38 protein-coding genes and 1 pseudogene (1 of these 39 cut by a window edge) are annotated in these 40,782 nt (G+C 74.5%); 8 read left to right on the forward strand and 31 right to left on the reverse strand.

Annotation, left to right across the window (positions count from 1 at the left end):
* Window positions 1–252 carry the end of a prolyl oligopeptidase family serine peptidase gene (locus AB0910_RS23100; protein WP_366746517.1) on the forward strand. Its footprint begins 1,575 nt before the window's first position, so 252 of the gene's 1,827 nt are visible here — the last part of the coding sequence; the start codon falls outside the window, past its left edge; the stop codon is at window positions 250–252.
* Between the two features lie 48 nt (window positions 253–300).
* Here the strand turns inward: AB0910_RS23100 and AB0910_RS23105 are convergent, their stop codons facing one another.
* From AB0910_RS23105 to AB0910_RS23140, 8 genes are all read right to left on the reverse strand, one after another.
* Window positions 301–1,053, reverse strand: coding sequence for an SURF1 family protein (locus AB0910_RS23105; protein WP_366746518.1), 753 nt, complete (start codon window positions 1,051–1,053; stop codon window positions 301–303).
* 95 nt (window positions 1,054–1,148) lie between these two features.
* Entirely contained in the window at window positions 1,149–2,510 is a 1,362-nt protein-coding gene (locus AB0910_RS23110; RefSeq protein ID WP_366746519.1) for a hypothetical protein, read from the reverse strand.
* Between the two features lie 76 nt (window positions 2,511–2,586).
* Window positions 2,587–3,234, reverse strand: a complete 648-nt coding sequence (locus tag AB0910_RS23115) for a SigE family RNA polymerase sigma factor (RefSeq protein WP_366746520.1) — start codon at window positions 3,232–3,234, stop codon at window positions 2,587–2,589.
* A 341-nt stretch (window positions 3,235–3,575) separates the two neighbouring features.
* On the reverse strand, window positions 3,576–4,631 hold the full coding sequence (locus AB0910_RS23120; protein WP_366746521.1) for an aspartate-semialdehyde dehydrogenase: 1,056 nt from the start codon (window positions 4,629–4,631) through the stop codon (window positions 3,576–3,578).
* A 52-nt stretch (window positions 4,632–4,683) separates the two neighbouring features.
* Complete coding sequence (locus AB0910_RS23125) at window positions 4,684–5,955, reverse strand: aspartate kinase (protein WP_366746522.1); 1,272 nt, start codon at window positions 5,953–5,955, stop codon at window positions 4,684–4,686.
* Between the two features lie 339 nt (window positions 5,956–6,294).
* Window positions 6,295–6,957, reverse strand: a complete 663-nt coding sequence (locus AB0910_RS23130) for a DUF5063 domain-containing protein (protein WP_366746523.1) — start codon at window positions 6,955–6,957, stop codon at window positions 6,295–6,297.
* On the reverse strand, window positions 6,950–7,549 hold the full coding sequence (gene recR / locus AB0910_RS23135) for a recombination mediator RecR (RefSeq protein ID WP_345645614.1): 600 nt from the start codon (window positions 7,547–7,549) through the stop codon (window positions 6,950–6,952). The genes AB0910_RS23130 and recR overlap by 8 nt, the downstream gene beginning before the upstream one ends.
* Before the next feature lie 211 nt (window positions 7,550–7,760).
* Window positions 7,761–8,096 (reverse strand): YbaB/EbfC family nucleoid-associated protein, encoded by a 336-nt coding sequence (locus AB0910_RS23140; protein WP_366746524.1) that lies wholly within the window; start codon window positions 8,094–8,096, stop codon window positions 7,761–7,763.
* A 326-nt stretch (window positions 8,097–8,422) separates the two neighbouring features.
* Between AB0910_RS23140 and AB0910_RS23145 the strand changes: the two genes are divergently transcribed.
* Both AB0910_RS23145 and AB0910_RS23150 read left to right on the forward strand, forming a co-directional pair.
* Complete coding sequence (locus AB0910_RS23145; protein WP_366746525.1) at window positions 8,423–9,199, forward strand: SLATT domain-containing protein; 777 nt, start codon at window positions 8,423–8,425, stop codon at window positions 9,197–9,199.
* A gap of 219 nt (window positions 9,200–9,418) precedes the next feature.
* A pseudogene (locus AB0910_RS23150) lies at window positions 9,419–9,667 on the forward strand (MFS transporter); the annotation flags it as partial.
* On the opposite strand, the gene AB0910_RS23155 reads toward AB0910_RS23150, so the two are convergent.
* The 4 genes from AB0910_RS23155 to AB0910_RS23170 form a co-directional block, all read right to left on the reverse strand.
* Complete coding sequence (locus AB0910_RS23155) at window positions 9,660–10,310, reverse strand: hypothetical protein (protein WP_366746526.1); 651 nt, start codon at window positions 10,308–10,310, stop codon at window positions 9,660–9,662. The pseudogene AB0910_RS23150 and the gene AB0910_RS23155 sit on opposite strands and share 8 nt — an antisense overlap.
* 285 nt (window positions 10,311–10,595) lie before the next feature.
* The gene (locus tag AB0910_RS23160; protein ID WP_366746527.1) at window positions 10,596–11,414 is read right to left on the reverse strand and encodes a GntR family transcriptional regulator; all 819 of its coding nucleotides are present in this window, start codon (window positions 11,412–11,414) and stop codon (window positions 10,596–10,598) included.
* 182 nt (window positions 11,415–11,596) lie between these two features.
* Complete coding sequence (locus AB0910_RS23165; protein ID WP_366746528.1) at window positions 11,597–12,967, reverse strand: aspartate aminotransferase family protein; 1,371 nt, start codon at window positions 12,965–12,967, stop codon at window positions 11,597–11,599.
* Complete coding sequence (locus AB0910_RS23170; RefSeq protein WP_366746529.1) at window positions 12,964–14,052, reverse strand: helix-turn-helix domain-containing protein; 1,089 nt, start codon at window positions 14,050–14,052, stop codon at window positions 12,964–12,966. Before AB0910_RS23170 ends, AB0910_RS23165 begins: the two co-directional genes overlap by 4 nt.
* Before the next feature lie 154 nt (window positions 14,053–14,206).
* Here AB0910_RS23170 and AB0910_RS23175 point away from each other — a divergent pair, with 154 nt between their 5' ends.
* The 3 genes from AB0910_RS23175 to AB0910_RS23185 all read left to right on the forward strand — a co-directional run bounded on the left by AB0910_RS23175 (window position 14,207) and on the right by AB0910_RS23185 (window position 17,888).
* Window positions 14,207–14,845: an HD domain-containing protein gene (locus AB0910_RS23175; protein ID WP_366746530.1), complete on the forward strand. Its 639-nt coding sequence runs from the start codon at window positions 14,207–14,209 to the stop codon at window positions 14,843–14,845.
* A gap of 163 nt (window positions 14,846–15,008) precedes the next feature.
* Entirely contained in the window at window positions 15,009–17,135 is a 2,127-nt protein-coding gene (locus tag AB0910_RS23180) for a serine/threonine-protein kinase (RefSeq protein ID WP_366746531.1), read from the forward strand.
* A 105-nt stretch (window positions 17,136–17,240) separates the two neighbouring features.
* Window positions 17,241–17,888, forward strand: coding sequence for a hypothetical protein (locus tag AB0910_RS23185; protein ID WP_366746532.1), 648 nt, complete (start codon window positions 17,241–17,243; stop codon window positions 17,886–17,888).
* Between the two features lie 71 nt (window positions 17,889–17,959).
* On the opposite strand, the gene AB0910_RS23190 is transcribed toward AB0910_RS23185, so the two are convergent.
* Entirely contained in the window at window positions 17,960–19,243 is a 1,284-nt protein-coding gene (locus AB0910_RS23190; RefSeq protein WP_366746533.1) for an adenylosuccinate synthase, read from the reverse strand.
* 157 nt (window positions 19,244–19,400) lie between these two features.
* Here AB0910_RS23190 and AB0910_RS23195 point away from each other — a divergent pair, with 157 nt between their 5' ends.
* The gene (locus AB0910_RS23195) at window positions 19,401–20,267 is read left to right on the forward strand and encodes a diacylglycerol kinase (protein WP_366746534.1); all 867 of its coding nucleotides are present in this window, start codon (window positions 19,401–19,403) and stop codon (window positions 20,265–20,267) included.
* Between the two features lie 163 nt (window positions 20,268–20,430).
* On the opposite strand, the gene AB0910_RS23200 is transcribed toward AB0910_RS23195, so the two are convergent.
* From AB0910_RS23200 to clpB, 18 genes are all read right to left on the reverse strand, one after another.
* Entirely contained in the window at window positions 20,431–21,021 is a 591-nt protein-coding gene (locus AB0910_RS23200) for a Uma2 family endonuclease (RefSeq protein ID WP_366746535.1), read from the reverse strand.
* Between the two features lie 95 nt (window positions 21,022–21,116).
* On the reverse strand, window positions 21,117–21,776 hold the full coding sequence (locus AB0910_RS23205; protein ID WP_366746536.1) for a response regulator transcription factor: 660 nt from the start codon (window positions 21,774–21,776) through the stop codon (window positions 21,117–21,119).
* Window positions 21,773–23,038 (reverse strand): histidine kinase, encoded by a 1,266-nt coding sequence (locus AB0910_RS23210; protein ID WP_366746554.1) that lies wholly within the window; start codon window positions 23,036–23,038, stop codon window positions 21,773–21,775. The genes AB0910_RS23205 and AB0910_RS23210 overlap by 4 nt, the downstream gene beginning before the upstream one ends.
* 224 nt (window positions 23,039–23,262) lie before the next feature.
* Entirely contained in the window at window positions 23,263–24,177 is a 915-nt protein-coding gene (locus AB0910_RS23215) for an alpha/beta hydrolase (protein ID WP_366746537.1), read from the reverse strand.
* An 86-nt stretch (window positions 24,178–24,263) separates the two neighbouring features.
* Window positions 24,264–25,544 (reverse strand): kynureninase, encoded by a 1,281-nt coding sequence (gene kynU / locus AB0910_RS23220; protein ID WP_366746538.1) that lies wholly within the window; start codon window positions 25,542–25,544, stop codon window positions 24,264–24,266.
* Window positions 25,531–26,355, reverse strand: coding sequence for a tryptophan 2,3-dioxygenase family protein (locus AB0910_RS23225; protein ID WP_366746539.1), 825 nt, complete (start codon window positions 26,353–26,355; stop codon window positions 25,531–25,533). The genes kynU and AB0910_RS23225 overlap by 14 nt, the downstream gene beginning before the upstream one ends.
* Window positions 26,356–26,536: 181 nt before the next feature.
* A complete protein-coding gene (locus tag AB0910_RS23230; protein ID WP_366746540.1) occupies window positions 26,537–26,950 on the reverse strand; it encodes a DUF3151 domain-containing protein in 414 nt (137 codons plus the stop codon).
* A gap of 2 nt (window positions 26,951–26,952) precedes the next feature.
* Window positions 26,953–28,539, reverse strand: a complete 1,587-nt coding sequence (locus AB0910_RS23235) for an MFS transporter (RefSeq protein ID WP_366746541.1) — start codon at window positions 28,537–28,539, stop codon at window positions 26,953–26,955.
* A 198-nt stretch (window positions 28,540–28,737) separates the two neighbouring features.
* Window positions 28,738–29,769 (reverse strand): class II fructose-bisphosphate aldolase, encoded by a 1,032-nt coding sequence (gene fbaA / locus AB0910_RS23240; protein ID WP_366746542.1) that lies wholly within the window; start codon window positions 29,767–29,769, stop codon window positions 28,738–28,740.
* Between the two features lie 88 nt (window positions 29,770–29,857).
* A complete protein-coding gene (gene pyrE, locus AB0910_RS23245; protein ID WP_366746543.1) occupies window positions 29,858–30,406 on the reverse strand; it encodes an orotate phosphoribosyltransferase in 549 nt (182 codons plus the stop codon).
* A 9-nt stretch (window positions 30,407–30,415) separates the two neighbouring features.
* The gene (locus AB0910_RS23250; RefSeq protein WP_366746544.1) at window positions 30,416–31,198 is read right to left on the reverse strand and encodes an aldose 1-epimerase; all 783 of its coding nucleotides are present in this window, start codon (window positions 31,196–31,198) and stop codon (window positions 30,416–30,418) included.
* A gap of 21 nt (window positions 31,199–31,219) precedes the next feature.
* Window positions 31,220–32,170: a carbon monoxide dehydrogenase gene (locus AB0910_RS23255; protein WP_366746545.1), complete on the reverse strand. Its 951-nt coding sequence runs from the start codon at window positions 32,168–32,170 to the stop codon at window positions 31,220–31,222.
* Window positions 32,171–32,206: 36 nt separating this feature from the next.
* Window positions 32,207–33,865 carry a polyamine aminopropyltransferase gene (locus AB0910_RS23260; RefSeq protein ID WP_366746546.1) on the reverse strand — a complete coding sequence of 553 codons (1,659 nt, stop codon included), beginning with the start codon at window positions 33,863–33,865 and terminating at the stop codon, window positions 32,207–32,209.
* A 90-nt stretch (window positions 33,866–33,955) separates the two neighbouring features.
* The gene (locus AB0910_RS23265) at window positions 33,956–34,477 is read right to left on the reverse strand and encodes a DUF2617 family protein (protein ID WP_366746547.1); all 522 of its coding nucleotides are present in this window, start codon (window positions 34,475–34,477) and stop codon (window positions 33,956–33,958) included.
* A 394-nt stretch (window positions 34,478–34,871) separates the two neighbouring features.
* Entirely contained in the window at window positions 34,872–35,204 is a 333-nt protein-coding gene (locus AB0910_RS23270) for a hypothetical protein (protein ID WP_366746548.1), read from the reverse strand.
* Between the two features lie 133 nt (window positions 35,205–35,337).
* Window positions 35,338–36,519 carry an aminotransferase class I/II-fold pyridoxal phosphate-dependent enzyme gene (locus AB0910_RS23275; RefSeq protein ID WP_366746549.1) on the reverse strand — a complete coding sequence of 394 codons (1,182 nt, stop codon included), beginning with the start codon at window positions 36,517–36,519 and terminating at the stop codon, window positions 35,338–35,340.
* A 183-nt stretch (window positions 36,520–36,702) separates the two neighbouring features.
* The gene (locus AB0910_RS23280; protein WP_366746550.1) at window positions 36,703–37,236 is read right to left on the reverse strand and encodes a YbjN domain-containing protein; all 534 of its coding nucleotides are present in this window, start codon (window positions 37,234–37,236) and stop codon (window positions 36,703–36,705) included.
* A 245-nt stretch (window positions 37,237–37,481) separates the two neighbouring features.
* The gene (gene clpB / locus AB0910_RS23285) at window positions 37,482–40,172 is read right to left on the reverse strand and encodes an ATP-dependent chaperone ClpB (RefSeq protein WP_366746551.1); all 2,691 of its coding nucleotides are present in this window, start codon (window positions 40,170–40,172) and stop codon (window positions 37,482–37,484) included.
* 123 nt (window positions 40,173–40,295) lie between these two features.
* On the opposite strand from clpB, the gene AB0910_RS23290 reads away from it, so the two are divergent.
* Window positions 40,296–40,706: a TIGR03618 family F420-dependent PPOX class oxidoreductase gene (locus AB0910_RS23290; RefSeq protein ID WP_366746552.1), complete on the forward strand. Its 411-nt coding sequence runs from the start codon at window positions 40,296–40,298 to the stop codon at window positions 40,704–40,706.
* The last annotated feature ends 76 nt before the right edge of the window (window positions 40,707–40,782 follow it).

Raw genomic sequence — 40,782 nt, forward strand, 5'->3', positions numbered from 1 at the left:
GAGCGGTTCGAGGCGTCGTCGCCGCTGACGTACGTGGACGCGGTGCGCGCGCCCGTCTACATCTCCGCCGGGGTCAACGACCCGCGCTGCCCGATCCGCCAGGTGGAGAACTATGTGGAGCGCCTGGCCGCCCGCGGCGCGGTCCACGAGGTGTACCGCTACGACGCGGGCCACGGCTCGCTGGTGGTCGAGGAGCGCATCAAGCAGGTGCGCCTTGAGCTGGAGTTCGCCGCGAAGCACCTGGGGAGCTGAGGCGCCGGGGCCCGGCCGGACGGCCGGGCCCGCCGTCCCCGCGCGGGCTCAGACCGCGGGCTCGATGCCGAGGGCCCGGTCGCGCTCCGCCTCGGCCTCCCTGCGGACCAGGCGGAACCACATGTAGAGGACGAAGCCGGCGAAGACGAACCACTCGCCGGTGTAGCCGAGGTTCTGGAAGGCCTTCAGGTCGAGTCCGGTGTTCTCCGGCGCGGCCGCGGGCACCGGGGCCAGCCCCCCGGCTCCCTTGTTCGCCGTCACCCAGGCGTCGTAGACGCCGTACGGGACGACGTTGACCAGCGACGCGGCGCTGATCATGCCGACCTGGCCCGCGGGCAGGCCGCCGCTCGCGATGACGCCGTCGGTGTCGGTGGTCTCGGAGGGCTGGAGTGCGCCGACGACCTCGACCTCGCCCTTCGGCGCCGGTGGCGCGGGCCTGCCGTGCGGCAGCCAGCCGCGCACGACGGGCAGGGCCTTGCCGCCGTCCGTGTGCAGCATGGTTAGCACGTACGAGCCGGTGCGGCCGTCGAGCCTGCGGTCGGGCACGAGGAACTGGTCGCCGTAGTGCCCTGCGGCCTCGGCCTGCCGGCCCGAGCTCTGCTGGGTGACGGGCAGGAGGGAGCCGAGGGGCGCCGCGGCCTCCTTGGCGGGGTCGGGCCTGTGGTCGGCGGCGCGCTGCGCGTCGACGCGGCCCTCGAAGCGGCTCAGCTGCCAGACCCCCATGAACACGCACACGGGGATCGCCAGCAGCGCGAAGACATTGATCCCCATCCAGCGGGGGGTCAGCAGAAACCGGTACACCCCACCACGGTACGGAACCCGCCTGTGTCCCGGCCCCCGGGGTGCCGCGAGGGCGGCCGGCGCGCCACCGGGCGCGCCCGGTGGCGCGCTCGGCGTCAGGCGGCCGGTACGCCCACCGGGCCCGTCTTGTAGATCGTGCCTGCGCAGGCGTTCCTGATGGTGGTCTCGGCCCTCGGCACGCCCGCCTCCGGGGTGTGCGAGACGGAGACGCTGCCGTCGGCGGTGCCGCCGCCGTCCTGCACGAGCTGGGTGGTGAGGCCGGACGAGGAACCCTTGTCGGCGGAGTTGCCGCTGCCGTCGGAGCCCCCGTCGCTCCCCGGTCCGCTGTCCGTGCCGGGGCTCTCGCCCGAGCTCGGGGCGTCCTCCGAGGACGTCGGGTCGGGCGAGCCGCCTTCGCCCTTCGTCGGACACGTCGAGGACGGTACGAACGCGAACTGCACCTCGTACGCGGCGTCCGGGGCGAGCGCCAGGGGCGCGGAGTCCTGCGGGGCGTCGGCGAGCCGGGCCGCCGGGTCGCCCGCGGTGTGCTGCACGACGCTGATCCGCGCCGGGTCCGCGGCCCCGCTCGCCTGGAAGCCCAGGGAGTCGCCGCCGGTGACGGTGCACTCGGTGGCGGAGACGTTCAGGACGTGGAAGCTGCCGTAGACCGTGCCGTTGGAGGTCGGCGCGCTCTTGGACGCGGTGACCCCCAGCTGGTCTGCGGAGCACAGCGGCAGCGTCATCGCGAAGGCGGTGCCCGGCGGCGTGGCGGGCCCCGCGCCGCTGCCGTCCGCGCCGCGTCCGCCCTTCGCGTGCCCGGCGCCGTGCGGCAGCGGCGGGTCGCCCGCGGTGGCGCCGCTCGGGCTGTGCGCCCCGTGACCGTGGTCGTCGGGGCTGTCGGCCGCGCCGGAGCGGCCGCCGTCCGGGCGTGTGCCCGCGGCGGTGCTCTCGCCGCGGCCCGCGCTGACGAAGTGGCTCCCCGCGCCGTCCGAGGCGTCCGCGACGTGCAGGAACGCGGGCACCGCCGTGCCGATGAGCAGCGCGGCCGCCGCGGCCCCCACCAGCGCCTGCCGCTTGCGGGCCCGGCGCGCGGGCACCGCGGCCCGCAGGTGTTCGAGCGCGCCGTCCGCGGGCCTGATCCCGCTCACCGCGGAGTGCAGCATCACCCGCAGCTCGACCTCGCCGCCCCCGAAACCACCGCTTTCACCGGCCACGTCCGTGTCGACCTGGCCGGTCGCCTCCGCGCGCGGCCCGGCCGACGCGGTCGCACCGCCCGGGTCGGCCGGGCCCGCCGGTTCGGCCCCGGCGCCGTGCGCGGCGCCTTCGCCACGGGCGGCACGGTCACCGCGGCAGCCGCCGTGCGCGGCCTCGTCCGCGACACCCTCGTCGCCCTGGGCGCTCCCGGCGCCGCGGGCGGCCTCGGCTTCGGCCGGGGGGCCGGGGGTGGGGGTCGGCTTGTTCTCTGGGCCGTTGCTCACTGTTCCGTTCCCAGTCGGTCAGCGCGGCGGCCGTGCGCGACGGCGGCCGGTCCTTCGCCCGTTTCCCGACGGCTCGTCATGACGTGGCCTCCATGGCCACCCTGAGCGCCGCGATGCCGCGGGAGCCGTATGCCTTCACGGAGCCGAGGGATATCCCCAGCGTCTCGGCGACCTGCGCCTCGGTCATGTCCGCGAAGTACCGCAGGACGAGGACCTCGCGCTGCCTGCGCTGGAGCCCGCGCATCGCCTTGATCAGAGCGTCGCGCTCCAGCTGGTCGTACGCGCCCTCCTCCGCGCTCGCCATGTCCGGCATCGGCTTCGAAAGGAGCTTGAGGCCGAGGATGCGGCGGCGCAGCGCGGAGCGGGAGAGGTTGACGACGGTCTGCCGCAGGTAGGCCAGCGTCTTCTGCGGGTCGCGCACGCGGCTGCGCGCCGAGTGCACCCGGATGAACGCCTCCTGGACGACGTCCTCGCAGGACGCGGTGTCGTCGAGCAGCAGCGCCGCGAGCCCGAGCAGCGAGCGGTAGTGCTTCTGGTAGGTCTCGGTGAGGTGGTCGACGGTGGTGCCCACGGCCATGGTGTCGTCAGCACCCGCGTCCTGCTGCGCCGGCAGCGGCGTGAGGGACCGTACGGGCATATGGGCTGCGGCGGGTACGGAGGCGGTCACCGGCAGGCCGCCGTCGGCCGGCGCACCCCTCGGCCTGCGGCCGGGGCGTGCGGCCACGCCTCTGAACGTGCCGAGCGCCGGAAATTCGAGTACCTCTGCCACGCCTGTTGGACACGCTGCCCCCCGGCAGGGTTGTACGCGCGCGCCAACGCCGCTGACGCCGCACCACTTGCACCCATGCGTCCCCACTCTCCCCCGATGCCCCGGTTCCGGCCGTCATCCGACCGGGGTGACGGTGTAGACGCCCCGGGTGAGGCCGACGGTTGCAGGGCTTGCACAGAAAGCCAGATGTGCATGATCCGACACCGCGACGTCCCCGTTCAAGGGGGACAGGACCCCGGATTCCTCACACGGGGTTCACACATCGGACACGCGGCAGGCCGTCCCGGGCGGTCGCCTCAGGCGGACGTCTCCGCCGCGACCGCCTCGGCGATCTGCACGCTGTTGAGCGCCGCGCCCTTGCGCAGGTTGTCGCCGCAGACGAAGAGTTCGAGCCCGGCCGGGTCGTCGAGCGAGCGGCGCACCCGGCCGACCCAGGTCGGATCCGTACCGACCACGTCGGCGGGTGTCGGGAAGTCGCCGGTCTCCGGGTTGTCGAACAGCACCACGCCGGGCGCCGTCGCCAGCGTCTCGTGGGCGCGCTCGACGGTGATCTCCTGCTCGAAGGCCGCGTGGACGGAGACCGAGTGGGTGGTCACGACCGGCACGCGCACGCAGGTCGCGGCGACCGGCAGGTCGGGCAGGCCGAGGATCTTGCGGGTCTCCGCGCGGATCCCGAGCTCCCCCGACGACCAGCCGTCGGCGCCGGGAGTGCCGCACCAGGGCACCACGTTGAGCGCGAGGGGCGCGGGGAACGGGCCCGTCGCGTCGCCGACCGCGCGCCGCACGTCGCCCGGGTGCGTGCCGAGCCGGGTGCGGGCGACGAGCGCGAGCTGCCTGCGCAGCTCGGCGACGCCCTCGTCGCCGCTCGAACTGGCCGCCTCGTACGAGGAGACGACCAGCGAGCGCAGCCCGAACTCGGCGTGCAGCGCGCCGACCGCCACGATCAGCGAGAGCGTCGTGCAGCCGGGGCTCGCGACGATGTTGCGCGGACGGGTGCGCAGCGCGCCCGCGTTGACCTCGGGCACCACGAGCGGCACGTCGGGGTCGGCGCGGAAGGCGGTGGACCCGTCGACCACCACGGTGCCGCCTGCCGCCGCGACCGGCGCCCAGCGCGCGGACACCTCGTCCGGCACGAGGAAGACGGCGACGTCCGCACCGCGCAGCGACTCCTCGGTGAGCGCGACGACTTCGGTCTCGACCCCGCGCACGGAGAGCTTGGTGCCCGCCGTGCGCGGGGACGCGATCAGCCTGATGTCGCCCCAGACGTCCGCGTGCTGGGACAGGATCTGGAGCGTCACGGCGCCGACGGACCCGGTCGCCCCGACGACCGCGAGCGTCGGCCTGCCCGTCATCGCCCGCTGCCCCCGTACGCACGGAGGGCGGGCGCGAGCGGGCCGCGGTCCTTCATCGGCCGGTGCCGCCGTAGACGACCGCCTCGTCGGACTCGCTGTCGAGGCCGAAGGCGGAGTGCACGGCGCGCACGGCCTGGTCGACCTCGTCGGCGCGGGTCACGACCGAGATGCGGATCTCGGAGGTCGAGATCAGCTCGATGTTGACGCCGGCGTCGGACAGCGCCTCGAAGAAGCCGGCGGTGACGCCGGGGTTGGTCTTCATGCCGGCGCCGACGAGCGAGATCTTCGCGATCTGGTCGTCGTAGCGCAGGGAGTCGAACTCCACCACCGACCTGGTCTTCTCCAGGGCGTCGATGGCCTTGCGGCCCTCGGCCTTCGGGAGGGTGAACGAGATGTCCGTCAGACCCGTCGACGCGGCCGAGACGTTCTGCACGACCATGTCGATGTTGATCTGGTTGTCGGCGATCGCCCGGAAGATCTTGGCGGCCTCGCCCGGCTTGTCGGGCACCCCGACGACCGTGATCTTCGCCTCGGAGGTGTCGTGGGCGACACCGGAGATGATGGCCTGCTCCACCGTGCGGTCCCCTTGCGGCTGGTTGCTGACCCATGTGCCCTGGAGTCCGGAGAAGGACGAGCGGACGTGGATCGGGATGTTGTATCGGCGTGCGTACTCGACGCACCGGTGCAGCAGCACCTTGGAGCCGGAGCTCGCGAGCTCCAGCATGTCCTCGAAGGAGATCCAGTCGATCTTCCTGGCCTTCTTCACCACGCGCGGGTCGGCGGTGAACACGCCGTCGACGTCCGTGTAGATCTCGCAGACCTCGGCGTTCAGCGCCGCGGCGAGGGCGACAGCGGTGGTGTCGGAGCCGCCGCGGCCGAGCGTGGTGATGTCCTTCTTCTCCTGCGACACGCCCTGGAAGCCGGCGACGATCGCGATGTTGCCCTCGTCGAGCGCCGTGCGGATGCGCCCGGGGGTGACGTCGATGATGCGCGCCTTGTTGTGGACGGAGTCGGTGATGACGCCCGCCTGGCTGCCGGTGAAGGACTGGGCCTCGTGGCCCAGGTTTTTGATCGCCATGGCCAGCAGCGCCATGGAGATCCGCTCTCCGGCGGTCAGCAGCATGTCGAACTCGCGGCCGGAAGGGATCGGGGATACCTGTCCGGCGAGATCGATCAACTCGTCCGTCGTGTCGCCCATCGCCGACACCACGACGACCACTTGGTGGCCCGTCTTCTTGGCGTCGACGATCCGCTTGGCGACCCGCTTGATGCCCTCGGCATCGGCTACGGAGGAGCCTCCGTACTTCTGCACGACAAGGCCCACGTGCGCTCCTCGCTCATTCCGTTGGTGCGGTCGGCTCAGTCTATCGAGCGTTTGCACGACACTCCGGACATATCACATGACGAGATGACGTGCTCAGCACATGACATCCTGCGGGCCGTCCCGAGGCCCGTGGCGCCGCTCGGCAGGGATGCATGCCCCGGATGGCCGAGGCCACGCGGAAGGTAATCCACTTCACAGGACCCACCCGCGGTGTTCTGCCGTCCGCGCCCCGTGTTCCCGGCGCACGGCGCGCACGGACGGGGCGCGGCACGCACGGACGGGGCGCGGCGCGTGCGGGCGCGGCGCGGCACGCCCCGGGGCGCCGGCCGCCTCCCGGGCTCAGGCCCCCCGCAGCCCCAGCGGGCCCGCGATCTCCTCGGCCATCACCTGGCCGGCCTCCTCGGCCAGCGCGTCGTCCTCGTCGCCGAGGTCCTGGTCGGTGTCGAGGCCGTCGAGCGCGGGCAGCGGCTGGTTCAGGCGGACGTGCGACACCAGCGACTGGAGCGCGCGCAGCGTCGCCGAGGCGACCCCGCCCCAGCTGGTGAGGTACGAGAACTGCCACCACCACAGGGCCTCGGTGACCCGGCCCGCCCGGTAGTGCGCGAGGCCGTGCCGCAGGTCGGTGACCACGCCGGCGATGTCGTCGGAGATCCGCGAGGCCACCGGCGCCTTGCGGGGCTCGTACGGGTCGAAGACCTCCGAGTAGACGTCGATCGGCTCCAGCAGGACGGCGAACCGTTCCCGCAGCTCGTCGACGTCGGGCTCGGGGCCGAGGTCGGGCTCGTAGCGCTCGTCCGGCAGGATGTCCGCGTGCGCCCCGAGCCGGCCGCCGGCCAGCATGAGCTGCGAGAACTCCAGCAGCAGGAACGGTACGGCGCTGTCCGGCTCGTCGCCCTTGGCGACCTCGGTGACCGCGACGATGAAGCTCTCGATCTGGTCGGCGATCTGGACCGCGAAGTCGTCGGGGTCCTGGTGGGCGGCGTGCAGCGTTGCGTCAGACATCGAGCAGTCTCCTCCCCTCGAAGGCACGCCCGAGCGTGACCTCGTCGGCGTATTCCAGGTCACCGCCGACCGGCAGGCCGCTGGCCAGGCGGGTGACCTTCAGCCCCATCGGCTTGATCATGCGGGCGAGGTACGTCGCTGTGGCCTCGCCCTCCAGATTCGGGTCGGTCGCGAGGATCAGCTCGCCGACCGCGCCGTCCGCGAGGCGCGCGAGCAGCTCGCGGATCCTCAGGTCGTCGGGGCCCACGCCCTCGATCGGGCTGATCGCACCGCCGAGCACGTGGTACTTCCCGCGGAACTCGCGGGTGCGCTCGATCGCGACGACGTCCTTCGGCTCCTCCACCACGCAGATCACCGAGGGGTCGCGGCGCGCGTCCCGGCAGATCCCGCACTGCTCCTCCTGCGCGACATTGCCGCAGACGGCGCAGAACCTGACCTTGTCCTTGACCTCCAGGAGCGCGTGGGCCAGCCTGCGCACGTCGGTCGGCTCGGCCTGGAGGATGTGGAAGGCGATCCGCTGCGCGCTCTTGGGACCGACGCCCGGGAGTCTGCCCAGCTCGTCGATGAGTTCCTGAACCACGCCTTCGTACAACGGACGCCTTCCTCTGTGTGCGGCCTGTCCCGGGTGTCCCGTGCGTCCCGGTCACCCGCGGCCGCCTGGGTTACCGGTGCCGACTGTGCCAGCCGGCCTTTGAAGACGAGGTACACCCTCGCGAATTCCTCGTAAAGCCGACGTCAGAACCGACGTCAGGACCGGCGTCGGAACCCCGGTGCACCTGCCGGGCCCCGGCGCCTGGACCGGGTCAGAACGGCAGGCCCGGCATGCCGCCGAGGCCCTGCGCGAGCGGGCCGAGCTTCTGCTGCTGGAGCTGGTGCGCGTTGTCGTTCGCCGCCTGCACGGCGGCGAGCACGAGGTCAGCAAGGGTCTCCGTGTCCTCGGGGTCCACCGCCTTCGGGTCGATGACCAGGGACTTCAGCTCCCCCGAGCCGTTGACCTTGGCCTTGACGAGGCCGCCGCCCGCCTGGCCCTCGACCTCGGTCGCCGCCAGCTCCTCCTGCGCCTGTGCGAGGTCCTGCTGCATCTTCTGCGCCTGCTGGAGCAGCTCCTGCATGTTCGGCTGGCCACCACCGGGAATCACGGGTCACTCCTGGCAAATTCGACGACGGGCAACGACAAAAAACCTGTGAGGCGAGCCTACGTGCTCTCGCGGCACCTCGCCCCACCCGTGGGAACTAACTCTTTCGAGTGAGGCCCGGCGGGTCCCTTACCTGATCACGCGCCTCCGGGGGAGGAAGTTCCCCTGTTTCGGCCCTGCACGCCCTCCGTTCGGCGGTAGGAAAGTGCGATACGCCACGCCGTGCCACCCCCGTGCGCCGTGCGTGCGCCGAATTCGCGTGCGGGAGCCGTACAGCACGACGTACGGCGCGACCCGTGGGACGACGGACGAGCTGAAGGAGTGCCCCGGTGAGCCAGCCGGAGATGCAGCCCGGAGGGTCGGGCCGGGAGGACGGGCTCGCGGAGTCGGGCGCGGCCGCCCGGCCCGCGCCCGGCCCCGGCGGCGGGCCCGAGCACGGCGAACTGGTCGGCGGGCCCTTCCCCGCCGGCGACTGGGGCGAGCCCGCGGAGCGCCTCGACGAGCTGTACCGCTGGGTGGAGGCGGGCGCGCTGCACACGGTGCGCTGGTATCTGGCGGACCGGGTGCGCCGCAGATTCGCCGCGCGCGCGCTGCGCGGCGGCACGGCGCTCGGCGCGATCACCGGCGCCGCGCTGCCGCTCCTCGACCTGGCGGGCAAGGTGCCGGGCGCCGGGGCGTGGGGCTGCCTCGCGCTGCTTGTGGGCGCCGCCTGCCTGGCGTGCGACCGGTACTTCGGCGTCACTTCCGGGTGGATGCGGCACGTCGCGACGGCGCAGGCCGTGCAGCGGCGGCTCCAGACGCTCCAGTTCGACTGGGCGGCCGAGTCGGTGCGCGAGGCGCTCGGCCCGACGGAGGGCACGGCGAGCGAGGCCGCCGAGCGGTGCCTCGGGGTGCTGCGCAGGTTCTGCGAGGACGTCACGGAGCTGGTGCGCGCGGAGACCGCGGACTGGATGGTCGAGTTCCGCGGGGGCGTGGGCACGGGCGCGCTGCTGCTCCAGTCGGCCCCGCCGCACCACGGCGGCCGGCCCTCGCCCCCGCCGCCGCGGCCCTTCGCCCCCGGCGCCCGCCCGAACATGCCGCGCCAGCGGCCGCCCGAGCCGCGCTGATCCGCTGGCCCGTCGCGCAGAGGAGCGGCCGGGGCCCGGCCGGGGCCCCGGCCCGTCAGCGCTCCGCGGTCACCGCCTTCCCCGCGGCCCCGCCGGCCTCACAACCCTGACCGCGGTCCCCGCAGCCGCCAGGGCCGCGCGGGCTTCCTCGCGCTCCTCCCGCGCGCCTTCGCGCCCCCGCAGACCGGGGCGCAGGCGCCCGAGGCCGAGGGGCACCCGGCGCCCGCAGGGCACGCCAACCGCGAGACCTCGGGCGCCAACGTCTCCCGCGTCGCGGGACTCGGCTACCTGGGGATGCCGGCAGGGCCCGCGGTCATCGGGCCGCTCACCCGGTTCGTACCGCTGAACGCGGCCCTGCTGCCGCCCGTACTGCTGTGCGCGGCGGCGGCCGTCACGGCGCGCGTCCTCACGCCCCGCGCGGACCCGGCCCTGACACCGGGTCCGCGCGGCCGGGCCGGCGTCAGCTGAAGATGATCATCGAGCCCTGGCCGAGGCTCTTGGTCGCCGCCGCGTGCAGCCCGAGCCACACGTGCCGCTCCCTGGCGAACGGGCCCTCGTCCTGCCCGCCGGACGCGGCGCGCTCCTCGAGCGTCGTGGGGCCCGCGGGCGGCAGCGGGGGCGCCGGCGGGTTCCTCGGGTCGATGCCGATGGCAGGGGCGACCAGTTCGAGCTCGCGCAGCAGCCCCTGCGTCGAGCCCAGCGGCCCGCCGCCCTCGAGCAGCTGGTCGTTGGAGAGGGGAGCGCCGAAGTCCACCGGCACGTACGCGCCCGCGTGGTCGAAGTGCCAGACCAGATGCGACTGCTGGGCCGTCGACTCGAACATTTCGAGCAGCTGCTCGTAGTCGCTGCCCAGTTCGCCGACCGGGGTCACGGCGAGGCCGCAGACCTGGAGCAGATAGGCGCGCCGCAGGAAGTGCAGCGCGTCGTAGTCGAAGCCCGCCGCGGGGGCCACGTCCCCCGAGAGGCCCGGCATGTAGGCGAAGACGGGGACCGGCGGAAGCCCGGCCTCCCCGAGCGCCTTGTCGTAGACGGCGATCTCTTCAGCGAAGGGGTTGTCGGGGCTGTGGCACAGCACGTCGACAAGGGGGACCAACCACAGGTCACAGGCCAAGGGATGCTCACTCTCAGGCGGTTCTGGCGCTGGGTTTCGCCGGACGGTGCGCGGTTCGCCGGGGGTGCGGGGCAGGGGAGCTGCGGGAGGTGGGGCGGGGCCAGGTGCGGTGGACGGGTACGGGCGCGGGTCCGGCTCGGGCCGCCGGGCCCGGGCCGCCGGGCGGACGGCCGAGGGCCGCGCAGGGGCGGCCGCACACCGCCCGCAGCGCCGCCCGCAACGGCCGCGGTCGGGCCAGCGTAATGCGCGCGGCACCCGGCGCGAAGAGTCCGGCACGCGCCGGAGTCACCCGGCCGCGCCGCCACGCGCGCCCCTGCCGCCGGAACCGTCGGGCCCCCACGAGCCCGCCGCACCGGCTGAACCCGGTACACCCGGTGCAGCCGGTGCACCCGCTGAACCCGCCGCCCGGTGGGCCAGTTCGTCGGCCCAGGTCAGTAAATGGGTGTTGTACTGCCCGATCAGCGTCCTGATGCCGGCCGTGTCGCCCGCAGCCACCGCGTCCACCAACTCCTCGTGCCCGCTCCACAGCCACCTGTACGCCTGGGCCTCTTCCCGCAGGAACGGCACGGCGAACACCCATGCCTTCACCCGCATCCGGTCGAGGAAGTCCGAGACGTAGCGGTTGTCGCCCAGGGCGCTCAGTTCACGCCAGAACCTGAGGTCGTAGCCGATCAGTATCGCCACGTCCCCCGCGCGCGCCGCACGCGCCGCCTCCTGGGCCCGCCGCCGCACGGCCGTGAGCAGCGCGGCGGGCGCGGACAGCCGCCCGGCGCCGGGTCCTGGCCGCTCGGAGAGCGTCTGCTCCAGCTTCCTGAAGACGCCGTCCTCCAGCAGCGACCGCGCCTCGACCATGCCGCGGAAGTCCGCGAGGGAGAAGCGGTGCACACGGAAACCCCGGTGCTGGTCGGAGTCGAGCAGCCCCTGCGCCGACAGGTCGACCAGCGCCTCGCGCACCGGGGTGGCCGAGACGCCGTACTGCTCCGCGATGGTTCTGACGGTGAACTCGCGCCCCGGCAGCAGCCTGCCCGCCAGGATCTCGTCACGCAGCGCGTCCGCGATCTGCTGCCGCAACGTGTGCCGCGTCACGGCTCCACCGTCAGGCATCGTCGGTGTACGTCCCCTCGTACGGTCGCTCCGCTCGGCGGGCGGCCCCTGGCGGCCACCTCGCGGAAAAGGCTCCCGTCACAGTACGGCCTGCGGGCCGCGCGGGGCGTGAGAGGGCGGGGACGCGGGAGGCGCGGTGGCCGAATTCCGGCCACCGCCCCCGCCGCGCGTCCGACGCACCGTCACACAGTGTGCTCGTCGGCGACCGCGAGGGCCGCGTCCAGGGCCGCGAGGCCCTCCTTGGCCTCCGCCTCGCTGGTGGTGAGCGGCGGCACGGCGTGCGTGCGGTTCATGTTGACGAAGGGCCACAGGCCGTTCTTCTTACAGGCGGCGGTGAACGCGGCCATCGGCGCGTTCGCCTCGCCCGTCGCGTTGTACGGCACGAGCGGCTCGCGGGTCTCCCGGTCCCGCACGAGCTCCACCGCCCAGAACGCGCCGAGCCCGCGCACCTCGCCCACCGACGGGTGCCGCGCCGCGAGCTCCCGCAGCCCGGGGCCGAGCACCGCGTCCCCGAGGTGCGCGGCCTGCTCGACGATCCGCTCCTCGGCCATCAGCTCGATGGTCGCGACGGCCGCGGCGCACGCCAGCGGGTGCCCCGAGTAGGTGAGGCCGCCGGGGAAAGGACGCCGGGCGAAGGTGTCGGCGATCGCGCCCGAGATCGCGACGCCGCCGAGCGGCACATAGCCCGAGTTGACGCCCTTGGCGAAGGTCAGCAGGTCGGGCACGACGTCGAAGTGCTCGGTCGCGAACCAGCGGCCCGTACGGCCGAACCCGGCCATGACCTCGTCGGCGACGAACACGATCCCGTGCCGGTCGCACAGCTCCCGCACGCCCGCGAGGTAACCGGGCGGCGGCGCCATGATCCCGGCCGTGCCCGGCACGGTCTCCAGGATGACCGCCGCGATCGTGCCGGGGCCCTCGTACGCGATCACCGACTCCAGGTGGTCGAGGGCGCGGGCGCACTCCTCCTGCTCGGTCGAGGAGTAGAACGGCGAGCGGTAGAGGAACGGCGCCCAGAAGTGCACGACCCCCGCGGCCCCGCTGTCATTGGCCCACCTGCGCGGGTCGCCCGTCAGGTTGATCGCCGTGGCCGTCGCGCCGTGGTACGAGCGGTAGGCGGAGAGCACCTTGGGACGGCCCGTGTGGACGCGGGCCATCCGGATCGCGTTCTCGACCGCCTCCGCGCCCCCGTTGGTGAAGAAGATCTTGTCGAGGTCGCCCGGGGTGCGCTCGGCGATCAGCCGCGCCGCCTCGGAGCGCGCCTCCAGCGCGAAGGCGGGCGCGAACGTCGCGAGCTTCCCCGCCTGCTCCTGGATCGCGGCGACGACCCTCGGGTGCTGGTAGCCGATGTTGGTGAAGACGAGGCCGCTGGCGAAGTCGAGGTAGCGGTTGCCCTCGTAGTCCCAGAAGTACGAGCCCTCGGCGCCTGCGACGGCGAGCGGGTCGATCAGTTCCTGCGCGGACCACGAGTGGAAGACATGCGCGCGGTCGGCCGCCTTCACGGCGGCCCCGGCCTGCGGGTCCGGTGCGGCATGCGGGGTCAGAGGGGTCATGGCGCCAGCGTAGGGAGCACGGCGGGCCCACCAAAATCGCCACCTTGTGTGCGGTGGGCCACTTTCCTCGGCAGGGTGTCGTGCGCGCCCGGCACGCCCGAGGTGCGAAAGCGCGCCCGGTACGCGGACGGCGTCACGCCGAGGTGGCGCAGGAACGCCCGCCGCAGTGACTCGTCGCTGCCGAGGCCGCTGCGGTGCGCCGCCGCCGTCACCGTCCCGCCGGCTTCGAGCAGGGCCTGCGCGGCCTCCACCCGCACGGCCTCGACATAGCCGGCGGGGGTCGTGCCGACCTGCGCGCGGAAGAGGCGCGTCAGGTGCCGGGTGGAGAGGCCGCAGCGCGCGGCGAGCGCGGCGGGCGCGTGGTCGGCCGCCGGGTCGGCCGCGATCTCCCGTACGAGATCGCGCAGCGCCTCGTGGCGCGGGGCCGGGGTGCGGGCGGCGACCGAGAACTGCGACTGGCCGCCGGGCCGCCGCAGGAACACCACCAGGTCGCGCGCGACCTCCCTGGCGAGCTCCGCGCCCTCGTCCGCCTCGACCAGCGCGAGCGCCAGGTCGATGCCCGCGGTGACGCCCGCCGAGGTGCAGACGCGGCCGTCGGCCACGAAGATCGCGTCCGGCTCCACCGCGGTCAGCGGGTGGCGGCGGGCGAGGGCGGCGGCGTGGCGCCAGTGCGTGGTGGCGCGGCGCCCGTCGAGCAGCCCCGCGGCCGCGAGCGCGAACGCCCCTGTGCACACGGACGCGACCCGCGGGGCCGCGGCGGCGAGCGCGGCCACGGCGTCCGTGAGGCCGTCGGGCTGCGGTCCGAGCGGCAGGTCGTCAGAGCCGGGCACCACCAGGGTGTGCGGGGGCGCGCCCGCGCCGCCCGCGAGGTCGGCGGCCGCGGCGTCGGCGCCGAGCAGGGTGCCGGTCGCGGTGCGCACGGGCGCGCCGTCCACCGAGCAGACGAGGGGCGCGTACCGGCCGCCGAGCGCCGCCGCCGTCCCGAACACCTCAAGGGGGGCGGCCACGTCCATCAGCCGCACGCCGTCGTAGACCAGGACGGCGACGGTCCGCGCCGGTCCGCCGCCCCGCTGCCGTTCCCGCATGTACTTACGGTAGCCCGCCGCCCTGTCCGTATCCGAGGGATACGTGTCCGTACGGACATGGCGGGCGGCCGCGCGCCGCCGGAGAGTGGAGGGGAGGCCGGGCGTACCGGTCCAGGCAGCGCATCCGCAGACCACCAGAAGGGACCGACCGGCGATGGCAGAACTGATCGCAGGCGTGGAGATACCCGACAGCGCGCTCGCGCGGGAGGCCACGCAACTCGTCAGGGACACGGCGGACCCGCTGGTCTACGACCACTCGCGCCGCGTCTTCCTCTTCGGCGCGCTCAGGGGCGCCGGGCAGGCACTCGCCTTCGACCCCGAACTCCTCTACATCGGGGCGATGTTCCACGACCTCGGCCTGACGGAGGCGTACCGCACCTCCACCCGGCGCTTCGAGCTCGACGGCGCCGAAGCGGCCCGGGACTTCCTGCGGGCGCACGGCCTGACGGAGGAGAGCGCGCGGATCGTGTGGACGGCGATCGCGCTGCACACCACCCCGGAGATCCCCACCCGCATGGAGCCGGAGGTCGCGCTCGTCACGGCGGGCGTCGAGTACGACGTGCTGGGCATCGGCTACGACACCGTGCCGGACGAGGTGCGGGCCGCCGTGGTCGCCGCCCATCCGCGCCCCGACTTCAAGCGGCGCATCCTGGAGGCGTTCACGCGGGGCATCGAGCACCGGCCGCAGACCACGTTCGGGAACGTGAAGGCGGACGTGCTCGCCCACTTCGTGCCCGGCTTCGAGCGCACCGACTTCGTCGAGGTGATCCGCGACTCCGCCTGGCCCGAGTGAGCGCGGAACCGGGCGGCGGCGCCCCGGGGTTGATGCCTTCCCCCGCCGCGACACGGACGCGGTCGGCATGGCAGTCTCCTGCGGGACGGGGCCACCGCGCCCCGGGCCGTGGCCCGCGTCGGACGGGACCACGCCTTCGGGTAGGGGGAGGGACCGCTCGGCCATGGAGAAGCTCGCACCAGGGGACGCGCAGAGCATCGGTTCGTACCGGCTGCTTGCGCGGCTCGGCTCAGGCGGACTCGGCCAGGTCTATCTGGCACGCGCCGCCGACGGGCGGACGGTCGCGCTCCGGCTGATCCGGCGCGAACTCGCGGCGCAGCCCGCCTTCCGCGCGGCGCTCGGGCAGGAGGTCGCGGCGGCCCGCCGGGTCGCGGGTCCTTGGGCCGTGCCGCTGGTCGACGCGGACACGGAGGCCGAACTCCCCTGGACGGCCTCGGAGTACATCCCGGGCCCCACCCTGCTCGCCCTGGTCGCGGGCGGCGCGGGCGGTCCGGGCGGCGGGCCGCTGCCGCCGCGCTCCGTGCGGGTGCTCGCCTCCGGCCTCGCCCACGCGCTCCAGGACATCCACGCGGCGGGCGTGGTCCACCGCGACCTCAAGCCGTCCAACGTCCTCATCACGGAACAGGGCCCGCGCCTCGCCGACTTCGGCGTCTCCCGCGCCCTGGACGCCGCGACGGACGGCGGCCGCAGGCTGACGGGGGCCCTCACCGGCGCGCCCGGCTTCATGTCGCCCGAGCAGGTGCGGGGCGAGGCGGCGACGCCCGCCGCGGACGTGTTCAGCCTCGGCTCCGTCCTGACGTACGCGGCGACCGGGCGGCTGCCGTTCGGCGCGACCGACAGCAGCGCGCACGCGCTCCAGCTGCGCATCACGCAGGAGGAGCCGGACACGGCAGGCCTGCCCGCGGCCCTCGCCGTCCTCGTACGCGACTGCCTGCGCAAGGACCCGGCGGAACGCCCCGCCGTCGGCGCCGTCCTCGGCCGCGTCGGCGAGCCGGAGACCGCGGGCGGCCCGTGGCTCCCCGGCGGGGTGCCTGCGCAGGACGGGCCGCACACGGTACGGCTCGCCGCCGCGAAGCCCCCGACCGCGGAGCCACAGTCGGCGCAGGCGGCCCAGACGGCGCAGATGCAGGCGGGGTCGGCCGCGCAGGCGCAGGCGCAGGCGGGGCAGGCGCAGGCGCCTCAGGCACCCCAGGTGCCCGTGCAGCCCCAAGCGCCCCGGGCCCAAGCCCTGCCCCAGCCGACGCCGCAGCCTCAGCCGCCCCTGCCGCCGCAGCAGGCCGCCGCCCCGGTGTGGCCCCCGCTGGGCCCGGCGGCCAAGATCCCGCCCCAGCCACACCAGGCGGAGACCCAGGCCCTCCCCCCACAGGCACCACAGCAGCCACAACCGCAACAGGCCCAGCAGCCACAGCAGTTGCCGCAACCGCAGCCGCAACAGGCCGCCTACGGCTATCCCCCGCCGGGTTACGGCTACCCCCCGCCGTACCAGCAGCCCCAGCCCTACCAGCAGCAGCTCCCCCAACCCGCATCACCACCGCCCCACATACAGCAGGCACAACAGCAGGCACAACAAGCACAGCAGCCCCCGGCGCCCGGCTACGGCTACCCCCCGTTCGGCGCCCACGCACCCGAGCAGGGCTTCGTCCCCGGCTTCTCCGAGGGGCCCGAGGAGTTCGAGGACGAGCCGGACGCCCGCCGCAGGCGCGGCACGATCGCGCTGATCGCGGTCGCGGTCGTGGTGGCCATCGGCGCCGGCGGCGCGGTGTACGGCGTGCTGGGCGGCGGCCCCGCGAACCCGACGACGGCGAGCGGCCCCGCGCCGCGGCACTCCGCGGGGCAGGGCGGCGCGGCCCCCTCGCCCGCCGATCCCGCGCCCGCCTCGCCCGCCGACCCCGCGCCCGCCTCGTCCTCGCCGTCCGCCTCCCCGAAGGGCGATGTGCCGCAGGAGTTCGTCGGGACGTGGAGCGGCGGCGTGCGGACCAAGGACGGCCTCAGCCCGCGCACGCTGACCATCAGGCAGGGCAGGGTCGGCGACACGGTCCTCGTCCTGACGGCGGACGGCGCGACGGGCGGGAAGGGCGGGAAGGGCGGCTACCACTGCGAGTTCACCGCGCCGCTCGCCGCGCGGCCCGGCGACGGCGGCGCGCTGGCGATCGGCCCCTCCGCGGTGCGGGTCGGGCAGCCCGCGACGGCGTGCACGCCCGGCGCTGCCACCACCCTCACCATCACGCCCGACGGCGGTCTGCGCCGGGTGACGGCGAACGGCGAGGCCCTGACGTACACCCGTAGGTAGGGACGCGGCCGCGACCTGCCCGTACGCCGGAACCGCAGGCCCCCGTGCCGTCGTGAAGGGTGCCGGGGGCACAGGGCAGTCGGTTCGGGGCCAGGGGGCACGACGTTGAGCACGCAGCAGATCGACCCGCACGCGCCGGGCGGCCGGACGGCGCCGCCGCAGGCGGAGCGCGCGGCGGACCACACCGCCCGGCCCGCCGCGCGCCCCCGCCGCTTCGTCAACAGCCTGATGTGGGCGCTGCTCGTCCCGCTCGCCGCCGTCGCCGCGGGGTTCCTCAGCCAGTACCCGTTCGGGATGCTGTACGTGGGGATCGGCGTCACCCTGGTCGTCGTCGCGACCACCGCGGTCATCGCGGGCGCCCGCTGGAACCGCGCGGTCCCCGCGACGCTCGCCGCGATGTGCGTCTTCGCGCTGCCGTTCTTCGCGGGCCCCAGCGCGTACGAGCTGTACGCGAAGCGGCTCGGGCACGCCGTGCCCGCGCGTGTCACGCCCGGCACCCACTGCCGTGTGGTGGACGCGGCGGGCGCGGCTGAGGAGCTGACGCCGCGGCAGAACTGCACCGGGCAGTTCGCGTCCGGCGAGCGGGTCGTGCTGTTCAGGGACCCGTTCGGCGTGCTGCACCCGTGGGTCGGGGCGACCGGCTCCCGCGCGGTGCCAGGGCGCCCGCTCGCCGCCGCGGGCGCCCTGTTCTGCCTCGCGGCCCTGCTGATCCTCTGGGCGGGCGTGCGCCGCCGCGTCCAGGACCCGGCCTGACCCGGCAGGCGGCCGAGGTCCCGGGAGCGTCCGCGCCCCGGGACCGGCCCGCGTGCCTGCCTGCCTGCCTGCTAGAGGAACGAGTTGATCTCGATCGTCTCCGTGCGCCCGGGGCCCACGCCGATCGCGGAGATCGGCGCGCCCGACATCTCTTCGAGCGCCTTCACATAGCCCTGCGCGTTCTTCGGCAGGTCGGCGAAGGTCTTCGCCTTCGTGATGTCCTCCGACCAGCCGGGCAGGTACTCGTAGACCGGCTTCGCGTGATGGAAGTCGCTCTGGCTGTAAGGGAGTTCCTCGACGCGCTTGCCGTCGATCTCGTAGGCCACGCAGACCGGCACGCGCTCCCAGCCGGTGAGCACGTCGAGCTTGGTGAGGAAGAAGTCGGTGAGGCCGTTGACGCGGGTCGCGTAGCGGGCGATCACCGCGTCGAACCAGCCGCAGCGCCGGTCGCGGCCCGTCGTCACACCGCGCTCGCCGCCGATGCGGCGCAGCGCCTCGCCGTCCGCGTCGAACAGCTCCGTCGGGAAGGGGCCCGAGCCCACCCGGGTCGTGTACGCCTTGAGGATGCCGATGACCCGGTCGATCTTCGTCGGGCCCACGCCCGAGCCGGTGCAGGCGCCGCCCGCGGTGGCGTTGGACGAGGTCACGAAGGGGTACGTGCCGTGGTCGATGTCGAGCAGCGTGCCCTGGCCGCCCTCGAAGAGGACGACCTTGCCCTCGTCCACGGCCTGGTTGAGCACCAGGGTGGTGTCGGCGACGAACGGCCGCAGCTGCTCCGCGTACGACAGCAGCTCCTCGACGATCCGGCCGGACTCTATGGCGCGGCGGTTGTAGAGCTTGGCGAGGATCTGGTTCTTGAAGTCGAGTGCCGCCTCGACCTTCTGCGTCAGGATCGACTCGTCGTACAGGTCCTGGACGCGGATGCCGACGCGGTTGATCTTGTCCGCGTAGGCCGGTCCGATGCCCCGCCCCGTGGTGCCGATCTTCCGCGAGCCGAGGAACCGTTCCGTCACCTTGTCCATCGTGGTGTGGTACGGCGTGATCAGGTGCGCGTTGCCGCTGAGCAGCAGTTTCGACGTGTCGATGCCGCGCTCGTTCAACCCGCTCAGCTCGGAGAGCAGGACGGCGGGGTCGACCACGACGCCGTTGCCGATCACCGGCACGCAGTCGGGCGAGAGGATGCCCGACGGGAGGAGATGCAGCGCATAGGTCTGGTCGCCGACGACGACCGTGTGGCCGGCGTTGTTGCCGCCCTGGTAGCGGACGACGTAGTCGACGGAGCCGCCGAGCAGGTCGGTGGCCTTCCCCTTGCCCTCGTCACCCCACTGAGCACCGAGCAGCACAAGTGCGGGCACAGGCGTACACCCCTTCCGGGCGGGGCATGTCCAAGGTCTGGGGGCGGCGTACGGCACAGCCCGAACCGTCGAACCGGTTGCCCCGGAATAGACGAAGCCCCTGGCGCAATAGCGCAAGGGGCTCTTGCACAAAGATGCTACCCGAGGAAGGACCGAGGTGTCGGCTCCGGAATTCGCCGCCCACGGCACACGGCAGCGCCCGCAGCAGCTCCTGGTGGTCATCGACCCGCTGGCGCGAAGAATCGACGGCGAGTCGGTGCGCATCGCGAAGGACGTGCTGAGCGCGGGGGCACCCGCCAAGATCTGCCTGCCGGACACCCCGGAGGAGTTCGCCCGCGCGCTCGCGCGGCGCGGGCACCGGCGCCCGGTCGTCATCGGGAACGACCGGGCCCTGCTGCGCACCGTGGGCCTGCTGCACCGGGAGCGCGAGCTCGCGGACGGCGTCCTCGCGCTGGTACCGGTGGGCGGCACGGGCGAGCTGGTGCTCGCGCGCTCGCTCGGCGTGCCCACGGACGCGGTGGCCGCCGCGCGCGCCGTGCTCGACGGGGCGCCGCGCCGGCTCGACCTGCTGGTGGACGACAGCGACGGGGTGGTGCTCGGCGGCATCAGGGTGCCCGCGCTGCCGCCGTCGCCCGAGGGCGCGGGCCGGGCGGGCGCGGCGCCGGGCGCTTCGGTGTGGGGCGCGTGCAGGTCGCTGGTGCGCGGCCTGGTGCGGCCCGCCGCGGCGGGCACGGCGGCCGCCGTGGCGCACCGGCTGCGGGTGGAGACGGACGGCGAGGTGCTCAGCGACCTGGACCGGCCGGTCGCAGGGGTCACGGTGCACTCGCCGGGCGACGGGCGCGCCGAGGTCGTCGTGCGCCTGCCGGACGCACCGGAGCCGCTGCGCGCGCGGGCCGCCCGCGTGACCATCTCGGGCGCCGACTTCCACTACGGGGCCGACGCCCGGGTCGCAGGACCGGTCAGGACCCGCACCTGGACGCTGCGCCCCGAGGCGTGGAGCCTGACGCTGCCGCCCGCGCGGTGAGCGGCCCGTCACTTTCCCGTCAGCTTCTCGGCACCGCGGCCGGCCGCACCGCCGCTACCGTGCGACGCACCGCGGAGGACGCTCTGTGACACGGGGTGCGGACCGAAGCGGCAACCGGGGCCGCGGCCACCCACCCCTGAGCGGGCCGCGGTCCCGGGTCGCCTCAGCGGACGTAGCGCGCCAGCTCGTCGGTCTCCAGCACGAACCCGAGCGGCTCCGGCAGCCCGACCGCCACCCCGAAGGCCGCGGTGTGCCGCTCCTGGTAGCCCCCCTCGGGCCCGGGGCCGCTGAAGACGGTGGCGGTGGCCGCGTCCCGGTCGATCAGCAGGTGCACCGGGATGCCGACGGCCGCGTACGCCAGCGGTTTCTCCTTGCGGTCGCGCGCGTCCGTGTCGCGGTCGTACGACGTGACCTCCACCGTCATGAGCACCCCCGCGGGATCGGCCCACTCGCCCTGCCCCGCGAAGCTGCCGCGCCGCGCGACGCACCCGTCGGGCCGCGCCCGCCCCGCCCTGTACTGCTCGACCCGCAGTCCCTGCTCCACGTAGAGGCCGAGGTCCGGCCTGTGCTGCATGCAGACCGTCTGCAGCCACAGCAGGATCTCCCCGTGGTCCCCGTCCGGCACGCCCTTGACTCCGATCCGTCCACCGATGAATTCGAGTCTGACGGACTCGGTCTCGGCGGCGGCGAACGCGGCGATTCGCTCGAACTCGTCCACGTCCATCTGCGGCGTACGTTCTGCCATGACCGTCATGGTGCACCTCCTGTCAGACGTGCACCACCATGGCGCCCCCGCACGCCCCTCGTCTGGCATATGCCGGGGGCTCACCCGTACGGGTCACGGCCAGGTCAGCCCGGGGTGACCAGCCGGGCCTCGTAGGCGAAGACCGCCGCCTGGGTGCGGTCGCGGAGGCCGAGCTTGACGAGGATGCGGCTGACGTGGGTCTTGATGGTGGACTCGGCCACCACCAGGTGCTCCGCGATCTCGCCGTTGGACAGGCCCTGCGCGATCAGCACCAGGACCTCGGTCTCGCGCTCCGTGAGGTCGCCGACGCGGGCCGACGTGGGCGCCCTCGGCACGTCGGAGAGCTTCGCGAACTCGGTGATCAGGCGGCGGGTGACCGTCGGCGCGAGCAGCGACTCGCCCGCGGCGACCACCTTCACGCCGTCCGCGAGCTGCCGCGCTGAGGCGTCCTTGAGCAGGAAGCCCGAGGCGCCGGCGCGCAGCGCCTGGTAGACGTACTCGTCCAGGTCGAACGTGGTCAGCACGAGCACCTTCGCGTCCGTGTCGGCGGCGACGATCTCCCGGGTCGCGTCGATGCCGTTCATCTCCGGCATGCGGATGTCCATCAGGACCACGTCGGGCCGCAGCTCCGCGACCCGCTCCACCGCCTCGCGCCCGTCGACTGCCTCGCCGACCACCTCGATGCCCGGCATCGCGTTCAGCAGGACGGAGAACCCCTCGCGGACCATCATCTGGTCGTCCGCGATGACCACCCGGATCGTCACCGCCCGGCCTCCGCGGCCTCGGCGGGCGACTGGGCGGACGGCACCGGCAGGAACACCGCCACCTCGTAGCCGCCGTCCTCGGTCGGCCCCGCCGTCATCTCGCCGCTCAGCATCGCCACCCGCTCCCTCATGCCGGTGAGGCCGTGTCCCGACCCCTGCGACGGCTTCAGCGGGCCGCGCGCCGCCGTGTTGACCACGCGCAGGCCGAGCCCGCCCAGCACATGGGCGACCTCCACGTCGGCCGTCGATCCCGGCGCGTGCCGCAGCGCGTTGCTCAGCGCCTCCTGCACGATCCGGTACGCCGAGAGCTCCACGCCCTGCGGCAGCGGCCTTACGGCCCCGATCACGGTCTTGCGCACCGTGAGCCCGGCCTCGCCGACGTTGCGCAGCAGCCCGTCGAGGTCGGTGAGCGTCGGCTGCGGCGCGTCCGGCGCCTGGTAGTCGGCGGCCCGTACGACACCGAGCACGCGCCGCAGCTCGGTCAGCGCCGCCACCGCGTTCTCCCGTATCGTCGCGAACGCCTCTTCGAGCTCGGGCGGCGGGTTCTGAACGCGGTACGGCGCGGCCTCCGCCTGGATCGCCACCACCGACATGTGGTGCGCGACCACGTCGTGCAGCTCCCGGGCGATCGTCGTCCGCTCCTCCAGCAGGGTGCGCCGGTCGCGCTCGACCGCCGTCACGCTCTGCTGCGCCGCCACCTCGTGCCGCGCCGAGGCCCGCACCTGCACCACGGACACCACGAGCAGCACCACCGCCGTCAGCACCAGCATCGGGCCCGTCGCCGGGTCGAAACTGGTGAACACCGCGCCGAACAGCGAGTACACCGCCGTCAGCAGCCACATCCACAGCGCGGTGCGCGGCCGGGTGCGTGCCGCGACCACCGTCATCACGAAGACATGGGCGACGAGCACACCGGGCCCGATCCCCGCCGACGTGTAGGCGTACCCGCCGCCGAGCAGCACGAGCAGCGCCATCTCGCCGAGCGAGAGCCACCAGGCGAGGATCGGCCGCAGCAGCGTGAGGCCCACCACGGCCGGCGGCACCAGCGCGAACACCGACCCGGTGTCGGTCACCCCCACCAGCAGGGTGATCAGCACGGCGCACACCACCACGGCGTGCGGCGTCCACACCGCGTAAGGGCGCAGCGCGCGCGGCACCCGCCGCGCCACCGGCCCTTCGAGGCGCATCGGCCGCAGCGGGCGGTAGGCCAGTACGCCGGTGAACAGGTCCTCGCGCAGCCCGTCGCGCAGGCCGCGCGCCATCCGCAGCTCCGGGTTCCCGCCGGGCCCGGCTCCGCCTTCGATGTTCCTGACAGTCTCGGTCACACTGCAACGGTAGGGGCCCGCGGCGCCCGTGCCGTCCGCTGCGATGCTGATCCCGCGGGGTCCGTCCCAGGTACTACACGGCGTACGCGGCGCCCTCCCGCGGCGCTCCCCGGGCCCCCTCGGCGCAGCGTGCGGCGCACCCCGCCACGCACCCCGCCGCCTCACCAGGCGAGCTGGGCGATCTCCTCCGCGACCACCGCGCACGCGTCCGCCGCCGGGTCCACCAGCGGGAAGTGGCCGACGCCCTCCAGCAGCGTGAGACCCACCGTCTCGCCCGCGCGGGCCGCGGCGTCGACGAACGACTCGGCGATCCCGTACGGCACGGTGGCGTCCTCGCGGCCCTGCACGACGGCGGTCGCGATGCCGGTCGGCAGCAGCAGCGCCGGGTCGACCAGCTCCCTGCGGCGCTTGAACTCCTCGCCCTCACCAAGGAGTTGCGTCATCGCGCCCTCGCACACGCCGAGTTCGGCGGCGAGGCCGAGGTCGGCGAGCGGCCCGAGGGCCACCACACCGCGCAGCGGCGCGGGCTCGTCGCGCCGCCAGGGCGCGCCCGCGGGCAGCACGTGCCGGGCGGCCGCCCACAGCGCGAGATGCCCGCCGGCCGAGTGCCCCGTCAGCACCGTGCGCCCGGTGTCGGCGCCCGGCAGCGCCTCGGCGACCAGCGCGGGCAGCGCGTCGAGCGCCGCCGCCACGTCGTCGAAGGTGTCGGGCCAGCGCCCGGCGGGCGGCGCCGCGCCCGCCTCGGCCCGCTTCCCCTGCGGCCCGCCGCGCCGGTACTCGACGCTCGCCACGGCGAAGCCGCGCCGCGCGAGGAAGCCGGCGAACGGCGAGACGTGCGCGCGGTCCACGCGGGCCCGGTAGGCGCCGCCGTGCAGGACGACGACCAGCGGCGCCGCGCCCAGCGTGGTGTCCCTCGGCGCGTAGAAGTCCACGACCTGGTCCGGGTGTTCGCCGTACGCGGCGGTGGCGTCCGGCGGCACGGCGGGGTGCGCGAGCAGGGCGCCGTACTCCGCCGCGTCCCGATGCGCGCCGCGCTGGGGGTCGTTCGCGCTCTCGTGCGCGGCCGCGTCCGGCATGCTCGTCCAACCTTTCGATGTGGGGGCGGAGATGGCCCGGTCCGCGGGGACGCTACCAGCAGAACGGGCCCTTGATCACTCCGCGTTCACGCCGACGGGAGTTGTCGGACGGACCCCAGCACCTCGCCGAGCACCCGCGCCGCGCGCTCGGCGTCCGCGAACCGCGTGTACAGGGGCGTGAAGCCGAACCGCAGGAGGTCGGGCCTGCGCAGATCTCCTACGATCCCGCGGGCGATGAGCGCCTCCATCACCGCGGGCGCCTGTGCGCAGCGCAGCGCGACCTGGCTGCCGCGCTCCGCGTGCGCCTCCGGTGTCGCGGAGGCGACCCTGCCGGCCGGCGCGTACGCCGCGACGCACTTGAGGAAGAAGTCCGTCAGGGCAAGGCTCTTGGCGCGTACGGCCGGGACGTCGACGGCCTCGTGGTCCCACACGTCGAGCGCCGCGTCCGCGGCGAGCAGCGACAGGATGTCGGGGGTGCCGACCCGGCCCCGTACGGCGCCGTCCGCCGCGGCGTAGCCCGGCGCCATCGCGAACGGGTCCGCGTGCGAGTTCCAGCCGGGCAGCGGCGAGTCGAAGCCGCGCTGGTGCCGCGGCGCCACATAGAGGAACGCCGGCGAACCGGGGCCGCCGTTCAGGAACTTGTACGTGCAGCCGACCGCCAGGTCCACCCCGTGCTCGGCGAGCCCCACCGGCAGCGCGCCCGCGCTGTGGCACAGGTCCCACACCGCGAGCGCGCCCGCGGCGCGCACCGCCCGCGTGGTGCCCGGCAGGTCGTGCAGCCGCCCGGTGCGGAAGTCGACGTGGTTGACGAGCGCGACCGCGGTGCGCGGCCCCACCCGGCCCGCCACCTCGGCGGGTTCCACGGCGACGAGGCGGGTGCCGGTGAGGCGGGCCGCCGACTCGGCGATGTAGCCGTCCGTGGGGAACGTCGTGGCGTCGACCACGATCTCGTCCCGCCCCTCGGGCGCCAGCCGCACCGCCGCCACCAGCGCCTTGAAGACGTTGACGCTGGTCGAGTCGGCGACGACGACCGTGCCGCGCTCCGCGCCGACGAGCGGCGCCACCCGGTCGCCGACCCGCTCGGGCGCCGTCCACCAGCCGCTCTCGCCCCAGGACCTGATGCCGAGCTCGCCCCACTGGCGGGTGACCACGTCCCGCATGCGCTCCGGCACATGGGCGGGCAGCGCGCCGAGCGAGTTCCCGTCGAGGTAGACCACCCGCTCGTCCAGCGCGAACAGGTCGCGCACGGGCGCGAGGCGGTCGGCCGCGTCGAGCCCGGCCGCGCGCCCGGCGAGCGGAAGGACCGCCCCGGGGGCGCGGGACGGTTCCGCGGCGGCCGCGCGGGCGGGGGAGTCAGACGCGTCCACGGGCACTCCACAGTTCGGGGAAGACGACGGCGGCCGAGCGCTTCTCCAGCCAGGCGACCCCGGCGGAGCCGCCGGTGCCCGGCTTGGAGCCCATGGCGCGGCGGGTGGCGACGAGATGGTCGGTGCGCCAGCGGCCGACCAGCTCGGCCACGTCGGTGAGCGCCTCGCCGAGCCGCGCCAGGTCCCGGTGGGCGCCGGGGTCGGCGTAGACGGCGGTCCAGGCGCGCTCGACGCCGTCGGACGGCTCGTACCTGCGGGTCAGGTCGCGCGCCAGCACCTCGGCGGGCACCGGCAGGCCGCGCCGGGCGAGCAGCCGCAGCACCACGTCGTACAGGCTCGGCTGCGCGAGCGCCTTCTCCAGCTCGGCGTGGACGCGCGGCGCGCCCCTGTGGGGCACCAGCATCGAGGCGGACTTCTCACCGAGCAGGAACTCCAGGCGCCGGTACATCGCCGACTGGAAGCCGGAGCCCTCGCCGAGCGCGCCGCGGTAGGCGTTGAACTGGGCGGGGGTGAGGCGCGCGATCGGCCGCCACGACGCGTTCAGCGCCGCGAGCTCGTGCGCGGAGCGCTCCAGCGCGTCGAGCGCGCCGGGCAGCCTGTCCTCGTCGAGCGCGCGGGACGCGGTCTCCCACTCGTGCACGATCACGGTGAACCACAGCTCCATGACCTGCGTGGTGACGAGGAAGACCATCTCGCCCGGGTCGTCGGACCGCAGCTGCTGGGCGTGGGTGAGGAGGTCGGCCTTGACGTAGTCCTCGTACGGGGTGGTCCCCGCGAAGTCGAGGTGCGGGGTCTCGGGGTCGTCGGACATCACTGTCTCCGTTGGCATCCCGGGTAGCGGTCCGCTCCGCTCCGCAACCGCGCGGGTGCGGAGCCCCGGTCCCCACCGCGCATGATAATCCGGGCCTCCGGGGCCCGCAGGACGGCCCGCCCGGCACGGCGGGCCTCCCCCGTGCGGCCGCCCGCGGCCCGCGCCGGGCCGTGCGGCCCGCTCAGCCCAGCGTGTCCGCGGCGGTCGGCGACGAGTCCCGCAGGAACGCCGAGCAGCGCTCGTACTCGTCCTGCTCGCCGATCTCCTGCGCCGCCCGCGCCAGCGCGTGCAGCGCGCGCAGGAAGCCGCGGTTCGGCTCGTGCTCCCACGGCACCGGGCCGTGTCCCTTCCAGCCCGCGCGGCGCAGCGAGTCGAGCCCCCGGTGGTAGCCGGTGCGCGCGTACGCGTACGACTCGACGACGCGGCCGCCCGTCCACGCGTCGTCGGCGAGCAGCGCCCAGGCGAGGGACGACGTCGGGTACTTCGCCGCGACGTCGGCGGGGGACGCGCCCCCGGCGAGCAGTTCGCGCGGCTCAGGGCTGTCGGGCAGATGGGTGGGGGGAGGTCCCCCGAGCAGGTTCTCGTGGATCGACATACCTACAGTCTGCCTTGCGGCGGCGGCGCCGGCGGGGGCGTGTCCCCTCCTCGCGGAGGCTCCCCCGAGGGCGCTCCCGCAGGCCCCGCGGAGGCCGCACCCGAAGGCCCGTCCTGCGCCGCCCCGGCCGCCCGGTCCGCCTGCTCACGCACCGGTTCGAGCGGCGGCGCCACCACCCCGCAGTTGACCCGGCACTCCGGCACCGCGGCGGGCTCCCCCGCCACCGCCGCGGGCGCCGCCCTGCGCACCGTGAGGAACGCGAGCACCGCGCCCACCAGCAGCACCGCCGCGCACATCGGCATCGCCCTGTCGAAGGCGTGCTTGAACGCGGGCGGCGACCGGTAGACCTCGGGGCCCATGCCGGCGAGCAGCGGCAGCGCCGCCACCGCGATCAGGCCGGCCGCCCGCGCCGCCGCGTTGTTCACGCCGCTCGCGAGACCCGCCTTGCCGGTGTCGACGGACGCCAGCACGGTCGAGGTGAGCGGCGCGACCAGCGTGACCATCCCCGCGCCCTGCACGATCAGCGCGGGCAGCACGTCCACCGGGTAGGAGGCGTGCGCGCCCACCCGGGTCATCAGCAGCATGCCGGCGGCGCACAGCAGCGGCCCCACGGTCAGCGGGATGCGTGGTCCGATCCGGTCGGCGAGCTGCCCTGAGCGCGCGGAGAACAGCAGCATCAGCACCGTCGTGGGCAGCAGCGCCGTGCCGGCGGCGAGCGCCGAGTAGCCCGCCACGACCTGGAGCTGGAGCGTGGCGAGGAAGAAGAAGCCGCCGAAGGCCGCGTAGACGCACAGCGTCACCAAATTCACGGTGGTGAACTGGCGCGAGGAGAAGACCGTCAGCGGCAGCATCGGGTCGGACCGCCGCCGCTCGACCCATACGAAGGCCGCGCCCACCAGCACGCCGGCGGCGCCCGCCCACCAGGCGGCGCCGATCAGCGCGTACGTCACCAGCGCGAGCGCGGCGGCGCCGAGCACCCCGCCCGCCACGTCGAACCGCCCGTGGTGCTGCGGGTCCCGCGACTCCGGTACGTGCCGGAGCGCGACCGGCACGCACAGCGCGGCCAGCGGCAGGTTGATCAGGAAGACCCAGCGCCAGCCGGGCCCGTCGACCAGCCAGCCGCCGACGAAGGGGCCCACGGCCGCGCCGACGCCGCCGAGCCCCGACCAGATGCCGACCGCGCGCGAGCGGTCGTCCGGGTGGAAGCTCGCCTGGATCAGGGCGAGCGACCCGGGGGTCAGCAGCGCGCCGCCGACGCCCTGGAGGGCGCGGGCGGTGATCAGGACCGCCGCGTCGGGCGCGAGCCCGCACAGCAGCGAGCCGAGCGCGAACCAGACGACGCCGAGCACGAAGACGTTGCGCCGCCCGTAGCGGTCCCCGAGCGAGCCGCCGAGCAGGATCAGGCCCGCGAGCGTCACCGTGTAGGCGTTGACGATCCACTGGAGCGCGCCGAGCTGCGCGTCCAGGTCGTCGCCGATGTGCGGCAGGGCGACGTTGACGACGGTCGAGTCGAGCAGGGCCATGCTGGAGCCGAGCACCGTGGTGAGGATGACCCAGCGGCCCTTGGCCGAGGACAGGCGGATGTCCATACCCCGGATCATCCCCGCAGGGGCCGCCCCTGGCGACCCGGTCGACGCGACGGATCCCGAGTCGGCCGGTTCCGTACGGCCGCTTCCGCGCGCCGCGGGGCGGCGTACGCGTCGAGGGCGGCGGTCACGGGGACCCGGCCCTGTACGCCGCGGGCCCGGCCCCCGCGTGCGGGGACCGGGCCCGCGGGCGGGCGCCCGCTACTTGATGCGGGTCCCCGCCGACCGCAGCGACTCGCACGCCTGCGTCACGCGCGCGGCCATGCCGGCCTCGGCGACCTTGCCCCAGGTGCGGGGGTCGTACGTCTTCTTCGAGCCGACCTCGCCGTCGACCTTCAGCACGCCGTCGTAGTTCTTGAACATGTGGTCGGCGACGGGGCGGGTGAAGGCGTACTGCGTGTCCGTGTCGAGGTTCATCTTCACGACGCCGTTCTGCAGCGCGGTGGCGATCTCCTCCTCGGAGGAGCCGGAGCCGCCGTGGAAGACGAAGTCGAAGGGCTGGCTGCCCGCCGGCTTCCCGTACTTCTCCGCGACGCCCTCCTGGAGCTGCTTCAGCAGCTCGGGGCGCAGCACCACATTGCCCGGCTTGTACACACCGTGGACGTTGCCGAACGACGCGGCCAGCAGGTAGCGGCCCTTCTCGCCGAGGCCGAGCGCCTCCGCGGTGCGCAGCGCGTCGTCGACGGTCGTGTACAGCTTGTCGTTGATCTCGTGGCTGACGCCGTCCTCCTCGCCGCCGGTCGGGGTGATCTCGACCTCCAGGACGATCCTGGCGGCGGCGGCCTTGGCGAGCAGCTCCTCGCCGATGGCGAGGTTGTCGGCGAGCGTCTCCGCCGAGCCGTCCCACATGTGGGACTGGAACAGCGGGTTGCGGCCGGCCTTCACGCGCTCGGCGGAGACGTCGAGCAGCGGGCGGACATAGCCGTCCAGCTTGTCCTTGGGGCAGTGGTCGGTGTGCAGCGCCACCGTGATGCCGTACTTCTCGGCGACGACGTGCGCGAACTCGGCCAGCGCCACCGCGCCCGTGACCATGTCCTTCTTGTACTGGCCGCCCAGGAACTCGGCGCCGCCCGTCGACATCTGGATGATGCCGTCGCTCTCCGCCTCGGCGAAACCGCGCAGCGCGGCGTGCAGGGTCTGGGACGACGTCACATTGATGGCCGGATAGGCGAACTTGCCTGCCTTCGCCCGGTCGAGCATCTCGGCGTAGATCTCGGGGGTTGCGATGGGCATGGTGCCGCTCCTATGTGATGTGCGGTTGAGGTACGTGCGTGTCCCTGACCTGGGGGCGACGTCATCGTCACCCCGTATCTTTCCAGACTCAGACGAGACCGAGGTCGGCGGCGGTGCAGGCGGCCACGTACGGCAGGCCGGCGTCCGCGACCGCGCCCGCCGCGCCCCGGTCCACGATCACCGCGACGGCGACGACCTCGCCGCCCGCGGCGCGCACCGCCTCCACCGCGGTCAGCGGCGAGCCGCCGGTGGTGGAGGTGTCCTCGACCACGAGGCAGCGCCGCCCCCGCACGTCGGTCCCCTCGATCCGGCGCTTCATGCCGTGCTGCTTCTGCTCCTTGCGCACGACGTACGCGTCGAGGCGCCGCCCGCGCGCGGCGGCGGCGTGCAGCATCGACGTGGCGACGGGGTCGGCGCCCAGGGTGAGCCCGCCGACGCAGTCGTAGTCGAGCCCCGCCGTGGCGTCGAGCATCACCTGTCCGACGAGCGGCGCCGCGTGCCCGTCGAGGGTGACGCGCCGCATGTCGATGTACCAGTCGGCCTCGATGCCCGAGGAGAGCGTCACCTTGCCGTGCACCACGGCGAGGTCCTTGATCGACTGCAGCAGCTCGCCCTTGGCGTCGTTCGTAGAGGTCATGCCCCGAGCTTAGAGGCGCTCCCAGGACCAGGTTGCGGCGAGTTCCAGCGGCTCCAGCCTGGTGACGAGCTCGGGGTCCGTGTTGAGCCCGTCCGGCGGCCCCGACTGGGCCTCCACGCAGACGGCCTCGGCCTGCTCGTCGTAGACGACGACCCAGCGGGCCGGGCTCGACACGGTCAGCGCGAGCTGTCCGGGCCAGGTCAGGGTGGCCTCGACGCCGTCCGGCATGCCGAAGCAGTCGTCCCAGGGCCCGGGCAGCGGGTCGATGCGGCGGCCGGTCGGCAGGTGGTCGTCGCCGCGCTCCAGCTGGAAGGCGGGCGCGAACGCCAGGGCCGCGTCCTCGCCGCCGAGGTTCCTGTGGAACCACGGGTGCCAGCCGACCTGCGCGGGGAACGACTCCGCGCGGGTCTCCACGCCGAGCGTCAGCTCGAACGAGCCCTCCGTGAGCCGGAAGGTCTGCGTGACGAGCCCCGCGTACGGCCAGGGCTCGCCCAGCTCGTAGGTGAGCACCGCCGAGGTGGCGTCGGCGTGCCGCACCCGCCAGGCGGTGTCGCGGCCGGTGCCGTGGATGGCGTGCGGCGGGGAGTTCAGCGGCATCTGGTGCCGCGTCTCGCCGTTGCGGAAGCGGCCCTGCGCGATGCGGCCGCACCACGGGACCATCGGGAAGCACCCGTACCGCTGCCCCTGGCGCAGCAGCTCGGTGCCGCCGATGACGAGGCTGCTGACCCTGGCGCCGTTGTCGGCCGCGATCCCGACGCTGACGTCGCCCGCGGCAAGTTTCAGATCACTCACGCGAGCAGCGTAGTTCGCCCGTCAGCGCCGCCGGCGCAGCGCCCGGGTGACGACCACGGCGGAGGCGAGCGCGAGCGCGGCCGCGGGGGCGACCCAGCGCAGGGAGCCCACGGCGGTCGCGGCCTCCGGCAGCGGGATGGGCGCGTAGCGGCCGCGGGGCGGCGCGTGGTCGACCTCCTCTGCGCTGCGGCCGATCATGGTCCTGCGGGCGTGCGCGGCCTCGGCGGGCGGGCCTTCGTCGTCCTCGGCGGCGGTACCGTCCTCGCCCAGGGCTTCGGGGCCGGAGCCGCCCGCGTCGTAGGCGGCGTCGTCGAGGTCGTCGAAGCCCTCGGGGATGTGGAAGTCGCCGTCCCCCGCGACCGTGTCGCCCGCGAGCGGCACATCGGGCGACGACGGCGCCGACGAGCCGGGCGCCGAGGGGGACGTGCCCTTCGGCGGCAGCGGCCGCGCCGCCTCGTCCGCGCTGTCCGGGGCGCCGGGGGTGGCGTCCTTGCGCGGGCCGCTCTCGTCGGCGAGCCGGGCGGCGAACCGATCCAGCAGCCGCCGCGCGGCCTGCGTCGCCGTCTCGGGCGGCAGGTCGGCGAGCCGGCCCTCGGCGCGCGAGACGCCCGTGAAGCCCAGGTCGGTGCCGTTGGTGGCGGCGGGTCCCGCGCCGCCCGGCGGCGGCGCCGACACCGAGACCGCGGGCGCGAGCCGCACGTCGAGCGTGATGGAGACCGAGCCCGTGCCGCGCACCTCCTCGCCCTCCGCCCTGACCGTGAAGACGCCGTCGTCCTCCTCGGTCACGTCGAGCGCGCCCCGGTAGGTGATCGTGTGGCCGCCCGCCCTGACCTTCAGACGGCCGGTGATCGCCCCCTGCCCGTCCTCCGCGTCCTGCTGGAACGCGGGGACGCACCGGGCGACCCGCGCCGGGTCACGCAGCGTGCGCCGCAGTGCCTCCGCCGTAACCGGAACGAACACCTCGTGGTCCATGGGACCGAGCCTACTTAAGCACCGCCCCCACGGCGCTCACTCGCCGTATCTCGGGTGAACGAGAGTCGAGGGCGGCAGGTCGGCCGCCCACCGCGGCCTGGCACGCACCGCGGCCAGGGCGTCGGCGCGCAGGGCCGCGGGATCGAGCGACCGCAGCCTCGGCGCGTCGGCCGCGAGACGGGGCACCGGCGCGGCGCCGCCGCGCGCGGCCAGCAGGAACCCCCAGTCCTGCCGCGCGGCGCCCCCGCCGGCGCGCTTCGTCCTGTCGGGCCCGCCGGCGAAGCCGCCTGCGGGGCCCGGCACCCGGTAGGGCGCCGTACGGAACCCGGCGGCGCGCACCGTCGCGTCCACCGTCCAGAAGGCGCGCGGGTCGGCCCCCGGGGACCCGCCGTGCAGCGCGAGCCGCCCGCCGGGCGCGAGGGCGCGGGCCGCGAGGCCGTAGAACTCCTGCGAGTACAGCTTCGAGCTCGACGTGATGCCCGGGTTCGGCAGGTCGGAGACGATCACGTCGAACCGGCCGTCGCCGCCGGTGCGCACCGCGTGCCGCAGCCAGGTGAACGCGTCGCCGACCACCGCGTGCAGCCGCGGGTCGCGGTACGCGTGCGCGTTGAGCGCGCTGAGCGCAGGGTCCCTGCGGGCCAGGCGCTCGACCTCCCCGTCGATGTCCACCACCGTCACGGACGCGACGTCCCGGTACTTGAGCGCCTCGCGCGCCGCGAGCCCGTCCCCGCCGCCGAGGATCAGCACGCGGGCGTGCGGGCCCGCCATCGCCGGGTGGACGAGGCCCTCGTCGTAGCGGTACTCGTCCCGGCCGCTGACCCGGAGCCTGCCGTCCAGGTACAGGTCGAGCGGTCCGTGCGCGCCGCCGGTCAGCACGATCTCCTGGGCGCTCGTGTGCACGGCGACCCGCACCCCCGGCCCGTACACCGCCGAGCGCGCGGCACGCTCGAAGTCGCCGACCGTCGCCGCGGCCGCGGCGAGGACAGCGAGGACCGCGACGTTCGCCGTGAGCAGCAGCCAGCGCGCCCGGGGCGACAGGTCGCGGCCGAACAGCCACAGCACCAGCGCACCGCCCGCCACCACGTTCACCCCGCCGGTCACCATCGCCGCGGTCAGCTGCCCGAGCCACGGCAGCAGCAGGAAGGGGAAGGCGAGGCCGCCGACGAGGGCGCCCACGTAGTCCGCGGCGAACAGGTCGGCGACGGCGGCGCCCGCGTCCTGCCGCGACACCCGCTGGATCAGCGTCATCAGCAGCGGGATCTCCGCGCCCGTCAGCACCCCGATCGCCAGCGAGAAGGCGACGATCGCGCCGCGCGACTCGCCGAGCCACGCGAAGCTCGCGTACAGCGCGAGCGCCGACATTCCGCCGACCAGCGCGAGTGCCGACTCCACCAGGCCGAACCCGACGGCGGCCCGCGTCCGCATCCGCTTCGCGAGGAGCGAGCCGATGCCCATGGCGAACACCATCACCGAGAGCACCACGGACGCCTGGGTGACCGAGTCCCCGATGAGATACGAGCCGAGCGCGACCAGTTCGAGCTCGTACACCAGCCCGCAGGCCGCACAGACGAACACCACGACCAGCACCAGGAACCTGACCGCGTCGGCGCGCACCGGCAGCCGGGAACCGCGGCAGGGCGGGGTCGGCCCGGTCGGCGTCGGGCCGCGCTGCGCCGTGGCGTACTGGTCGATCATGCGGTCACGCTACGTCACAAACCACGTGCTCACCGTCACCCACAAGGGTGCATCTCCCGGCTTACACGTCCACGGTCGGGAAAATCCGTCTCACGCCACGGCGGCGGGCACCCGCACCCCGACCCGGGTGCGGGTCACGACGAGCTGCCCCTCCTGCGGGTACGCGTGCCAGGTGCGCCAGCGCACCGCGCCCTCGTCGCGGTGGGCGAGCAGCGCGGTGAACGCGTACGGCGAGCCGGGGAAGGTCCCCGCGAGCCCGTTCGGATGGTCGGCGACCAGCGCGAGCAACTCCTGCGCGCGCCCGGCGAACCGGCCCTGCGACAGGTGCTCGACGCGCGCGGCGAACTCGTACTCCCAGCTGCCGACGCGCTCGGAGACGCCGAGCGGCAGCGGGGTGGTGCGGCCGGGGAGGCACGCCACGGTCTCCGAGCACGCACCCCCGTCCTCTTCGAGGATCACCTGGTGGGAGGCGCCGAGCAGCCGCAGCTGGAGTCTCGCGCCCGCGAGGTCGAGGTCGAGCGTGGCGAGGGCCGGAAGCGGCCCGCGCCCCAGCGCCCAGGCCAGGTCGGCGGCGCGGGTGTCGGTGTAGGCGGTATGGAGGGTGGTGAGCATGGAACGGCTCCGCAGACACACGTGACGGATGGGCCGGGGGCAGCCCCGGGAGACCGGGGTCGTCCCCGGTCGAGGAAGAGGTTGAGGGACGGCGGCGAAGGGCCGCCTCCTCGTCTCCGCGGGAAGGTCCCGGGAGCCCGAGGGCTGTCGAAGACACGCTCAGCGAATCACGAAGTCCGCTGCACCCACAGCGGTTTTACCCAACTTGGCAGGGTTTCCATCCCCTCGGGGGCGGAGGTGTTCAGGTGTTCAGATCACACCACCGGTCCCCACCCGCACACCCGCACCCCGCCCGCCGACGCACCCGTGCCGAGGACCGGGACCGGCCGGAGTCCCGCGCCCGCGGCCGGAGCTGCGGCCGGGAGGGGCGCTGCGGGGCGCGGGTGGTGTGGTGTCAGTTGCCGCCGCAGGAACTGCCACCGCCGCCGCAGGAACTGCCGCCGCCGCAGGAGCTCCCGCCGCCGCACGAGTGGCCGCCGTGCCCGCCGCCACCGCACGAGTGGCCGCCGTGGTGGCCGCCGCCATGGTGGCCGCCGCCGCCGTGGTGGCCGCCGCCGCCGTGGTGGCCGCCGCCGTGCCGCGGGTCCGCCGCGGCGGCGCCGCCCCCGGCCCACCAGCTGCCCTCAGCGGCCGACCCGCCGGGCCGCCGCTTCCCCCGCCGCGCTCCCCGCCGCGCCCCGAAGGCCACGAGCAGCACCAGCACGACGATTACCGCGATGATCCACACAGCACATCACCAGCCTTCCCCCGTAGGTGTCCTGGTCTGTCGTCTCCCCAGCCGTGCGCGTCCCAAAGCCGTGTTGCGGAACTGTCGAGGAACACCCGGGATTCCCCGACATCCCCCACCGCCCCGCCCGCCCTCAGCCCGCGAGCCCGGCGAGGCGGGCCACCGCGTCCGCGAGGACCTCGGGGCGCTTGCAGAACGAGAAGCGGACCAGCCAGTCGGGGCCTGGCGCGGTCCTGAACGCGGCGGTGGGGATCGCGACGACGCCCACGCGCCCCGGCAGGTCGCGGCAGAAGGCGGTGCCGTCCTGGTAGCCGGCGGGGCGCACGTCGGCCTGGACGAAGTAGCCCGCGTCCGCGCGGAAGGGCCGCAGGCCCGCAGCGCGCAGGCCCTCCGTCAACACATCGCGGTTCGCGCGCAGTTCGGCGCGCAGACCGGCCGCCCACTCCGCCACCCCGTCGAGCGCGCGGGCCAGCGCCGCCTGGTAGGGCGTGCCCGAGGCGTACGTGAGGAACTGCTTGGCCGCGTTCACCGCGGCGACGAGAGGCGCGGGCCCGCACACCCAACCGACCTTCCAGCCGGTCGTGTTGAAGGTCTTTCCCGCGCTGGACACCACAAGGGTGCGCTCCCGCATGCCGGGCAGCGCGGCGACGGGCAGGTGCGGCTCGCCGGCGTAGACGAGGTGCTCGTACACCTCGTCGGTGACGACGGTCAGGCCGTGCTCCGCCGACACCTCGGCGACGGCGGCGAGTTCGGCGCGGGTGAAGACCTTGCCCGTCGGGTTGTGCGGGGAGTTGAGGAGCAGTACGCGGGTCCTGGGCGTCACGGCGGCGCGCAGCGCGTCCGCGTCCAGCGCGAAGCCGTCGCCGTCCGTGGCGAGGGGCACCCCGACGAGGGTGGCGCCCGCGAGGCGCGCGTCGGCGGCGTACGCGTCGTAGCAGGGGTCGAAGGCGACGACCTCGTCGCCCGGGTCGCACAGCGCGAGCAGCGCGGCGGCCAGCGCCTCGGTCGCGCCCGTGGTCACGAGGACCTCGGCCGCCGGGTCGTAGACGAGCCCGTACAGGCGCCGCTGGTGCGCGGCGACGGCCTCGCGCAGCGCCGGCAGGCCCGCGGCCGGCGGGTACTGGTTCTGCCCGGCGAGCACGGCGTCGGCGACGTCCCGCAGCAGCGCGGGCGGGCTCGCGAGCTCCGGCACGCCCTGGCCGAGGTTGACCGCGCCGGTGGCGCGCGCCAGCTCCGTCATCTCCGTGAAGACCGAGGTCGCCATCCCCCGCACCCGCGCCGCCGACCGCGGGGCCGTACCGCCCACCGTGTCCATCGAGACCTCTCCCGCTCCCTGCGGCGGGGCCCCTCCCCGCGCTCCCGGCCACCCTAGGACCTGTCGTCACGCGCCCCCACGGCCCCGGCACGCGGTCCGCGCGGGGAGACGGGAAAGCCGCCGGCCCCCTGCACCGTGCACCGGTGCAGGGGGCCGGCGGCTTCGCGCCGCGGCCGGGAGCCGCTACGCGTCCTCGGGCTTCTCGTCGCCGGGCTCCAGGCCCAGCTGCTCCACCAGCCACTTGTCGAACTCGATCGACGCGCGCACCCAGCTCACCGTCGACGAGACGAAGTGGTCGAGGCCCACTCCGGTGCCGATCAGCATCTGCGCCTCGCCGATGAGGCGGACGGTCGGCGGGCCGTCGTCCTCCTCGTGGACGTGGCTGTAGACCTTCGGCCACAGGGTGCGGCGGTTCCAGTCGTCGATCAGCTCAAGGATGCGCACCTTGTCGTCGACGCCGTGCGGCCGGTCGTAGAACGTGCGGACGGAGAAGACCTGCTGCTCCTCGTCGCCGCGGAACATGAAGTACGTGCGGAATTCCTCCCACGGCGCGGCGAGGTCGCCCTCGTCGTCGACGACGTACTTCAGCTCCATCTGGTCGAGGAGCTGCTTGACCAGGTCCTGGTCGGGGACGACGACGGGAGCCGCCGCTCCAGAAGCCGGCTCCGGCTCGGGGCGCCCCCCGAAGTTGGGAATCGCGGACGGATCGATGGTCACCGTGTTTATCCCTTCGTACGGTTCCCGCCATCCTCCCTCATCACGGCGGGGCGATGGCAAGCCGGGCAGGCGGCCCGCGCCGCCCGGGGACACCGCGGTCCCCGGCCCTCTCGCCTGCCCGGCACACGCCCGCCTACACGGCCGCGGCCCCGGCGCCCGCTGCCGGCGGGCGCGGCGGGCACGGCGGCGGCCCGCCGCCCGGGAGAGCCGGGTGGCGGGCCGCCTGTGCGCGGGCGCCGCGGGGGTCAGAGCGTCTTCGCGGTGCGCTCCCCCGCCGCGGCCCCCTCGTCTCCCCCGGACCCGGCGCCCCCGGCGCCGGACGCGCCGTCCGTGCCGTCCGTGCCGTCCGCCCGGCCGACGATCAGGTCGTCGCCGAAGCGGTCCACCCGTACGGTGTCCCCGTCCACGACCTCGCCGGAGAGGATCTCCTTCGCGAGCCGGTCGCCGATCGCGGTCTGCACCAGCCTGCGCAGCGGACGCGCCCCGTACGCCGGGTCGTTGCCCTCGTCCGCCAGCCACTCCAGGGCCGCGGGCGTGACGTCCAGCGTGAGCCGCCGCTCGGCGAGCCGCCTGCCGAGCCTGTCCACCTGGAGCCGGGCGATGCGCGCCAGCTCGTCGCGGGTCAGCGCGGAGAAGACCACCATGTCGTCAAGCCGGTTGAGGAACTCCGGCTTGAAGGAGGACCGCACGACCGCGAGCACCTGCTCGCGCCGCTCCTCCTCCGACGTGCCGGTCTCCACCAGGTACTGGCTGCCGAGGTTCGACGTGAGCACCAGGATCGTGTTGCGGAAGTCCACCGTGCGGCCCTGGCCGTCGGTGAGCCGCCCGTCGTCCAGCACCTGGAGCAGGACGTCGAACACCTCGGGGTGCGCCTTCTCCACCTCGTCCAGCAGGACCACCGCGTACGGGCGCCGCCGCACGGCCTCCGTGAGCTGGCCGCCCTCCTCGTAGCCGACATAGCCGGGGGGCGCGCCGACGAGGCGGGCGACGGAGTGCTTCTCGCCGTACTCGCTCATGTCGATGCGGACCATGGCGCGCTCGTCGTCGAAGAGGAAGTCGGCGAGCGCCCGCGCCAGTTCGGTCTTGCCGACGCCGGTCGGGCCGAGGAAGAGGAAGGAGCCGGTCGGCCGGTCAGGGTCCGCGATCCCCGCGCGGGTGCGCCGCACGGCGTCGGAGACGGCCCGTACGGCCTCGCCCTGCCCGATCAGCCGCTTGCCGAGCTCGTCCTCCATGCGCAGCAGCTTCTGCGTCTCGCCCTCCAGCAGGCGGCCTGCGGGGATGCCGGTCCAGGAGGCGACCACGTCGGCGATGTCGTCGGGGCCCACCTCGTCCTTGACCATGGTGTCGCGGCGCTCGTCGGCCTCCTGCTCCTCCTCGGCCGACGCCTCGGCGAGCTCACGCTCGACCGCGGGGATCTCCCCGTACAGCAGCTTGGAGGCGGTGTCGAAGTCGCCGTCGCGCTGGGCGCGCTCGGCCTGGCCGTGCAGCTCGTCGATGCGCTCCTTGAGCTCACCGACGCGGTTGAGGCCCTTCTTCTCCTTCTCCCACCGCGCGGTCAGGGCGCGCAGCTCCTCCTTGCGGTTCTCCAGGTCGCGGCGGAGCTTGTCGAGGCGCTGCACCGAGCCGGGGTCCGACTCGTTCTTCAGCGCAAGCTCCTCCATGGAGAGCCGGTCCACGACGCGCTGGAGCTCGTCGATCTCGACGGGCGAGGAGTCGATCTCCATGCGCAGCCTCGACGCGGCCTCGTCGACCAGGTCGATGGCCTTGTCGGGCAGGAAGCGCGAGGTGATGTAGCGGTCGGACAGGGTCGCGGCGGCCACCAGCGCGGCGTCCGCGATCTGCACCTTGTGGTGCGCCTCGTAGCGCCCCTTGAGCCCGCGCAGGATGGCGATGCTGTCCTCGACGGACGGCTCGGCGACCAGCACCTGCTGGAAGCGGCGTTCGAGCGCGGCGTCCTTCTCGATGTGCTCGCGGTACTCGTCGAGGGTGGTGGCGCCGACCATCCGCAGCTCGCCGCGGGCCAGCATCGGCTTGAGCATGTTGCCCGCGTCCATGGCGGAGTCGCCGCCCGCGCCCGCGCCGACGACGGTGTGCAGCTCGTCGATGAAGGTGATGATCTGGCCGTCGCTCTCCTTGATCTCGGACAGGACGGTCTTCAGGCGCTCCTCGAACTCGCCGCGGTACTTCGCGCCCGCGACCATCGCGCCGAGGTCGAGCGAGATCAGCCGCTTGTTCTTCAGCGACTCGGGCACGTCGCCCTTGTCGATGCGCTGGGCGAGGCCCTCCACGACGGCGGTCTTGCCGACGCCGGGCTCGCCGATGAGCACCGGGTTGTTCTTGGTGCGGCGCGAGAGCACCTGCACGACGCGCCGGATCTCGTGGTCCCGCCCGATGACCGGGTCGAGCCTGCCCTCGCGCGCGGCGGCGGTGAAGTCCGTGCCGAACTTCTCCAGCGCCTTGTAGTTCCCCTCCGGGTCGGGTGTGGTCACCCGGCGTCCTCCCCTGGCCTTCTCGAATGCGTCGGCGAGCCGCTTCGCGGTGGCCCCCTGCCCCGCGAGCACCTCGCCCGCCTGGCCGCCCTTGGCCGCGATGCCGATGAGCAGGTGCTCGGTCGACACGTACTCGTCACCGAGCTCGCGGGCGCGCCGCGTGGCGTCGGCGATGACGGCGAGCAGGTCGCGGTTGGCCTGCGGCGGCGCGACGGTGGACCCGGCGACGCTCGGCAGTCCCGCGAGCAGCTGCTCGGCCCCCGACCGCACGCCCGCCATGTCGGCCTCGACGGCCGACAGCAGATCGGTGACGTTCTCGTTGTCCTGCCCTGCGAGCAGCGCGAGCAGGAGATGCGCGGGGGTCAGATCCGGGTTCCCCGCCTCCACGGCGCGATCGCTCGCTGCACTGATCGCTTCCCGGCTCCTGTTGGTCAGCTCGGCGTCCACGTGCGTCCTCTCCTCCTGTCCCTCTCCATCCTGACTCCAACAACGTGCACAAAGTTGAGTCTATTCCACTCAACTCGAAAACGGGAGCCGGGCGGGGCACGGATCCGGCCGTACCCTCGTGCCATGACCATCGACGTACGCGACCCGGACCCGGAGTTCCTGGCGTTCTGGCGCGAGTACCACCTCTGCACGCTCGCCACGCGGCGCCCCGACGGCTCGCCGCACCTGGTGCCCGTGGGCGTCACGTACGACCCCGGCGCCGGGGTGGCGCGGGTGATCACCAACAAACACAGCAGGAAGGTGGCGAACGTCCTGGCGGCGGCCGAGGACGGCCGGGGCGCGCGGGTCGCGGTGTGCCAGGTGATGAAGGGGCGCTGGGCGACGCTGGAGGGGCGGGCCAGGATCCGCACCGAGCCCGAGGTGGTCGCCGACGCGGTCGCGCGGTACGCAGAGCGCTACGGCCGCACGCCCGCGCCCAACCCCGACCGGGTGGTCATCGAGATCGCCCTCGACCGGGCGATGGGGCGCGGCTGACGCGAGCGCGGCCCTGCTGCTGACCAGTCGCTCCAGGCGCCGCCGCCCGTGGCGGTGTAGGTGCGCTTCCAGAGCG

This window comes from Streptomyces sp. NPDC047002, from assembly GCF_040704505.1.
In the GTDB taxonomy this organism is placed as follows: domain Bacteria; phylum Actinomycetota; class Actinomycetes; order Streptomycetales; family Streptomycetaceae; genus Streptomyces.

What these genes read in the sequence shown, in the direction of transcription:
- AB0910_RS23180 (WP_366746531.1), top strand. Translation starts at nt 15,009, where the DNA reads ATGGAGAAGCTCGCACCAGGGGACGCGCAGAGCATCGGTTCGTACCGG.
- AB0910_RS23210 (WP_366746554.1), bottom strand. Translation starts at nt 23,038, where the DNA reads ATGGCGCGCGGCCTGCGCGACGGGCTGCGCGAGGACCTGTTCACCGGC.
- AB0910_RS23165 (WP_366746528.1), bottom strand. Translation starts at nt 12,967, where the DNA reads ATGACCCCTCTGACCCCGCATGCCGCACCGGACCCGCAGGCCGGGGCC.
- AB0910_RS23290 (WP_366746552.1), top strand. Translation starts at nt 40,296, where the DNA reads ATGACCATCGACGTACGCGACCCGGACCCGGAGTTCCTGGCGTTCTGG.
- AB0910_RS23260 (WP_366746546.1), bottom strand. Translation starts at nt 33,865, where the DNA reads ATGATCGACCAGTACGCCACGGCGCAGCGCGGCCCGACGCCGACCGGG.
- AB0910_RS23255 (WP_366746545.1), bottom strand. Translation starts at nt 32,170, where the DNA reads ATGGACCACGAGGTGTTCGTTCCGGTTACGGCGGAGGCACTGCGGCGC.
- AB0910_RS23225 (WP_366746539.1), bottom strand. Translation starts at nt 26,355, where the DNA reads ATGTCCGACGACCCCGAGACCCCGCACCTCGACTTCGCGGGGACCACC.
- AB0910_RS23160 (WP_366746527.1), bottom strand. Translation starts at nt 11,414, where the DNA reads ATGCCTGACGGTGGAGCCGTGACGCGGCACACGTTGCGGCAGCAGATC.
- fbaA (WP_366746542.1), bottom strand. Translation starts at nt 29,769, where the DNA reads ATGCCCATCGCAACCCCCGAGATCTACGCCGAGATGCTCGACCGGGCG.
- AB0910_RS23200 (WP_366746535.1), bottom strand. Translation starts at nt 21,021, where the DNA reads ATGACGGTCATGGCAGAACGTACGCCGCAGATGGACGTGGACGAGTTC.
- AB0910_RS23215 (WP_366746537.1), bottom strand. Translation starts at nt 24,177, where the DNA reads ATGCCGGACGCGGCCGCGCACGAGAGCGCGAACGACCCCCAGCGCGGC.
- AB0910_RS23120 (WP_366746521.1), bottom strand. Translation starts at nt 4,631, where the DNA reads ATGACGGGCAGGCCGACGCTCGCGGTCGTCGGGGCGACCGGGTCCGTC.
- AB0910_RS23175 (WP_366746530.1), top strand. Translation starts at nt 14,207, where the DNA reads ATGGCAGAACTGATCGCAGGCGTGGAGATACCCGACAGCGCGCTCGCG.
- AB0910_RS23265 (WP_366746547.1), bottom strand. Translation starts at nt 34,477, where the DNA reads ATGCTCACCACCCTCCATACCGCCTACACCGACACCCGCGCCGCCGAC.
- pyrE (WP_366746543.1), bottom strand. Translation starts at nt 30,406, where the DNA reads ATGACCTCTACGAACGACGCCAAGGGCGAGCTGCTGCAGTCGATCAAG.
- AB0910_RS23275 (WP_366746549.1), bottom strand. Translation starts at nt 36,519, where the DNA reads ATGGACACGGTGGGCGGTACGGCCCCGCGGTCGGCGGCGCGGGTGCGG.
- AB0910_RS23235 (WP_366746541.1), bottom strand. Translation starts at nt 28,539, where the DNA reads ATGGACATCCGCCTGTCCTCGGCCAAGGGCCGCTGGGTCATCCTCACC.
- AB0910_RS23170 (WP_366746529.1), bottom strand. Translation starts at nt 14,052, where the DNA reads ATGCGGGAACGGCAGCGGGGCGGCGGACCGGCGCGGACCGTCGCCGTC.
- AB0910_RS23230 (WP_366746540.1), bottom strand. Translation starts at nt 26,950, where the DNA reads ATGTCGATCCACGAGAACCTGCTCGGGGGACCTCCCCCCACCCATCTG.
- AB0910_RS23130 (WP_366746523.1), bottom strand. Translation starts at nt 6,957, where the DNA reads ATGTCTGACGCAACGCTGCACGCCGCCCACCAGGACCCCGACGACTTC.